34 protein-coding genes (1 of these 34 only partly in view) are annotated in these 40,606 nt (G+C 35.7%); 24 read left to right on the top strand and 10 right to left on the bottom strand.

Annotated elements, in window-relative coordinates:
* Positions 1 to 870: the 5' portion of an NAD(P)H-quinone oxidoreductase subunit F gene (locus ACP6PM_RS24870; RefSeq protein WP_426589399.1), read on the bottom strand. The gene continues 975 nt to the left of window position 1, outside the view; the window shows 870 of its 1,845 coding nt (coding positions 1–870); it begins with the start codon at positions 868 to 870; its stop codon lies beyond the left edge, outside the window.
* A gap of 525 nt (positions 871 to 1,395) precedes the next feature.
* Between ACP6PM_RS24870 and ACP6PM_RS24875 the strand changes: the two genes are divergently transcribed.
* The 8 genes from ACP6PM_RS24875 to ACP6PM_RS24910 all read left to right on the top strand — a co-directional run bounded on the left by ACP6PM_RS24875 (position 1,396) and on the right by ACP6PM_RS24910 (position 8,772).
* Positions 1,396 to 1,707, top strand: a complete 312-nt coding sequence (locus ACP6PM_RS24875; protein ID WP_094678177.1) for a carbon dioxide-concentrating mechanism protein CcmK — start codon at positions 1,396 to 1,398, stop codon at positions 1,705 to 1,707.
* 518 nt (positions 1,708 to 2,225) lie between these two features.
* Complete coding sequence (locus tag ACP6PM_RS24880; RefSeq protein ID WP_426589400.1) at positions 2,226 to 2,405, top strand: hypothetical protein; 180 nt, start codon at positions 2,226 to 2,228, stop codon at positions 2,403 to 2,405.
* Between the two features lie 91 nt (positions 2,406 to 2,496).
* Positions 2,497 to 2,838, top strand: a complete 342-nt coding sequence (locus tag ACP6PM_RS24885; RefSeq protein ID WP_426589402.1) for a carbon dioxide-concentrating mechanism protein CcmK — start codon at positions 2,497 to 2,499, stop codon at positions 2,836 to 2,838.
* Between the two features lie 273 nt (positions 2,839 to 3,111).
* Positions 3,112 to 3,414: a EutN/CcmL family microcompartment protein gene (locus tag ACP6PM_RS24890; protein ID WP_426589404.1), complete on the top strand. Its 303-nt coding sequence runs from the start codon at positions 3,112 to 3,114 to the stop codon at positions 3,412 to 3,414.
* A 105-nt stretch (positions 3,415 to 3,519) separates the two neighbouring features.
* The gene (locus ACP6PM_RS24895) at positions 3,520 to 5,520 is read left to right on the top strand and encodes a ribulose bisphosphate carboxylase small subunit (RefSeq protein WP_426589406.1); all 2,001 of its coding nucleotides are present in this window, start codon (positions 3,520 to 3,522) and stop codon (positions 5,518 to 5,520) included.
* A gap of 525 nt (positions 5,521 to 6,045) precedes the next feature.
* Entirely contained in the window at positions 6,046 to 6,480 is a 435-nt protein-coding gene (locus ACP6PM_RS24900; RefSeq protein WP_426589407.1) for an arsenate-mycothiol transferase ArsC, read from the top strand.
* A gap of 56 nt (positions 6,481 to 6,536) precedes the next feature.
* A complete protein-coding gene (locus tag ACP6PM_RS24905; protein ID WP_426589409.1) occupies positions 6,537 to 7,457 on the top strand; it encodes an acyltransferase in 921 nt (306 codons plus the stop codon).
* Between the two features lie 532 nt (positions 7,458 to 7,989).
* Entirely contained in the window at positions 7,990 to 8,772 is a 783-nt protein-coding gene (locus ACP6PM_RS24910; protein WP_426589411.1) for a carbon dioxide-concentrating mechanism protein CcmK, read from the top strand.
* Positions 8,773 to 9,656: 884 nt separating this feature from the next.
* On the opposite strand, the gene ACP6PM_RS24915 is transcribed toward ACP6PM_RS24910, so the two are convergent.
* The 6 genes from ACP6PM_RS24915 to ACP6PM_RS24940 all read right to left on the bottom strand — a co-directional run bounded on the left by ACP6PM_RS24915 (position 9,657) and on the right by ACP6PM_RS24940 (position 21,305).
* On the bottom strand, positions 9,657 to 12,017 hold the full coding sequence (locus tag ACP6PM_RS24915) for a PhoX family protein (RefSeq protein WP_426589413.1): 2,361 nt from the start codon (positions 12,015 to 12,017) through the stop codon (positions 9,657 to 9,659).
* A 1,086-nt stretch (positions 12,018 to 13,103) separates the two neighbouring features.
* Positions 13,104 to 13,667: a hypothetical protein gene (locus tag ACP6PM_RS24920; protein WP_426589415.1), complete on the bottom strand. Its 564-nt coding sequence runs from the start codon at positions 13,665 to 13,667 to the stop codon at positions 13,104 to 13,106.
* 2,772 nt (positions 13,668 to 16,439) lie between these two features.
* Positions 16,440 to 17,924, bottom strand: a complete 1,485-nt coding sequence (gene gatB, locus ACP6PM_RS24925; RefSeq protein WP_426589417.1) for an Asp-tRNA(Asn)/Glu-tRNA(Gln) amidotransferase subunit GatB — start codon at positions 17,922 to 17,924, stop codon at positions 16,440 to 16,442.
* A 467-nt stretch (positions 17,925 to 18,391) separates the two neighbouring features.
* Positions 18,392 to 19,642, bottom strand: coding sequence for a cupin-like domain-containing protein (locus ACP6PM_RS24930; RefSeq protein ID WP_426589419.1), 1,251 nt, complete (start codon positions 19,640 to 19,642; stop codon positions 18,392 to 18,394).
* Between the two features lie 198 nt (positions 19,643 to 19,840).
* A complete protein-coding gene (locus ACP6PM_RS24935; RefSeq protein ID WP_426589421.1) occupies positions 19,841 to 20,701 on the bottom strand; it encodes a 2OG-Fe(II) oxygenase in 861 nt (286 codons plus the stop codon).
* Positions 20,702 to 21,224: 523 nt separating this feature from the next.
* The gene (locus tag ACP6PM_RS24940; protein ID WP_426589460.1) at positions 21,225 to 21,305 is read right to left on the bottom strand and encodes a PEP-CTERM sorting domain-containing protein; all 81 of its coding nucleotides are present in this window, start codon (positions 21,303 to 21,305) and stop codon (positions 21,225 to 21,227) included.
* 461 nt (positions 21,306 to 21,766) lie between these two features.
* On the opposite strand from ACP6PM_RS24940, the gene ACP6PM_RS24945 reads away from it, so the two are divergent.
* From ACP6PM_RS24945 to ACP6PM_RS24990, 10 genes are all read left to right on the top strand, one after another.
* On the top strand, positions 21,767 to 22,018 hold the full coding sequence (locus ACP6PM_RS24945) for a hypothetical protein (protein WP_426589423.1): 252 nt from the start codon (positions 21,767 to 21,769) through the stop codon (positions 22,016 to 22,018).
* The gene (locus ACP6PM_RS24950; RefSeq protein ID WP_426589425.1) at positions 22,019 to 22,390 is read left to right on the top strand and encodes a hypothetical protein; all 372 of its coding nucleotides are present in this window, start codon (positions 22,019 to 22,021) and stop codon (positions 22,388 to 22,390) included.
* A 40-nt stretch (positions 22,391 to 22,430) separates the two neighbouring features.
* A complete protein-coding gene (locus ACP6PM_RS24955; protein WP_426589427.1) occupies positions 22,431 to 22,613 on the top strand; it encodes a MerR family DNA-binding transcriptional regulator in 183 nt (60 codons plus the stop codon).
* Between the two features lie 218 nt (positions 22,614 to 22,831).
* Positions 22,832 to 23,449 (top strand): hypothetical protein, encoded by a 618-nt coding sequence (locus ACP6PM_RS24960; protein ID WP_426589429.1) that lies wholly within the window; start codon positions 22,832 to 22,834, stop codon positions 23,447 to 23,449.
* A gap of 6 nt (positions 23,450 to 23,455) precedes the next feature.
* On the top strand, positions 23,456 to 25,936 hold the full coding sequence (locus ACP6PM_RS24965; protein ID WP_426589431.1) for an OmpA family protein: 2,481 nt from the start codon (positions 23,456 to 23,458) through the stop codon (positions 25,934 to 25,936).
* A 2-nt stretch (positions 25,937 to 25,938) separates the two neighbouring features.
* A complete protein-coding gene (locus ACP6PM_RS24970) occupies positions 25,939 to 26,475 on the top strand; it encodes a Rab family GTPase (RefSeq protein ID WP_426589462.1) in 537 nt (178 codons plus the stop codon).
* 1,597 nt (positions 26,476 to 28,072) lie between these two features.
* On the top strand, positions 28,073 to 29,626 hold the full coding sequence (locus ACP6PM_RS24975; protein WP_426589433.1) for a sensor histidine kinase: 1,554 nt from the start codon (positions 28,073 to 28,075) through the stop codon (positions 29,624 to 29,626).
* A 900-nt stretch (positions 29,627 to 30,526) separates the two neighbouring features.
* A complete protein-coding gene (locus ACP6PM_RS24980) occupies positions 30,527 to 31,108 on the top strand; it encodes a thioredoxin family protein (protein WP_426589434.1) in 582 nt (193 codons plus the stop codon).
* A gap of 724 nt (positions 31,109 to 31,832) precedes the next feature.
* Complete coding sequence (locus ACP6PM_RS24985) at positions 31,833 to 32,489, top strand: family 10 glycosylhydrolase (protein ID WP_426589436.1); 657 nt, start codon at positions 31,833 to 31,835, stop codon at positions 32,487 to 32,489.
* Positions 32,490 to 32,660: 171 nt separating this feature from the next.
* The gene (locus tag ACP6PM_RS24990; protein WP_426589438.1) at positions 32,661 to 32,795 is read left to right on the top strand and encodes a hypothetical protein; all 135 of its coding nucleotides are present in this window, start codon (positions 32,661 to 32,663) and stop codon (positions 32,793 to 32,795) included.
* An 822-nt stretch (positions 32,796 to 33,617) separates the two neighbouring features.
* Here the strand turns inward: ACP6PM_RS24990 and ACP6PM_RS24995 are convergent.
* The 3 genes from ACP6PM_RS24995 to ACP6PM_RS25005 form a co-directional block, all read right to left on the bottom strand.
* Entirely contained in the window at positions 33,618 to 34,619 is a 1,002-nt protein-coding gene (locus ACP6PM_RS24995; RefSeq protein ID WP_426589440.1) for a thiaminase II/PqqC family protein, read from the bottom strand.
* A 15-nt stretch (positions 34,620 to 34,634) separates the two neighbouring features.
* Positions 34,635 to 35,684, bottom strand: coding sequence for a hypothetical protein (locus ACP6PM_RS25000; RefSeq protein ID WP_426589442.1), 1,050 nt, complete (start codon positions 35,682 to 35,684; stop codon positions 34,635 to 34,637).
* Between the two features lie 576 nt (positions 35,685 to 36,260).
* A complete protein-coding gene (locus ACP6PM_RS25005) occupies positions 36,261 to 36,533 on the bottom strand; it encodes a hypothetical protein (protein ID WP_426589444.1) in 273 nt (90 codons plus the stop codon).
* Between the two features lie 199 nt (positions 36,534 to 36,732).
* Here ACP6PM_RS25005 and ACP6PM_RS25010 point away from each other — a divergent pair, with 199 nt between their 5' ends.
* The 6 genes from ACP6PM_RS25010 (at position 36,733) to ACP6PM_RS25035 (ending at position 40,375) form a co-directional block, all read left to right on the top strand.
* Positions 36,733 to 36,870 carry an IS1/IS1595 family N-terminal zinc-binding domain-containing protein gene (locus ACP6PM_RS25010; protein WP_426589446.1) on the top strand — a complete coding sequence of 46 codons (138 nt, stop codon included), beginning with the start codon at positions 36,733 to 36,735 and terminating at the stop codon, positions 36,868 to 36,870.
* A gap of 178 nt (positions 36,871 to 37,048) precedes the next feature.
* Positions 37,049 to 37,297, top strand: coding sequence for a transposase (locus ACP6PM_RS25015; protein WP_426589448.1), 249 nt, complete (start codon positions 37,049 to 37,051; stop codon positions 37,295 to 37,297).
* Positions 37,298 to 37,343: 46 nt separating this feature from the next.
* Positions 37,344 to 37,535: an IS200/IS605 family accessory protein TnpB-related protein gene (locus ACP6PM_RS25020; RefSeq protein ID WP_426589450.1), complete on the top strand. Its 192-nt coding sequence runs from the start codon at positions 37,344 to 37,346 to the stop codon at positions 37,533 to 37,535.
* A gap of 36 nt (positions 37,536 to 37,571) precedes the next feature.
* A complete protein-coding gene (locus tag ACP6PM_RS25025; RefSeq protein WP_426589452.1) occupies positions 37,572 to 37,694 on the top strand; it encodes a hypothetical protein in 123 nt (40 codons plus the stop codon).
* A 916-nt stretch (positions 37,695 to 38,610) separates the two neighbouring features.
* Complete coding sequence (locus tag ACP6PM_RS25030) at positions 38,611 to 40,089, top strand: slr1306 family protein (protein WP_426589454.1); 1,479 nt, start codon at positions 38,611 to 38,613, stop codon at positions 40,087 to 40,089.
* 136 nt (positions 40,090 to 40,225) lie between these two features.
* Positions 40,226 to 40,375, top strand: a complete 150-nt coding sequence (locus tag ACP6PM_RS25035; RefSeq protein WP_426589456.1) for a hypothetical protein — start codon at positions 40,226 to 40,228, stop codon at positions 40,373 to 40,375.
* The last annotated feature ends 231 nt before the right edge of the window (positions 40,376 to 40,606 follow it).

Genomic DNA, 40,606 nt, shown 5'->3' on the forward strand with positions numbered 1-40,606 from the left:
GATCGCCACCAACACAGCCAGAGCAATAGGAGAAATAATTAAAATTGGTTGGATTTGAATCAATACATAAGCTCCGATCGCTACCACCACAGTATTCCGCAAAATAGAAGCAGGGTTTGGACCTTCCATCGCTTCATCCAACCATAAATGCAGGGGAAATTGAGCGCATTTACCTATAGGCCCAGCAATTAAGGCCAACCCTAACAAATTAGCTGTAACTGGAGATAGTTCTACTCTTTCAGCCCATTGATAGAGGTCACTAAAATTCATACTCCCAGCTAAAGCTGAGATGGCAACTACTCCCATTAAAAGTAAAACATCTCCTACCCGCTTTGTTAAAAACGCATCTCTAGCTGCTGTGACTACAAGAGGTTGAGCATACCAGAAACCTACTAATAAATAGGTAGAAAGGGTTAACATTTCTAGCAAAGCATAGGAAATGAACAAAGAATCGCTAATTGTTAAGCCAGTCATGGCAGCTTCAAAAAATCCCATTAATCCAAAAAACCTAGCTAATGCCCAATCCTTTTCTAGATATCCCAAAGCGTAAACTTGGGCTAATAAACTTAGAGCAGTTACCACATCCATTGCCCCAATAGTTACTGATGAGATATTGAAGGCAAAAGATAGGTTGAGGTCTCCAGTCTCTAGCCAGTTGAATATTATTTCTCGTGGCTCTTGATTCCAGATAGCTTGATAGATAATAGAGCCATGAATTAGGGCCAATAATGTCATCAATAGATTAAAATAAGCGGCTGGCCGTGGCCCAGTACGTTTAATTATCCCTATTGACCATGGCAGAGTTAAAATTGCTCCAACCAAGCTATAAAAAGGTATGTACCAAAAGTTTTGAATGAGAAACTCGAACATTGTATTTCTTGACCTTGAGTATTAAGAATAAAGGTAGTTCTGCATGGTAATGGTGAGAATATATATTTTTTAATTTCTCCGACACTCCCCATCTCCCATCTCCCCATCTCCCCACACTCCTGGTGCTTCCTTTACCATTACTATGCACCACCACCAGAATAAATATATACACACGATTAATATAGATTCAACTTAGTTATAAGTATATATACTTGTTTTTTATACTGATAGGGTATTGAGCCAAAAGTAATTAAAAAAAATTTAGGATTGATACCTGGGAGCTGAGGATCGCTGAATTCACCATTAACTATAAGGACTTTAATGGTAAGGAATTTATTTTTCTAAATCTCTTCAATTATGAATTATGATGATAGTTGCTATTGTCAACGATGCCATGTTTCTCTATGCTAAAAGTATAGCATTTGATAGATTTTGATTGTAAAAATGGGAATTCCCTGCAAAGCTATCTAGAGACAATACTGGCCTCAATGCTTAAGTTAACTTCTGTCAATAGGAGATAAAAGAATGCCAATTGCTGTGGGAATGATTGAAACTAGAGGGTTTCCAGCAGTAGTAGAAGCTGCTGATGCGATGGTTAAAGCAGCTAGAGTTACCCTAGTGGGTTATGAAAAAATAGGTAGCGCTCGTGTAACAGTCATTGTCCGAGGAGATGTCTCGGAAGTACAAGCTTCTGTTGCGGCAGGAATAGAGTCAGCTAAAAGAGTTGATGGTGGTGAGGTAGTATCAACTCATATCATTGCTCGTCCCCACGAAAACTTAGAGTATGTCTTACCAATTCGATATACCGAAGAAGTCGATCAGTTCCGAACTTATTAATTTGAGTTGCTGGAATTTGTCCTAAATATTTGGTCTAGATAATTGACTTAGTTAACAACTTACGTCATAAAGCGTTATTATGCGATAGTTGTTCAGAGTGATTAAGTAGTAAAATTTGTCAAGCCAAGAGAAGTTGTAGATAGGTTTTATCCATCATCAAAGACTTGCTCTAATTATGGTCATGTTTAAAGATATGCCGTTAAGCCTTAGAATTTATGATTGACTTGAGTATGGCATATCTATAGACCGCGTATGAGATGCAAGTATAAGAGGCTTGAACGTCAATGCCTATGGATGAGTAACCGCCGACGCCTCAGGGTCAGCAGGAAGTAAACATCAGATTGTCACGCTTATGTGACGCTTTGTATCAGTTTTATAGAGCAGCTGATTGATTTTCCCAAATTTTAGGCTCATGCTTTGATTGCCTAGTAGAAACAAACAAGTTTACCCTAAAGTTTTAGGGCAATCATTACAGAGATTGCCCACTCTGGGGAAAACTTCAGGATGAATTTGGGTAGATGAAACTAGAGGGACTGAAAAATTATCAGAAAAGTAGGCAGAAAGCTAGATTTAGTTCTAAGCAGACTTTATATGGGTATTTTGACTTGTCTCCACAGAATATTTCTGTAGTCATCCAAGAGGAGAGTAGGCAAAGTGGATTTATCCTGTTGGGTAGTATCGGCTTAGAATATCCTTGAACTTAATTCAATTCGGGAATTAGTCAATAAAAGTCAAGATATAGACTAGAAACTAAAATAATCTGTAAAATAATATCATGGAGTAAAGATAATGTCAATTGCCGTTGGGATGGTAGAAACCCTAGGCTTTCCAGCAGTTGTAGAAGCAGCAGATGCAATGGTGAAAGCTGCACGAGTCACCCTTGTTGGCTATGAAAAAATTGGTAGTGGTCGTGTAACCGTAATTATTCGTGGAGATGTATCAGAAGTACAAGCTTCAGTAGCAGCAGGGGTTGATAACGTTCGGCGGGTAAATGGAGGCCAAGTTATGTCAACTCACATCATTGCTCGTCCCCATGAAAACCTAGAGTATGTTCTGCCTATTCGTTATACTGAAGAGGTAGAGCAGTTCCGTGACAGTACCACTGCAGTCCGTTCAGTTAACAGACCATAGAAGTAAATAGATTTCAGATGGTAGATTTGAGATTGAACTTGAGCTGAAGTCAGAAGTCAGAAGTTATATTCTGACTGTGACTACATTGGAGAGGCGGGAGAATGTCTTAACCACCCTGAGAACTGCTATATATATTGGTGGAATGTTACTAATTGTGAGGTTTTATATCAGTTTTATCAAGCAGGATGAACTCACAAACATTACTATTGGTAAGCTTAAAAACCTTGTTCAGGTAAAAATCTAAAATCTGAAATCATGTAATTCAAACAGATCATGCAAATTGCCAGAGTTCGTGGCACCGTTGTCAGCACCCAGAAAGAGCCTAACTTAAGAGGAACAAAGCTACTTCTGCTGCAATTCATAGACGAAGAAGGCCATCCACTACCAAAGTATGAAGTAGCTGCCGATAATGTCGGTGCCGGAATTGATGAATGGGTTTTGGTTAGCCGTGGTGGAGCAGCTCGTGAAGTGCCTGGCAGTGAAAAACTTCCTGTAGATGCCAGAGTAGTAGCTATTATTGACACGATAACTGTGGACAATCGCATGATCTATGGTAAAAAAGACCAATATCGTTGAACAGTCTACTACCAAACTGTTGAACTGTTGGATGTTGAACTATTAACAACAAGAAATTTACCAAATACCCAACACCCAACATTTAACTGAGAGAGGAAAAAATAGATGCCACACCGTAACGAAGCAGCTCCACCTACCCCCTGGTCAAAAGGCTTGGCGCAGCCAAAGATTGATGACACAGCTTATATTCACTCGTTTTCCAATATTATTGGAGATGTCCGCGTTGGAGCTAATGTATTAGTAGCCCCTGGCACATCAATTCGTGCTGATGAAGGTACTCCCTTCTCTATTGGATCGGGCACTAATATCCAAGATGGAGTAGTTGTCCACGGTTTAGAACAAGGACGAGTCATCGGAGATGACCAACAAAAGTATTCTGTGTGGATAGGTAACAATGTTTCTATCACTCATAAAGCTCTAGTTCACGGTCCTTGCTACATTGGTGATGACTGTTTTATCGGCTTTCGTTCTACAGTTTTTAACGCCCGCATTGGTGAAGGGTGTATTGTCATGCTCCACGCTCTGATCCAAGATGTAGAAATTGCTCCTGGTAAGTATGTGCCTTCAGGAGCAATTATTACGAATCAACAGCAAGCAGATCGTTTGCCAGATGTACTACCCGATGATATGGAGTTTGCCCATCATGTGGTGGGAATTAACGAATCTTTACGACAAGGTTATCTGTGTGCGAACAATATGTCTTGCATTACCCCTATTAGAAATGAAATGAACATTAATTACACAAATGGTAACGGTTACAGCTCTTCAGGAGGAACTGGTAAATTGACCCCAGAAGTAATTGCTCATGTAAAGCAGCTAGTATCCCAAGGATATTATGTTGGTACAGAACACGCTGACACTCGTCACTTCAAAACAGGTTCTTGGAAGACTTGTTCTCCAATTGAAAGCACTAACTCTTCAGAAGTGGTAGCAGCTCTAGAAGGTTGTATAGCAGAACACGATGCAGAATATGTGCGGATGTTTGGTATAGATCCTAAAGCTAAACGCCGCATATCTCCAATTATGATTCAACGTCCTGATGGTAAAAAAGTTGCTCAAAAATCAACTACTGGTGGCTACAGTGTTCCTGCTGCTGCTAGGGTTCAAACTACTACTGCTTCCAATACTACAGGCTTAACTCCAGAAGTAGTAAACCAAGTTAATTCTTTGATGTCTCAAGGATGCAAGATTGGTACAGAGTATGCTAATGAACGTCGGTTTAAAACTAGCTCCTGGATGAGTGGTCCGACAATGCAAGGTTGGGCCAATATAGAACAATTTTTAGCAGAACACAGTGGTGAATATGTCCGTTTAATTGGTGTTGACCCTAATGCTAGACGTCGTGTTGCAGAAGTATTAATTCAAAAACCAGGCGATCGCTCAATTCAACAATCTGTATCTACTGCTCCAAGTTATCAAGCTCCTGTATCTAACCAAAATGGTGCAGTTCAAACTGGTTTAAGTCAGGAAGTTGTAGACCAAGTACGTTCATTATTTAATCAAGGATATCGGATTAGCTTAGAACACGCTAATGAACGTCGGTTTAAAACTAGCTCCTGGATGAGTGGTGCTCCTATCTCTGCTACTAATCCCTCTCAAGCAATAGCTGAACTAGAACAAGCTTTGGCAGAATATAGTGGGGAGTATGTACGTTTAATTGGTGTTGATACTAATGCGAAACGTCGGGTGATGGAAACTGTGATTCAACAACCAAATGGTAAAGGTCAAGGATTTGCTCCTCTTAAGGCTACTTATAATGGAGTAGGTAATAATGGTAGTTCTCACTCAGCTCCTGTTTATAGTAGTGTAACAACTTCTGCTGCAACCCAGAAGTTAAGTCAAGAGGCTGTGGAACAAATTCGTTCTTTGATTGCAGGTGGTTATAAAATTGGTACGGAATATGCTGACCAACGTCGTTTCCGCACTAGCTCTTGGAAAACTGATACTCAAATAGATGCTCGACGTGAGGCTGATGTTTTCCCAGTTCTTGAGGAAAGTTTAGCTCAACATCAGGGAGAATATGTCCGCTTGATTGGTATCGACCCTAAAGCGAAACGCCGTGTTTTAGAAATGATTATTCAGCAACCTAACGGTAAGGGTAATTGAAGTAGGTGTTAGGTGTTAGGTGGTAGGTTTTAGGTGAGTAACCTACGACTTAGCACCTTTGAGACACTGTGAAGATGGTTGGTTTTCAACCCAATTGTGTAGGTATTTAGGTGTTTAGATCGGGATTTACGCACCTGAACCCAAAAACCTGGTTTTTTCCTAGATGTCTATTGTTCAAACCAAGGATTTTTTCTAGTAACCGGGTTTCTTTGTGTAAGTCCTATAAATGTTGGGTAAAATATTGTTACCTACAAACAATAACCTACAACCTACAACCTACAACCTAATTCCCGCTTTACCTAATATTTTCGGAACTTAGCTACAATAATCAAACAACTCAACGCTGAAAAATCAAAAGTCTTGGTTGTGATACCAATTTACTTGAAATAAATGTGAAATAATTTCAGGAAATTACTGTATAGTAAAAGTTTTGAGCCTATAAAATCTTACTTTTAACTTTTGAGTTTTGACTTCTGTGAAACAGTATGACTTTCTTCTGGTTGATAGCACTATAATTATATAGTTATGAAAAAAATTCTCTTTCTTTGTACGGGTAATTATTATCGCAGTAGATTTAGTGAGTATTTTTTCAATAATTTAGCCTCAAAAAAAGGAGTAAAATGGCAAGCAGATTCACGGGGTTTGAATGTTAATCCAGAATCTGGTAATGTGGGTGCTATTTCATCGGAGGTTATTAAAACTTTAGAATCTTTAGGGATTCAGATTGATTCTGTATCTTTAAGGGAACCAATGCAAGTTAAACAAATAGATTTAGAAAACGCCAATCAAGTTATTGCTGTTGATCGAGTTGCTCATCGTCCTTTAATGGAATCTAAGTTTCCTCAATGGGTTGATAAAATTGAATATTGGCTAGTTAAAGATTTGCATGAAAATCCTGATGAACCTCCTCTTTTGCAACTACAAAATAATATTCATTTACTTCTGGAAGAATTAGATTAAATTAACTTTTATAGCCTGATATTTTATGCTTAAAACTATTATAAAAAGGAGTGTTTATGCAGTTGCCACCACTACAACCTATGACAAATATTGAGCCTTTTGTTAGTGGTGATGTAAAAATCGACCCAAGTGTGGCTATCGCTCCTGGTGTTATTATTCAAGCTGCTGATAAATGTCAGATTATTATTGCAGCAGGGGTTTGTATTGGTATGGGAGCTATTATTCATGCTTACCAAGGCAATATCGAAATTGAATCAGGAGTTACTATTGGTTCAGGTGTTTTATTAGTTGGTAAGAGTAAGATAGGAGCTAATGCTTGTGTTGGTGCTTTGGCAACTATTATAGAACAAGATTTGGAGCCAGATAAGGTTGTACTACCTACTTCTATTATTGGCAACTCAGGGAGAAAAATATTAGATAATAATACATTTACACCCATCAAAACTGATTTACTGGAAAATAAAAATTTATCTACAAATGCTCATATATCAGATGAAATTAATGAAAATAATTATATTTCAGATTTAGCAAATACTTTTTCATCTTCAGAGGAAACTGATACAGAAACTGAAAAGGCTAATACTCAATTACAATCAATAAATACTTCTTCATCTCTAGAGGAAACTGAAAAGGCTAATACTCAATTACAATCAGTAAGTACTTCTTCATCTTCAGAGGAAACTGATACAGAAACTGAAAAGGCTAATACTCAATTACAATCAGTAAATACTTTTTCATCTTCAGAGGAAACTGATACAGAAACTGAACAAGCTAACACTCAATCACAATCAGTAAATACTTCTTCATCTTCAGAGGAAACTCAGACAGAAACTGAACAAGCTAACACTCAATTACAAGAAGAAGCATCTCCAAATATAGATCCTCAAATTTATGGTAAGGAGTATGTCAATCAGATAATGAAGACTTTATTTCCTCATAAGAATTCTTTGAGTTCTCATCCTGATGATGAAGACTAAAATATATCGTCTTACCCAGACTTGACACTAAATTTGGAGCTACTGATACCGTTTCATGGAAGTCAGAAGTCAGAAGTGAGATTTGATTGGCTTAAAATTTTGGTTATACAGTAATTTCAGCTTATTATTTCACATTGTCAGTTGCCAACTATTTGTGACATTTTTAAAGTGAATTGGTATGAATTTTTAGCAGATAAACGGAAAATTTATGTTTGACAAGAACACATTTCTTTGGTAAGAGATAAATTGATCGTTATCAAAAAAATATAATATAATCTAAAATTAAGTAGAGTCATACCTAAAAAACTTTCTATCTTTTAGGGACAAAAAGTGATTAATAATCTCTAAAAATTAACTTTTTAATCTTAAAACTCCCACTGGTAAGAGTTTAACTGTAATTTTAGGCGAACTAAACCAGTTGATATTTTTAATTTCATATAAAAAATTCTCAAAGTAGCCCTAAAGACCATCAGCTAGAATGTTGGAGAGAGTTAGGTGGGTTAACTGCTACGCCGAAGTAAAGAGGTAGAAAATGAAAATCCAAACCCACAATAACTATAAGCTAGAGTCTATTGAATCCCCAATCAAGTTTGGAGATGCTGCTCTTGGTTTAGTAACAACTCGAAGTTTTCCGGCCATAGTTGGTACTGCTGACATGATGCTGAAGTCATCTGGCGTAATGTTGGTAGGGTATGAAAAAATTGGTAGTGGATATTGTACTGCGGTAGTTCGTGGTGGTATAGCAGATGTTCGTTTAGCAGTGGAGTCTGGAGCAGAAACAGCTGAAAAATTTGGACAACTTATTTCTAAGACTGTCATTCCTCGACCTTTACCTAATTTAGAGGTTGTATTACCTATTGGCAGTCTTTTAGTTAAAATATCTCAAGGTAGAGTTTCTGCTGAGTTTAGAAATAAGGCAGTTGGTCTGATAGAGACTAGAGGTTTTCCTGCAATGGTGGGAGCTTGCGACGCGATGCTCAAATCTGCTGACGTACAGTTAACTGCTTATGAAACTACAGGTGCAGGTTTGTGTACTGCTATTGTTCGGGGTTCAGTTTCTAATGTGGCGGTAGCTGTAGAAGCTGGAATGCACGAGGCAGAAAGAATAGGAGAGTTAAATGCTGTAATGGTAATTCCTAGACCATTAGATGATTTAGAAAGAACATTACCTGTAGCTGGTCATCTGATTGAAGAAAAACCAGAACCTCTACGTCTACCTATGGCAGTTAAAGAGAAGGAAAAAGAGCTGGTGAGATTACCAGATTTTGCTCAACTTCCTATACCGATGAAAGAAGAGGTTAAGGATAAATCATAGATTTTAGTTGGTTGTCTAGAGTCAAAAGTAAAAAGTAGTAGACTGCCAAACCTTAAATGCTGCAATAGAGGCATTGCTGAACCAAGGGATGAATCTTTGCAGAAAAGGTAAATTCCATCTTTTACCGAATTATTAATTATTAACAATTAATAATTAAATAATTCTGGTTTAAAGCCTCTCCTTTTAAGGAGAAAAAGTGGTCGAGGGATGCCGAGGTCTCCTCGACATATCCAATCGACCAAGAGAGGGGTCGTTTGCCGAGCAGTCCGTTAGGATGGGATGGATGGGTTACCTAACCATATCCAATCGACCAAGAGAAAAGAAATAATATTTCCTTAGATTCAATTCCGTAACGGTTAAAACCCGAGGTAATTATCCATTATCCATTATCCATTAATGAATTCCTCTTTATCTAAAGCTATAATTCCAGGATGCAAAGGACTCAACGCTCCTCACACTAATTAATCCCGAAATATGCAACGGCGCAATAGATGTAGGTTTGGTTTTATTCCTCAACCCAACAACAATCTTTCTCCCCTATTCCCCTCTTCCTAATGCACTATTTTAGGTGAAACAGTTCAGTAGGGTTTGTTAGACGGCTAAAATTTAGACTGTCAAAGGTATTTAACAATCTGTCGTAACGCATAATTGAATATGTGTCAGTCCAGTACAACTCAATCGGGACTTACACAGGAGTACTATATATAGAGTACAAAAACTGTAGCGATCTAGTTTCTAACACTATATACATAGTCTCTGGGTAAGTCCTATTGATATTAACAGGACTTACGCAGGGGTAATATATATAGAGTGCAAAAACTGTATCGATCTAGTTTTTAACACTATATACATAGTATCTGAGTAAGTCCTATTGATATTAAATTTTAAACAAACGCGCCACCGTTTCTACGAGTAACACCAATTACAGAAGGTCTTGGGGGTAGCAAACCATTAAAACTGCCTCCAGGATTACCTACATAACCTATATTACTAGGCCAATTACTACCACGAGGTACACTTCGCTGCTGATTGAACAAAGTTGTACCATCCAGACTTAACATCTCAATATCCCGACCTAGTAGAACTCCATCACCAATAGGTGAGCTTTCTCCAGGGTGTTGTACAGCTAATAGTAGAGTTTCATCTACACCACTACTATTTCTAATAAAGTATGGTCCAGTCATTTCACAACGAGGAGGCCCATAAGCAAAAGGTACAACTAATCCAGCATTAGGCCCAACAACAGGAATGTAGAATAACCAGTTGTTACCAAAGACCCCTACCAAGCTAGAAACATTTCCAGTCTCAGTATGGTCAATATCTCTTTGCTCTCCAGCAACACCAGTTCTGAAACCATTGTGAGTGCTAGTAGACATATCAGTCACACCCCATATATTACCCAGAGTATCAATTTCTAGGTTATCTACATTAGCAAAACCTGCACCATTGATGGCACCATCCTCTCCACTGTGTTCAAAAACAGACCAGCTAAAGGTAAGACTTGTGGCATCGCTGTTAGTTTCAATGATTCTGTATAGACCGCCAAACTGCTGAATAGCATCAATATCAGAAAAGTATTTACTCACAACAAACACTCTGGAGTCTGGATATCCATCTCCACCAGGAGCATGATCTGTAAAGGCGATAAATACACTACCATCACCAGGATGAACTTCTACATCTTCAGGACGAGAAGAAGGAGTACCACCTACTAGGTTAGAAGCTAAGAAAGCATCGGTTAAAATAGCACCTTGATTGGGATAGAAGTCTGCTAGAGTTCTGCCTTGATAATCAGATAATACAGTTTCATTAGTCAGGTCTACAATGAAGGACCCACCATCCTCAGTTGCCCCTGCAATACCAGTACGCTGAGGTAAGCGAATTCGACCATCTCTTTGAGCTTGACCAAAAGCATTTAATTCAGCTTCAGCAATTTCACTTGGTGATAGAGGATTAGTTGGTGTACCAGGAACTAAAGGTATCCACTGACCAGAAAAATCAGGATTTAATCTTGCCACATAAAGAATACCATCTTCAAATAATTGGCTATTGCTTGGGTCGGTAGGATTGGAAACAGTACCATTACTAACAAACTTATAGGTATGACCACCACGACGGTCATCTCCCATATAAGCAACTAAGGGTCTACCTGCTTCTACTCTAAAAGCAATATTTTCATGGCGGAAACGACCTAGAGCTGTATGTTTCCTGTTTTGGAAACTTGGGTCTGCTGGAGAAATTTCTACCATCCAGCCATACTTTTCACCAACTAAACCAAAAGCAAAACCTATGCCCTCTGTATCATAACCAGTTTGAGTACCATTAGGTGAGACACTTTCTGTAACACTACCTTGGAAGTTTTCTTCTGCAGTCAGAATTGTTCCCCAAGGAGTTGTACCACCAGAACAGTTGAAGGCTGTACCAATAATTTGATTACCAAGTCCATCAGAACTTAGAGGAAATACATCAGTAGCAGCAGGTCCAGTACCTATTAAAAAGTTCTGGTCTCCAGTCTGATAACTAGATGTACCCCAAGATGTAACAGTTTGATAACCATCAGAACGTCCAGAGTTAATTCCTAGTCCAGATAGGAGATGTATTCGACGATTAGCATTATCATCTACGGGAGCATACTGACCATTACTGTCTTTTGCAATTCTGACAATAGACCCACCTTGGTTATAAGCAAATTCACCCAGAGTAAAGAGGGTGGGTTGAGATAAATCTAAACCTAGTACAAGTTGGTCTGTTGATGGGAAACTAGCTAATTCATCATCACCTAGTAATGATGATATTGGATAGGAGACATACTCATGGTTAGCCCAGAGATAGCCATCATTGGGGTTACCATTAATAGGAATAAAGCTGAGGTAGTCATTGTTATAACCAAAGTATTCTTCAGAGTCAGGAAAGACGCGATCGCCCCAACCAACAATCACATACCTTTCATATTCAGGGGGTACTATTACATCATCAAAGTATTGATAGGATGGCAGTGCAACATCCTGATTTGCTGCTAGAGTATTTCCTTGCCCACCAATTCCTAAAGGTACGAAGCTAGGATTAGTTTCATAAGCTTCTAAAGGATGTGCCAATTTCAGGGGTGTAAAACTTAAACCTGTAGTTTGAGCTTGAGCTACTTCGGAGCTACTACCCAAAAAATTACCAATTTTTGGTGATAGTGCTGTAGCTGCTGCGCTACATCCGAAGAACATTAATAGTTTTCTGCGAGTAAGTCTGGACATAAAAGTTTTTCTAGTTTCTCTCTCTCTGAGAAGTTGTAGATAGAGATTTTTGGATGTATTACTAGCAGTATTTTTGACCTAAATTATGTTTATGTAATCAGTTTTTTTAATACTGCCTCCAGCAGTTTATCTAAAATAATTTATCGTTAGTTTATAATTTGTTTAAATTTAGTTAAAGCATTGTTTAAATTTGGGTTAATTTATCAATCAACCCAAGATTAGGAAGATATTTAATTGCAGATTTTTCTCAGTTATATCTAATCTGGTGATTAGATTTATCAATGTTGTAGGGATAGTTTTATGATCTAATACTATTTGAATAAAATGAAGTTAGAAATATAGCAATGGCTAAAACAAAGGAATATTAATCATCTTTTAAATAAAAAGGAAGTAATGATAATCACCGATGCCCAATGTTTAGTAAATACTTATCGCGCCGATTATAACTAGCTTTAGTTACACGATATAGCGCTACACGCAAATCAAAAGTAAAAAGTAAAAAGTTAAAATTAATCTCTGACTTAATTTCAATTTTTACCAATGTCCTAACCTAAATGCGTAGTGCTATAAATAATAGAGTTGTCGCTAAATAGATAGAAAAAATCGCTAAAATTAAGATACAGCAATAATTCCAGGCGTTTATATCCATAAATGTCTAAAATCTTTATATGACAATAGTTTGCCAGTTTTTTTGAGTTATAAAGCGACAAGTCTAATAAAATATCAAAGTAAAAGTCAGCATTCAGACATTAGATATCAATGGAATTTGAAGGAGGAATTAGTCTAGAAAAAATCAGCGATAATTATCAAGTATTGGTAAAACAACTAAAGCTAATACCAAATTCAAAAAGTAAGGCTACTCACCTTACCTCCTGACTACTGACTACTGACTACTGCAAACCTAAGTAGCTCAAGTTTATGAAATTGCTATAACTTTAGCAGTCAAACCAATGCTTATTTAATTCATTTTTATTGCTGAACACTAACTGTTAATAGCTGTTTGCGCAGCATTCCCGAGGAAATCCTTACAAGTAAAGTCCGAAATTTTAATCTTTTATTATTACTTTTTTTTACTTGTATTAGTCGTTAATCATCTATTGTTTTTGGGTCATCTTTATCAGTAGGAAACCTAGGAGAAGTAGATGAAGGGCTTTGTCTAGGAGACTTCTTTTGAGGTTGAGGAACTATGGGCTGAGAATCATATGATGGGGGAGGTGGAGCAGTAACTTGAGGGGAAGATTTTGGAACTGGAGGTTTAGTCTCTGGTATAGCTTGGGCATTACTATCATCCTCAAACTTTAACAACAATTTAGCATCAGCAAAATATCTGGTAAATTCATCAATATTTGCATTTTTTTGCCATTCAGAACGAGATACAGTAGAACGTAGAACAGGTACTATTTGACTTCTACGTTCTCCTAATATAGTAATAGTAATCTCTGTGATTTCTGGATTATTGGCAAATTCTTGATTAATTGTCTTTTGGGCTAATTTTTCTGCTTGTTCTACTAAACTTTTATAAGAGTTATTATTATTATCTTCAATCAAAAGACTGGTTTTTTTGGCAGATGCTAAGACGTCTAAGTTAGTTATAAATAGACTAGCTAATATTAAGATTGTACTCCAGAAAATACGATAATATAAACTCATTGACTAAAAATTTTTGCCAAAAATATATAAATTTATACTAAATAATAACATACAATAATTAAAATAAGATTAAGCTTTGCTTAAAGTCTGACTAACATTATATTTTTCCATTTGATTTGACAACTTTATTCTGCTGGTGCAGATTACTTTTGAAAATTGACAGTAGTTTTGGAATTAATGAGGTACAAAGTTTTCGGGAATAGGGAATAGAAATTAGTATTAAACTTTACCTCACCATCCTAAAAATTGCTGTAAATGTAGTTTCAACCCTTAAAAGTTGGGTTAAGTCTGAACTTAGTATTATCGGAGATAGTGACATTTAATTATATCGGGCTACTTATATAGCAATGCGTGTATTGGTTGTGATAATTTTTATAATAGACTTCTCCGGAAAAGAGGGAGTAGGAACTAGGGGGAAAGAATTGATTATTTATGTGCGATAATTAATTTTATTTTTTATTATCGGAAATGTCTAATAGACTTGTCGCTTTATAAGCTTAAAAATTCCCGAAAGCCTTGCCCTGTAAGGATTATAACTATTTGTAAATAAAAGTACCTAGAATTATTGCTCTGTCTAGGTTTGAGTGATTTTTTCCCTCTATTTAGCGACAACTCTAATAGTTAATTTGAACCAAAAACCTTTAAAATTATAACTCCTTAGTTATAACTTATAACTGCCAGCAAAATATTACAACTTAAATAAAATCCCTGTATCTATCTATCATTTATTCTCAGGAAAAGAGTGAGTAGGGAGTAGGAAATAGGGAGTAGAAGTAAAAAATTGATTATTTAGGATAGCTATATCTATCTATGATTTATTCTCAGGCAAAATTCATAGTTAATTTAGATAATTATAATTTAATGATGATATAGTTCAGATAAATTTAATTAACAAAGTTATTCAATAGATTTAGGGTTGAAATTATGAATTTTTTTTGTGATAAGTTATACCAATTCACTTTCAAGATGTCACAATCACAAATAGTTTGAAACTTTAAATGTCAAATAATTCCAGGAAATTAATGTAATGTCAAAGTTTTCAGTCTATCAAATTTGACGTTTTACTTTTGACTTCCGTTAAACGGTCTACAGTTTTAGTAACTATTTATTTAACTCGACTAGCGAAAAAGGCTTTAGAAGAAAGTATTAATTAATATTTTGATTTCTCAGAAAAAATTGATTTTTCTTTCTACAACATTCGCTCTGAGCTGAGAAACTATACTATCTTTAAGAGCATACGCATTTTAAATGCTTATTAGCAAGTGATAATTCATAATTCATAATTAATAAGGGTTGTATTCTTCACTAGGTACACAACAAATATGTGGTTTAAATTCATAATAGTTGAGTTGAATAAAAGTCATGTATATAGACGAAAAATCTTTTGACGCACGTTTTTTTCAGGAGCTTCATAAAATGACAAATATTTGTGTTTTTGTACTCAAGAGGGAGGGAGGGATGGATAGAAAGATATGATCGGGGAAAACTCAACACTTTTTGGAGCTTCACAGGATGAAGATATTTTTGTTCTTGCTCTTAGGAAAAATTCCTGAATATTTTGATTGCCTCTTAGTAAGGAAATTTGGTTGAACAAAAAGTCATGCGTATGGGCGAGTAGAACCTTATAAAATTTATGATATCACAATTTTGATCGGGATGCAAGGGAAAATCCTTTGACGCGCGATTTTTTTCCGGGAGCTTCATAAAATGAAAATATTTGTGTTTTTGTACTCAAGAGGGAGGGAGGGAGGGAGGGATGGATAGAAAGATATGATCGGGGAAAAGTAAGCTCTTTTTGGAGCTTCACAGGATGAAAATATTTTTGCTCTTGCTCTTAGGAAAAATTCCTGAATATTTTGATTGCCTCTTAGTAAGGAAATTTGGTTGAACAAAAAGTCATGCGTATGGGCGAGTAGAGCCTTACAAAATTTATGATATCACAATTTTGATCGGGATGCAAGGGAAAATCTTTTGCCGCACGTTTTTTTCAGGAGCTTCATAAAATGACAAATATTTGTGTTTTTGTACTGAAGAGGGAAGAGGGAGGGATGGATGGATAGAAAGATATGATCGGGGAAAAGTAAGCACTTTTTTTTCAGGAGCTTCATAAAATGACAAATATTTGTGTTTTTGTACTGAAGAGGGAAGAGGGAGGGATGGATGGATAGAAAGATATGATCGGGGAAAAGTAAGCACTTTTTGAAGCTTCACAGGATGAAAATATTTTTGCTCTTGCTCTTAGGAAAAATTCCTGAATATTTTGATTGCCTCTTAGTAAGGAAATTTGGTTGAACAAAAAGTCATGCGTATGGGCGAGTAGAGCCTTACAAAATTTATGATATCACAATTTTGATCGGGATGCAAGGGAAAATCTTTTGACGCGCGATTTTTTTTCAGGAGCTTCATAAAATGACAAATATTTGTCATTTTCCACTAGGGAGGTTATGGATGGAAAGATTTAGCGATCGGGAAAATCTGATTTCAATTTTTTTCCTGTATTGTTTCTATTCGACTCCCGACTTGTAACTCAAAAATTTAATCCCTGGTCATTTCAGTTATCAGTTATCAGTTATCAGTACCTCCGACTAAAGCCTCTGGCTTGAAATACGTATGGTGAATATTTTTTTCATCCCCTTAAAAGGGGAGGCTTTAGACCTGTTGGTTTTGGCAAAGATACAAAATGTCTTCTATATGACTCCAAAGTAAGCAGATTTAATATTAGGTGTAGGTCATTCAGTAATAGATTTTCCTAACACCTAACACCTTAAACTTCTAACCTTCTAACTTCTTACTAATTAATTGATTTGTCATCTTTGGATCGGCACGACCTTGAGTTTTCTTCATCACTTGCCCAACAAAAAAACCTTTGAGTTTTGTTTTACCGCCACGATATTTTGCTAACTCTTCTGGATGTGCTGCTAAAACTTCATCAATAATTGCTTCTATAGCTTTAGTATCTGAAATTTGAATCAAACCTTTTTTCTCTACTAATTCTTTAGGCGAACCACCTTTTGATAATAATTCTGGCAGAATATCCTTAGCAATTTTACCGCTGATAGTACCATCTTCAATAATTGTCACTAGCTCAGCCAAATTATCAGGTTTCAAAGCAATATCATTAATACTAACTTTTTCATTTTTCAAAAAAGCAGTAATATCTCCCATTACCCAGTTAGCTGCTTGTTTAGAACTTCCACCCGCTGTAACTGTTGCCTCAAAATATTTTGCCACATTATAGTCATCAGTCAGGACACGAGTATCATAAGCAGATAAACCTAACTCACTTTCATAACGGTGACGTTTGTGTGCGGGTAACTCTGGTAACTCAGCTTTCCAAGCATCTAACTGTTGACTTGATACCTCAATAGGTGGGAGGTCTGGTTCCGGAAAATAACGATAGTCACTAGAACCCTCTTTAACCCTCATACTAATAGTACGTTGAGAACCCTCTTCCCAGAGTCTAGTTTCTTGAATAATTTTTTCTCCTGCTTCAATAGCTTCAGTTTGCCTTTCAATTTCATACTCGATCGCCCGTTGTATGGCACTGAAGGAGTTCATATTTTTGATTTCTACTTTTGTGCCAAATTCTTTTTGGCCCACAGGTCGCACAGAAACATTAACATCACACCGCAGGGAACCTTCCTGCATATTCCCATCACTAACTCCAAGGTATCGGACAATTCGCCTTAGTTCTTGAGCATATTCAGCAGCTTCTATTCCAGAACGTATATCCGGTTCTGAGACAATTTCAACTAATGGTACACCAGCACGGTTGTAATCCACCATTGAATAAGTTGAACCAGCTAGGCGATCGCTACCTCCGTGGACTAATTTACCCGCATCTTCCTCCATGTGCAGTCTGGTAATACCAATTTTTTTACGAGTTGCACTACCATTCTCATCTACTATCTCTATTTCTAACCAACCATCTTCGGCAATAGGTAAGTCATACTGAGAGATTTGATAATTTTTCGGTAAGTCTGGGTAGAAATATTGTTTCCGGTCAAATTTACTGTAGGGTGCAATATGACAATTTAGGGCTAATCCTGCTTTGACGGCATATTCTAGAACTTTTTTATTAAGTACGGGCAATACTCCTGGCATTCCCATACATATAGGGTCAATGTTGGTATTGGGAGTGCCACCAAATTCTGTGGAGGAATTGGAGAAAATTTTGGTTTGGGTACTAAGCTGACAATGGGTTTCTAGACCAATAATCGCTTCATACTCTGTTTTAACTTTTACAGTTGTGGTCATTTCAGTTATCAGTTATGGCGCTACGCGCTAGGGAATAGGGAACAGGGAATAGGGAACAGTAGACTATCAAAGGGTTTCAATATTTAGAAATGTCCGCGCCCTTTGCTTCAACTGCTATATCAGTACGTCTAGCTGAAGCCGAGGCTTGAGACCCTATTTATTGGCCATAGATTTACAATATCGAAAAAATCTTACGGTTGATATTATGATCTTATAACGAAAATTATAAGCTAGTTCCTCTTTATCCCCTGTTTTTAAACTTCTCCCTATTTTTTATATTAAGACTGGGTTAGGACTTGGGCAGAGACCATGTATGTAGTGTCAAAAACTAGATCGCTACAGTTTTTGCACTCTATATATAGTACCGCTGCCTAAGTCCTGTGGGTATTTAGGTGTTTAATACTAATGAATCCTGGAACTCAGTCATAGATTACTTTTGACTTTTGAGTTTTAATTTGCGCGTAGCACTATAGTTGCTTTAATCGGATACTGGGATTTTGATATTTATAGTAATTGGGAAAAATAAAGTTCATCAAAGAAAGAGAAATACTAATATTGAGAGACTTAACTTGATGCCACCAACCGATAGGGATGAAAATCATCTCTCCAGGTTCAAGAATTACCTCAATAATTTTGACCTTTTTAAACAAAGGATATTTATAGTAATCTGGATTTTCTAAGTCCACTTGACTAAAAACAGTTTGATAATTGTAGAGAAATGGCGTTTGGTCGGGAGAAATAATTCGCCAAAGTTTTCGTCCATAGACTTGAGCGCCTATTAAATTAGTTTGGTCATGGTGTACTGGTGTGATTGTACCACCTGGACCAAACCATAATTTGATTTGACCTTTGGTATTTGAGCTATCTAAAAAATCAGGATAAACATTTATATCATCCAGGAGATTCTTAATTTTATCTCGTTGAAAATTACGATTACTAGCAACCATATAGTAATTATTAGTATCACCGCCATTGACAACCATATCGACATATTCGCTTAACTTTAATTCTCTTTTGTGTCGAGCTTTATTAATTTCATATTGTTTATCTGAGTTACGATTATTTTGAATCTCTACATCAGCATCGCCATAATTAGTTTTAAAGTATTCTGGAGTCCACAAAGACATAGCTTGCCATTCGGTCATCATATCTGTAATTACAACCGGAGTATTTGTGGCATAGTATTTTGCTAAAAATTCTTCTTTGGAAATATGACTTCTGCGTTCTATATAGCTAGAGTTGGGAGATAGTTGAGAAATTTGATGGCGGACTTCTAACATAGATTCGAGTTTTCTTAATAACTGCGCCATGCTATTGCTTGCTTTAAAATATGGATTAGTAGTTAAATGATTTAATTCTGCTATAGCAAGTTGCTCATCTATTCCTCTTTTAACCATTTCCTGAATAATTGAAGTATCAGGGTAGTTGCACAATTTACTTTCAGCCATCCATTGTTTCCAATCATCAGAAATTTCAGATTGATTTTGTTTATTTAATAATTTATGGTCAGACTGGAATGAGTTTTTGCTACTTCGTTGATTCTCAATTTCCAGAATTCTAGCAGCAATTTTTGCTCGCTCTTGCTCAGAAATATTTTGGTTATTCAAAACCATTTCCAGGGTTTCAACAGACTTATCAACCAGATGTTGTAGCTTTTCTTTGGGTAAGATTTCCATTCCTAAATTTTTGGCTAATTTTTGCTGTATTATTATGTTCAAAATTACTATTAATAATAGGACTTACGGAGAAACCGGGTTTATGATAAAATTTCGTGATTTGAACAACAATAATTATGGCAATAAACCCGGTTTCTTGTTTAGGTGCGTAAGTCCTGAATAATTAATAATTACCCCTCCTGAAAACCAATAGGATATTGAAAAATACTCTCTACTTCCCCATCTCCCCATCCCCCTATCTTAGCGCCGAATCCAACCATTAAAGGTAAAGCGACTATGTTCAAATGCTTTGGTCGGACAACTAACGGGTAAGATTTCATGTAGGTAACGACTTGGGAAAAAGATAATACTATTATTGCGAGGTTTAATCACTTTAAAATCATTGTGTTTGGAAAGATTATTTCCCTCTACCTTAGTTTCATAAATTACTAATTCTCCTCCAGAGAATGATTTTGGTTCTTGATAAAAGTAATAAACATAGGTCATTTCCCTCGTGGCAGTCATTTCTGTATTTGCATCACTATGAATTGTGTAGAAACAACCATCGTTGTGTGCTGTTAGTTGAATAACAATATTAGATGTGGAGAAATTTGGGTGGTTTAGCTTTTCCAAAACTGAGGGTAGAGTCTTTAAAACTTTACTTTGTATTGATTTAGCAAGTTCAGGATAAAATTTATGATGAAGAACTAAAGATTGTCGAAATTTCTTTACTCGATTCGTGTTTTTATTATGAACTGAAGAGTCGGTAAAATTATTTTTATTCTTGATAGCAACTGTGAGTGCTATTTCTATTTCTTGAAAATCCAGGAAATTATCAATTTGTAAACAGTTTACAGGTAAAATTTGGGATTGATTTTGATTTGAGTTTGACTGAGAATAGTTAGGGATAAATGTCGGTATTTTGGGGGTGGCAGATACAACAATATTGCTATTAGCTGAAGTTATTGGATTTTGAGTAGTTGCTTGAACAGACTTAGCTATCTCTAATATTCGCAAAGCAATTTCTGCTCTTTCTGTTAATGGAATGTTTGAGTTATCAAGAATCGTCTCTAGCAAATCAATAGACTTAGTTGTTAGGTGTTGTAGTTTATCCAGAGGCATATTATTGGTTATTAAAGCTGTTCTTTAGACATGATATTCTAAATATACTGATAAAAATGTGTTTTTTGTGGGTTGCCGTCATTCTTTTGACGGTTGATATGTTGAAAATGTTAGATTGATTATTTACAGAATAAACTCGACTTCTATAATGATTATTTCTCAGGTTGCTTAAAACAATAATGTCTATGAATCATAACTTTTTCTACTTCAGGGGTTTGATAGTTAGGTAAGGTTTTTTCTAACATAACAAAAATTGGGGTTAAAAGCTTTTATACTAGACTTTTAACCCTGACTAAGAGAATTTTTTTCAATTTCATATCACATCATTTGAATATCCACTTCCTTGTCTAAATAACAGGAAATTTCAGGTTTAAAAACAATGCTGACAATTTCAGAACTTGCTGAGTGTATAATTGTTTTATCTTTGATGTGTATAAAAAAACTATTATTATAGATGCTATTAAATACCTGATTAAATATTATTAACATTACAGTAAGAGCGAATTTCAAAGGTAAATTCTTATTAGTTAGATTTACGACGGCGAGAAGTTACTAAACCACCTAAGAATAAAGCTAAACCTAAAACTGTACTTGGTTCAGGAATGGATGTTGAACCGCATGTAAAACAATAATATTTGCATCTTTAAACAAAAATCATTGTATATTCCTCGCTTATAGTCCATTTTTTATCGCTTTTTCATACAATATTAAAGAAGTAGAGTTAATTTTTTTTCTATATAATCCGGTTTGAAAATCACCCACTTCTCTAATATATAGAGATATTTATTGATAGATGAAAAGCAGATTTTATTAGTTTTTATTTGACGGTTAAATAAGTCGGATTTATTGTTTTTGCATCCTTTGAATAAGTCTGGTTTATTTGTTGAAAACACCAGATTAATGATATTAACTGGATCTACCCAACTTCTATAGATATAGAAGTCTTAAGTGTATCTCCAGAAAACAGTGAGTAGAGAGTAGAGAGCAGGGAGTAGGGAGTAGGGAGTAGGGGGAAATAATTTATGACTTAGTGTCGATAATGACCATGATTTTTTATGATTGGAGATGTCTATTTGGTATCAATTCCCAGGATATTTATTTTTGAGGAGCGCTCTGGGGTCTCGGGGAATTAGGCAAGTTGAAAAATACTCCCACACTCCCCACACTTCCCAAACTTCCCACACTCCCCAAACTCCCGCTCATAAATCCCAAATGGGTTCTGTTTTGAGGAGCGGTCTAGGGTCTCGGGGAATTGGGCAAGTTGAAAAATACTCCCAAACTCCCCAAACTCCCCAAACACCCGCTCATAAATCCTAAATGGGTTCTGTTTTGAGGAGCGCTCTGGGGTCTCGGGGAATTAGGCAAGTTGAAAAATACTCCCAAACTTCCCACACTTTCCACACTCCCCAAACTTCCCACACTTCCCAAATTCCCCAGACTCCCGCTCATAAATCTCAAATGGGTTCTGTTTTGAGGAGTGCTCTGGGGTCTCGGGGAATTAGGCAAGTTGAAAAATACTCCCAAACTTCCCACACTTTCCACACTCCCCAAACTTCCCACACTTCCCAAATTCCCCAGACTCCCGCTCATAAATCTCAAATGGGTTCTGTTTTGAGGAGTGCTCTGGGGTCTCGGGGAATTAGGTATGTCAAATCAGATGTCCCTTTGAATAAAAAGAGCTTTTCCTAGAAGACAAAAACCTGTACAATACTAGACATACCTGTACATAATGTCTAGGATGCACTATAGACCAAGTGAATTTGCTGATCTAGCAGGAGTCAGTGTCAAAACATTACATCGATGGGACTCCTCTGGAAAACTGAAGCCATTAAGAACTGTAGGTGGTCATCGATACTACACAGATGAACAGAAACTACAACCTAATAAATGGTATTTAAACTATTCATTCTGACTCCTATAAATAGTCTAACTATTGGTAGTAAACATCGATCGCGCTTGGTATCAACCCTACTTCTATATTCACACCAACTCCAGAATTCTGGTCGATCTGCTGAAAACCTCAGACCCAATAAACCCGGTTAATATTTTCAAGTCTAAGCAAAATCAAGTAGAATTAAGAATGTAAGCTTTTTAGCTTATACTAATTTTGTCAATTCACTAGGAAAAAAGATGGCCGAATTAACCAAAGAAGAAATGCGTGAGAGACTAGGAAATATTGATAAAATTCGCGATATAATTTTTGGCTCTAAGCTCAGAGAATACGAAAATCGTTTTGATAAGCTAGAATCAGAACTATCTCTAGTTAAACAAGAAATTCATAATCAAATAGAACAAGTCAAAAATGCTTTTTCTACAGAACTACAAGCTACGGTTGATTCTATGGATCAAAAAATTAGAAGTATAAATTTAACTCTCCAAAATAATCAAGAAGATCTTGGTGAAACTAAGCAACAAATTGAACGGGTAAATCGAAAAATTACTACTACTAAAGAAGCTTTAGATGAAATTATTGATAATCAAACAACTTCTCTCCAAGATAAATTATCAAAAACAAGGGAGAAACTAGAGAACGATGTCAGTAACCTGAAAACTCAAATATTTGAGGAACTTGAGAAGCAGTTTTCCTTACTTCAAGATGGCAAAGTTTCACGGAATGATTTAGCAGAAATTATGTTTGAGGTTGGCATGAGAATGAAAAAAACTGAGTTAATGACTGAACTTAAAGAAGCAGCAGATAAAAATATAGGAACAGAGATTTTAGTATCAGATAACAATTTAATAAACTAGAAATAGATGGCTTACTTGAACAGAAAACCTGCTAAAAATCAGAAATATATAGACAATAATCAATCTGTTGAAATCAATGTAGAAGAAGTTGAACAGCTAAAATGTTTGTTCGATTTATTAGCTGACCTAAACTTAATTGATGTTCCTGAAGATTTGACAGATAAGTCTATTGAGTCTAAACAGCATATAAGTTTTCTGGAAAAGGAAGCTATTCAAATTGAAAATCAGGATGACTCTATCAATCATTCTCTTCAAAAAGAGTCTTCTCAAAATCACGATAATATTATAGATGTAGAAAATATATATACTAATAATCAAACAAAAATATTAACTAGAGAAGAATTATTACTTTTACCAGAAAATAAACTAGAAAAAACATCGGAATTTTCAAATAATTATCAACAATATAATGCAGAACTAGAAGCATTTGAAGCTTTACAGAATCTATTATTTGGCTCAAAAGTAGCTCGATTAATTCGGAGGCTAAATAATAACTTAGGAAACAAAAGTTTCGATTATCATCAAAATGGATTAAATAATCTATTCGATCCTTTATTATTAGAAAATTTATTCACTCATTTAGGTCAAACAGAAGGAGAAATTATAGAAAAAATTACCCCAGTAATTGACCAAGCTATACAAAAAAGATTTAGACAAGATCGAGAAGCAATAAGTTCTGCACTAGCTCCGATATTATCTCCGGCAATAGCAATACAAATAAATCAAGAACCTCAACTAATAGCTGAGGCATTAGCACCAATTATTGATATTATTCTGACTAAGAAAATAGAACAAGACCAACAGTCAATTATTGAAGTTTTAGCACCTTTATTGCCAGCAGTAATTTCCTATACAATACAGAATTATCCTCAAGAAATTGCTAAGGCATTAGCACCAGAAATGGGAGCTGCAATTAGAGAACAAATTAGGATAGATAGGCGACAAATTTCTCAAGCATTAGCACCAGAAATGGGTACAGTAATTAAAGACCAAATTTCCCTAGAGCAAAATTCCATCGTAGATGCTCTATATCCTGTTATTGGCAGTACCATTTCTAAATACATGACCGAAGCAATTCGAGAAATTAATGACAAAATTTCAGATACATTTAGTTTCAAGGGAATAAGACGAAAAATTCAAGCAATTTTTCAAGGAGTTTCTGAGGGAGAACTTATGCTCTCAGAAATAATGGTTTTTACTGTTCAAGCAGTATTTTTAATTCACAAAGAATCAGGTTTAGTAATTGCTGAAGCTCAACAGTCTGGGCGAGAAAAATTAGAATCAGAAATGGTGGCGGGAATGTTAACAGCCATCCGGAGTTTTGTGAATGATTGTATTGTTCAGTCTGGAGATATTTCAGAATTGAATGAGATTGAATATGGAGATTCAAAAATAATCTTAGAAGTGGCTGGACATTGTTATTTAGCAGTAGTAATTAAGGGAGAACCTAACAAGTCATTTATTAAAGAATTACGACAAACACTCAGCAACATTGTGATAGATTACGGTAGAGATATTAAGAATTTTGCCGGAGACCCAGATACGATTCCTAACTCAATTAAATTACTACTAAAAGCATTAATAGACATAGATGTACAAGAAAATCAGAAACTCTCTGTTTCTCAACCACCTACTGCCCTATTAATAATTTTTGGATTAATTGTAAGTTTAATTCTCATTCCTTGGGGAATCTATCAGTATTACAGTAGAGTTTATCGAAATGTTGAAGTAAGAACTACTCAAGGTTGGGCGAATATTCCAGAGTTAGCCTTTTATAGTTTAAATGCAGAAGTAAAAAGAGGTTCTTTAACTCTAACTGGGCGACTGCCAAATCAAAATTTACGCAATCAAGCAGTAGAAATAGCTCAAAAACAGGCTGACCTTTATAATCTAGAACTAGATAATCAAATAGTAGCGATAGAAATACCACCCGACCCCTCGGAAGTAAGCGGTGAAGTAGAGCGAATGACAAAAGCATTAAATCAAATGGAAGGCGTGTCCATCACCAGTAACTATACAGAAGATAAAGTGACTGTGAAAGGAACAGTGATGGATATGGCAGATACTCAGAAAATAATTAGAAAAATTGAGCAAGTCCCCGGAGTCCAATCTGTCATTACCACAATTAAACTAAGTCCACTAAAACTGAAAACTCGTATCTATTTCGATCTAGGTTCAGCTAAACTTGAGCCTACTTATGCAGAGACAATGGCCGAAATTAAAGAATTTCTCAGTCAATACCCTCAAAAACATCTTAGGATAATAGGTCATACAGATCGTACTGGCAATCCAGAGAGCAACCAAAAATTGGCCATACAAAGAGCCAATATAGTCAGAGATGCTTTGGTCAAACAAGGAGTGGAGGCCAGACGATTACAAGTAACTGGACAAACAAACTCTCCTCAAGATGTAGAGTACAATCAGCCACTATTATTGAGTAGGTGTGTAACATTTGATTTGTTTGAAGCAACTGCAGAAGACAACTGACTATAATTATGATATCGAAAAAAATTTGTCTTGTTGGTGATTTTGGTGTGGGAAAAACTAGCCTAATTCGTCGATTTGTTGATCGGCAGTTTAGTGACCAATATCTTTCTACAGTAGGGGTAAAAATTTCTAGTAAAATAGTAAGTTTAGCCACAACAGAAGCAGAAAAAAATAATTCCTTGAAGCTATTAATTTGGGATTTAGAGGGTCATACTAAGTTTAAGGCGATCGCTCCTAGTTATTTACAAGGGGCAAGTGGAGCAATAGTTGTAGCAGATGTCACTCGTCAAGAAACTATAGATAATCTTACTGAAAGATTAGAATTATTTTTCTCAATAAATCCTCAAAGTATAGCTATATTGGGATTGAATAAATCTGACTTAGTTGATGCAGAAATAATTAATCAACTATTATCGCAATTCAATCATCAGGAAGATGAAAGAGTCATAGCAACATATAATACATCTGCTAAAACTGGTGAAAATGTAGATGATATTTTTGATAAGTTATCTTATAGGATGATGGAAAAAACAGTTTGAAGCAGGAATCAGTAGTTAGGAGGTAGAAAAAAAATTACAGCAGTTTTGGAGTTATGAGGTACAAAATTTTAGGACTTGGCAACAGCTCATCTGGCAACAGACAACAGAGAATGAATAAACTGTACCTCACCATCCTCAAAATTTATGTAATTAGTTGCAGATTTAGTTCTGCATAAAGACTACAAATCTGATTATTTTGTGGTGTTATTATATGATTTATAAAAATTAATACTTGATTTTAAAACTACTTTATAATTAAGTATTTATTCCCTAGTCGTAATACCTAATACCAATTACCAGAAACTTTGCTATACTTAGATTTGATATTTATAAATATTATTTGTTGGAGTAAATATTCGCTATTTGGTAACTTTTGTGATAAATAAAAGTTATTTTTTCCAGCTTCTAAGTAGAGCAAGACTTTAGATAATTGGTATGAGACTTTTTTTTCAGAATATGTAGCAAATATGAATCAGATTTGGTATTAAATCTACTTATTAAAATAATTGGGTCGCCCAACCTCGTCTTTGAAGGCGAAATGTTTTTGGAGGGTTGATCAAAATCTTCGTGACAAAAAACAACTTCTAACTTATGACTTCGTCGATCATCCCCTCCTAAGTAGAGCGTGGTAAATTTTGTGCGTTATCTATCAAATTGTCAATTAGTTCAAAAGTTAGTTATATCATTATTTTGATGCATTTTGTAGCTAAATATGCAACGTCTTTTTTTACCTTACTCTACTTATACTAATTCACTTTAAAGATATTACAAATAGTTTCCAACTTTAGATGTCAAATAATTGCCTCAAACTCTTGTCTTGTCAAAGTTTTTAGCCTATCCAATCTAACTTCAGAATTCAGAATTCCGTGAAACGGTATACTTATACCAATTGACTTTAAAGATATCACAAATAGTTTCCAACTTTAAATGTCAAATAATTGCCTCAAACTCTTGTATTGTCAAAGTTTTTAGCCTATCCAATCTAACTTCAGAATTCAGAATTCAGAATTCCGTAAAACAGTATACTTATACTAATTCACTTTAAAGATATCACAAATAGTTTCCAACTTTAGATGAAATAATTTCCTAAAATTACTGTAGCATCAAAGTTTTGAGCCTATAAAATTTTAATGCATGACTTTTGACTTTTAATATCAAATCCGGTAGCATTGGTGTAATTAGATAAAGAGTCAGGAGTCAGAAGTCAGAAGTCAGAAGGCGCGGAGGCGGGGAGGAAAGAGAATTTAGAAAAATTTGGCAATGGCGCTCAGATGGAACACTTTTTTATACCGAATTAAGCGAATTTGATCTAACTTGCGTGAAACGGTATTATACCATGCATGAAAAAAGAATGTTACGAATAATCAGGGCAATAAAAAGACTTTACAGTAGATTTTCCTTTGACCAATAAGATAAGTTATGAAATCAGAAATGGTATCAAAGCTATTCATTCTGACTCAGTCCGACCAAAAATCCCCTAGCTATTTGTAGCAAACATTTATCAAGCTTGGTATTACTAGAGAATTCTATGCAAAATTTAGAAGTCAGACTTCTAAATTATTCCTCAATAAATAAAATTTTTTAGCTTGAACTACCCATGATTAACCAGTTAAAAAAACTATTGTTATCTCGTCAAACAGAGTATTTGATGATTAATTCACAGTTAAAAATTTTAGAGGTATCAAATGGGTTAAAAAAGTTTGCTGAATTTCCCAAATTAGCAATTCCTGGTGAAGATATTCAGAGTAGTTTTCCAGAATTAATAGGAACCGAAAAAATACTAGAGGAAGTAATTAATGGAAAGAGAGAAATTTTTGAATATGAAGGAGTTGCGAGGTCTCCAGAAAATAAATCTCCTCTGTATATAAATCTATCTATAATTGCAGATTTAAATCCAAATTTATCAGAAAAAAACTTAATAGTATTAGTTGAAGATGTCACAGAAAACATGGTAATGCAGCAGAAGTTAATTCAAAGTGCCAATGAATCTCATCTTTTATTAAGTGCTTTGACTGCTTCTCAGGATTATATTAATAAAATTATTACCTATATGGCAGATGTTTTATTGGTAACAACAAGTTCTGGAGTAATTAAAACTGTGAATCATGCAGCAGAAATTTTATTTGACTATCAGAAAGAAGAGTTGCTAGGCAAAGAAATTTCCATGATCATTCCTCAAGAAAAATTACTACATAAAGCGCGACAAAAACATCTGTTATTACAAGGGCAAGTATCTCAAGATGTAGAATTAATTTGTCAGAACAAAAGTGGAGAAAAAATTATTGTTGAATTTTCTTGTTCAGTAATTCAGACAGACGTGGAAGGAGTAGAAAATTTTGTTTATATAGGTAGAGATATTACAGAGCGGAAAAAAGAGGAAGAAGAAATACGTCAAGCTTTGGAACAAGAACGAGATTTGAGAGAAGTAAGGGGTCGTTTTTTCTCAATGGTTACTCACGAATTTGGTAATCCCTTAAATACAGTTTTATTATCTAGTCAATTGCTTCGAGCTTACGAATCTGAAATTACTGAAGCAGAAAAAAATCAATATTTACTCTACATTGAAGAATCTATACAAGAAATGCTTGAACTGCTAGAAGATGTCAGATTTATTGGTAAAGCAGATGCGGGAAAACTCAAATATAAACCAGCACCTATTGATTTGATTAAAGTCGCCTCTCATATTGTCAACTCTATCAAAGTTACTGCTAGTAGTAAACATATTATTAACTTCACAATTAACAAAAAAAATTCCCAAAAATCTAAATCTAAATCTGACAAGAATGAGGTCCAATTTTTCTGGATGGATGAGAAACTAATTCGGCATATCTTAAATAATTTATTATCCAATGCTATTAAGTATTCACCGACAGGAGGTCAGGTAGATTTCCAGTTGACTTTGGATGAGCAAAAAGCTATTTTTTCCATCAAAGATGAGGGGATAGGTATTCCAGTTGAGAACCAAAAAAAATTATTTGAATCTTTCTACAGAGCAAGTAATGTAGGCAAAATAGCAGGAACAGGATTAGGATTATCTATTGTTAAACAGTGCGTAGAGTTGCATAGTGGAAAAATAGATTTTTTGAGTGAAGTTGGTAAAGGAACTACTTTTATAGTGGAAATTCCATTAGAAAGAGTATATTCAAATTAGGGAAAAGGCAATCAAGAATGGGAAATAGGAAATTAATCATTTTATACGGTTTCTCAAATTGCTGAAGTGAACAAGTATTTGATTTTAGAGAATAGGGAATAAGGAAGAGAAAAAACTACTGTACTTCATTAATTATGATAACCACTATAGCATTTATCAAATTGCTGAGATACACAAATTTTCGATTTTAGGCAACAGCGAATAGGGAATAAGGAATAGAAAAAAATACTGTACCTCATTAATATGAGAACTGCTATATATAAATTTTTTGTACAAGAAAAAATATCAGTAGTTTTCAAGATAAAAACTATCTACTTATTATGAATTTGGCAAAAAATGTTCATTTCATTAATGGATAATGGATAATAGATAATTACCTCTGGTTAAAACTGTAAGGGAATTGAATGTTTTCGGCTGTCGCCGACATGAAATGCGGAGCAACTTGAATTGCGGAGCTTCCCGTAGGGTGGGATGGCGAAGAAACTTCGCCATATCCAATCAACCAAGAGAAGAAAAAAATTCATTTTAGGCAATCCTTTTATTACAGAAGAGGTAATAATTAATTATTAATTATTAATTGTTGAACATGTTTATAATTTTGCCATAGAAGGTAACTAGCTGATAATAATCATGCTAAATCAGGTCGATAGAGTATTATGAGTTTATGGAGGAGGATATGGTTTAACCTGATTTAGAATAAAATATTTTTAGTCACTAGATTTGGTATTATTGCTTTTAGAGTAGATTGGGGAAATCCTTAACTAATAATGTAGTAATATTTAAAGTCTGATAACTGACAACTAATAACTGAAATGACACCCCCTGATTAATTTTTACTACTGAATCCTGACAAAAAATGTGGTATTTTTTCTATAAAGTAAAGTTAAAAAGGAGTAATTTATGGCTTTAACAGAGTCTACAATGTTGACATTGGCAACTCTAGCGCCAAATTTTCAGTTACCAGATGTGGTTTCCGGCGAGATAATTTCCCTATCAACATTTGAGGGAAAAAAAGCATTGTTAGTAATGTTTATTTGTCGTCATTGCCCATTTGTGAAACACGTTCAATTAGAACTTGCTCAAATTGGCAAAGATTACATTTCAAAAGATGTAGGAATTGTCGCTATTAGTTCCAATAATATTGAAGCTCACCCTGATGATTCTCCAGATAAACTAAAAGAAATGGCATTAGAATTAGGATTTAATTTTCCCTATTGTTTCGATGCAACTCAGGAGGTCGCAAAATCTTATACTGCTGCTTGTACTCCTGATTTTTTCTTATTTGATGCCGACTTTAAATTAGCATATAGAGGACAATTAGATGATAGTCGGCCTAGTAATGAAAAACCAGTAACCGGAAGTGATTTACGAGCAGCTTTAGATACAGTCTTAGCAGGAAAAAATATAGGGGAAGAACAAAAGCCTAGTATCGGTTGTAATATTAAATGGAAACCAGGAAATGAGCCTTCTTATTTTGGTTAGAAGTAATTTTAAAGATGGTTAAAATGCTGATGCTTACCTAATATTGTCATTGCCAGGAGATAACATAAAAACTTAATCGTAAGCATTGAACTGCTAGGCATCAGCAATTAGCTAATTTCATCTAGAGCAGGAGTTATATTATGTCCGGTTAAATAGTTATAAATAAAAAGGTAGGAGTCAGAATTCTGAATTTAGAATTCACGGTAGAAGGAGATATAAAAATCAGGTATGGATTAAATAAAGGGCAAAAGGTAAGTGCTGATTTAGGTTATATTCTACTACCTGATAATGTTCGTCAGAAAGTTGCAGCAATGGCAGATAAAATTAGTCCTAACTATAATATCAAGCTTCAGTAGATTTCAACAATTAATAATTACCCCTTATTATAAAGAAGAGGATTGACCAAAAGGATTTTTTTTCTTTTTTATCCATAAATGGAGAGGCTTTATACCTTAATTTTTCGGTAAGACTAGAAAAGCAAAGGTTAGTTTGAGACGTGAAGGTTTTGATCAGATGGGGAGAGAGTTGGAACTTATTTAGCGTAAAGTTTCTATAGTCATTAGATTCAATATAACTTGAGAAAAAATCTGAAATTTTTTATTCAGAGATTGTATTTATTTAGTAGGAACAATGATTTAAGCTTGTAGTAGTATCCTACAAGCTTAAATTAGATTGAGATTAACTAAATAGAAAAACATTCACCCAAATTTATTAGAATTTTATTATGTCAAAAAAAGATTCCGACTACTCTCGCCTTTTTGATGCAGGTTGCCTTGTAGAACAGCTAATTTTTACGATGATTTTAGGAGGAAGTTACTGGTGGTTTATCGAGAGAAAGAATATTGATTTATCTCAAGTCATATCTAATACTTCTGTGGTTTCTTGGTTCCATGAAAAGTTTCCTAACCTACCTATTCCTTTTTTAAACTCTCAAGAAAAATCAACTGAATTAAGTTCAACAAAACCATCTCCAGCAGAACTAACTAAAAATCAACCAGACTCCTCTAAAACAAAAACACCATTACCAACTCCTTATTCAGAAAAAAAGGATGAAGAATTAACCCCAAGTCAACAACAAGGGATGGAAGTTCATGCTTACTTCGAGAAAGGCATTAAAATCGATGAAAATAGTCCGATATTGGACTTAACAATTAGGAAAAAATGGATAGTTCCTGGAGTGGATAAAACCTACGATAAAATTGAGCATTATGTCTTAGATGTAGAAATGGAAGAAGTAGCTAATTTCTTTACCAACATTTTAGTTGAATTTGTCAAAAAATATCCAAATATAGATGCAGTTCAATGGGATGATTATCTGGGATATCATGCAGAATTACTAGGAAAAGTAGACCGAACAGTTAACCTAACAAATTTTACCTAGCGAATGATACAAGAAATGAAAAAAGCGAATAATTCAGTTAGTTTTGATATATGTCATCACAACCCTTATTGGGCAAAAAAATATTTTGCGGCAGACTGGGAAAAATAGTCAGTAGATAGAGTATTTATTCAAGTTTATAATGATGAAAATTTTCAGGAAGAATTAAATTATGTGAAAAAATATGATGGTATTGCAATTAGCGATAAACAATTACATCGTCTCCAGGAATTAGTTAATGATTCTAATATTAATAGTGTGTTAGTTTTTCCGGTTCTTGAAAACCAGAATCAGCAGCTTCCCGCGTAAAATCAGCTTTATAGTTTCTGCTTTATATAGCAATTCTTCTAGCTAAGAAGTCTGGTTTATTTGCTGAAAATGTCAGATTGATGATATTTACCAATTAATATCAAATCCGGTTTACACACTCCGGTTTATTAAAAGGGTAAGGCAGAAGGCAGAAGGCAGGAGGCAGAAGGGTTATATCAAATCCGGTTGAATAGTTATTATATGCTTGGGGGAGATGGGGAGATAGGGAGATGGGGAAATTGAAGGATTGAAGTAATTATAGAATTATCAACATATATTATATAACCGGATTCTATATTAGAAGTATTTGGACTAACTAGATTTTTATCACCTTTTTATAACCGGATTTGGTATAATAATTAGGGTTTGCTGAAAAACTATGCATGGGTTCGGGTAGGAGTCAGGAGTCAGGAGTCAGAATAAATGGGAATTTAGAGGAGGTAGGAGCAAGAATTGTCCCTTAATTTTTCTGCCATAGTGAGCCTTTAATATTCAATTTTTGAACCTGAGAGACCTAAAAGCTTGCACTTTTTTAGACCTAAAAAGGCTAAAATATTTATCTGTAAAGAGTTTGATATTTAATCAGCAAGCCCTAATTAAAAATTGACAATTGATAATTACTTAATTTCAGTTTGAAAGCCTCTTCTTTTAAGAAGAAAAAGTCAAAATTTTCTTCCCTTGTCTCAATCCAATCCGTTTTAGGAAGAGGTAATTATCAATTATCAAGTCTTGAAGATAGTGCATCAGGAAAGTGTGGGAATGATAAGATGAATATTTTCCCTAAATAGTGGAAACGATCGTCGAATGTCCTCTGTCTGGTAATCACGAGCTAGTAAAACAACGAGGAATTATGTTATTTGGGTTGCCATAGTAATCAAGAATCTCGTGAGTCCGCAGCACCATCGACTCCATTAAAATTCCCATGTTCTTCTTCACCGCCAATTGTTCTTCCGGTGACACATAGGACACCTCTGCGAGCAGAACCTCTGTGATTTGTTCGTGTGCCCCCTCATCATTGATGGAAGCATGCAGTAGGATGGGTTGATAGAATTCAGAAGGTAGCTCCTCCGCTTGACAATGCTCTTTAAACAACTGGTGGAACTTCTTGTCGTCTTCTTCAAATAGCATCAGTGCCGCTTTGAAACTCAGAGGATGCCGCGAAGCAAAAACTCCTAGGGTAGCGCAGAGTGCAAAAGTCATGGGGAGCGGCTGCATCTGTTTGAGTTGCTCCCCCTCAATTCCCACGCCCTTTAAAGAATTCTCAATCAAACGGTCGTGGTGCAACTCACAGACAAAGAATTCCTGGAGGAGTTTTTGCGTCCTCGGTGATTCGTAATTGGCTAAAGAGGGAGCTAACAGTCTTGGGCAGAAATGGGTGACGTGGTAGGATTCCAAAGCATAGCCAATCAACTGATTTCTGGAGAGCGTCCCCTCAGCCATCTTCTCCAAGAAGGGAGAAGGGGGAAATCGCCTCTTTAGGCGCCCCAGGAATCTGGATAGTTCTCGGTAGAACTGGAGTCCAGTCACCCCAGGGGATTCCACTTCCCTCTGGTTTTCGGTTAGCAGACCACGGCGCTGGAACTCGGCAAGCAGTTCTGGGAGTTGCTCTCGAATCCCCGGACAAGCTTGAGCTAATTGCTCTGAGGACATTCCACCGAGCTGCAACAGTCTTAAAAGTTGAGTTGTCTCCTGTTGGTCTTCAGGCGGAAAATTGATGGAGCACCCTTGGTCGCGATAGCGAATTTCAACGCCAGTATCCTTAAATTTAAAAAGTACCCCATCTTTGAATAGTGGCTGTTGGCATAAAACCTTCGTCAATGACATAATTCCTTCCCTCTGTTAAATTGCCGAAACTCGTCGCAGTAAATGAGTAGTAGACGAGTAGTACTGACCTATAGCCCTATGGAAATTATCATACATTTCAATAAATAGGTAAGTTTGCCCCCTGAACCGCTGTCTCGTTTCTCGGTCGATGTGGGGGATTTCTTGAAAGATGCGACGGATTAAGTGTTCCTGTTCCCGTTTTAGCTTAGTATTGACCAGTTCTCTCATCGGGTCGATAAAGTGAGAGTCTAGTTCAAGCCGCTCACAGGCTCCAAGATAGAGCTGGAAATTTTTGAAAGTTCTATCTGCCAAAACTCCCAAGGTAGTAAGAAAAAAAAGTGGCTCAAAGTTTGCCCAAAATGCCAAACCATTACACATCCCCATGGTTTCTGGGAGTGGCATTGTCTCTGTGAGTTCCTCATGGCTAATGCCAATAACATTAAGCGCTTCCATGGCCAGCTTATCTTGCCCGTATTCTTGAGAGTAGAGTTCATTGAGCAAATATCGAACTTTTGTAGAGTTTTGGAATCCCAGCACAGGAGACTGAAAACAGCGCTTTAGGGAGAAAAAGTGATAATTCTCGATCGCAAAGCCATACAAAACATTGATTGGCAGTTCAGGTGCTGTTGAGTTGATTAATTTCCAAAACGGATTTTCTTCAAGGCTCTTGTCGAGCAATTCATGAGTTAAATCCTCCAATTCCAGCAGGGTATCGATCCCTGAATGAACTCTCAACTGGGCAACGTCATCGAGCAATCCCTGCTCGTCTAAGTTACGCACGATAGTATTAATAACTTCAGGGTTATCAGGAGATAACTTCTGTTGGAGTTCGCTCAGAGTTTTGGTTCCGTCCATGATGGAGAAAAGTTTCTGCAAGGCTTCTCCTGATTGACCGTTAATCTGGAACTCAAAATCTCGACCATCCTGAGAAAGAATAATCCGATCGCTATAGATATTCACCTTACACGCCAATCGAGGACGCAGCACTGTTTGGCTTTGCGTATCTTTTCCCTGAAAGCCTTGATTATGCATTTGTATATCTAAATTTGAGGCAACGCTTCCCATAACATTTTCCTTAATATCCGGGGTAAAAACATAAACTGAAATTTTAACTAAATATACTTAAACTTACTTTTCTCTTGGTCGATTGGATATGGCTAGGTTTCCTCAGCATCCCATCCTAGGTCATGCTCCGCTTTCCGACCGCTTTTTCAAATTTTTTAGTAGTAAATGGCAAAGCTTATGTTATACTTAAATCAGTCGATTTGAAGTCTTCTCTTGAAAATAAGTTACAGCCCATGAGGCAGTAGTATATGCCTCAAGCAGGAAGCTTGTCTCCAAAGCTAAAACCTCAGTTTGGGTAAGTTCAGCAGAACGGATTATAGGTTTACACATTCTGTGAACTACTGCTTATCATCTCTGCCCGATAGATAAGCAGTTTCCTGATTCAACGAGACCTGACGTATTCTGCTTCGCGCGCTCAGTTCCACGTTCCTAGGGCTACCGCCAGTTAGTCTTAGGAGCCATGTAAAAATTAAGTTGTACAAAATTTATTTTAGATAAATTGTGAAATTTAGCTTCCATAAAAGAAACTGTTCAGGTTATTTTTACACGAGTCCTTACAGTATTCCATACAGGAAATTAGAGGACGACAGGACACCAAAGTAGCTTCCCGTCCTTAATGGGGTATGGATGGCAATACGGCAGGGGGTATGGACGGCAATACGGCAGGGGGTAAGGTTTAATGGGACCAGGCTTTACTGGATAAATTAGCTTATCTTCGATAGAGATATCTACCTTCTCTGCGGTGATAGGAGAATCTGCAAGCAAACCCCCTTGGATGGAGAAAACTTCCTCAGTGTTTAGTTCTTCGAGATTGTCCAGGTTCTCGATTTTCAGACGCTTGTTTGTCATAATTTTTTTACCTCTTCAGTTTGTTTCAGTGAGAATTAGACTTGAATTTTCTCATTTGATGATCATTGTCTTATATTATTTCTAATATGTCTCGCCAATTTGGCATAAAACTATGAGGTGCGATGGAAAATTGGTTAGTGCATCAAGAAAGTGTGGGAATGATCGGATGAATATCGTCCCTAAATAGTGGAAACGATCGTTGAATGTCCTCTGTGTAGTAATCACAAAACTCGGGTCTCATGGAAAGACCAGCAAAGGAAGTCAACGATATTATTGTCCCAAATACCAAAAAACTTTTCCTGCGGAATTTGGTATACTGATGATTGGGGGTTGGTGATTAAGTAATGCTCTTCAATATTTATGAACCGTACAACTATAGTTTTTTCATAGAGATTTGAGACAAAAGTATTACCCATTCACTAACGCCGATGATTGAGGTGGGTATGAGCGAGTTTTACCCCCAGAAGTTCAGCAGATCATAGCGAAAGACCAAACACAACAGTTAGAGCGAACGAATGGCAAGTGATTGGTATCTTAGCTGTAACTATGAATTTCACGCCATAACTACACCCAAAACAACTGATGTAGTAGGTGTAGATTTGGGAGTGAAAACATTAGCAACATTAAGTGATGGGAAAGTATTTGAAAGTGTCAAGTCATACCGTAAGTTTGAAGCCAAGCTTTCGAGACTACAATACCATTACCGCAATAAAATTGTTGGTTCAGCTAACTGGAAAAAAGCACAACTGACTGAAAATAGCTAGACTACATAGGCGAGTAGCTAACATACGCTATGATGCACTTCATAAATTGACAACTTATCTAGCCAAAAACCACGGCAGTGTAGTAATTGAAGACTTGAACGTCAGCGGTATGTTAGCTAACCATAAACTAGCCAAATCTATAGCCGACCAAGGATTTTATGAATTCCGTAGGCAGTTAGAATATAAAACTCAGTGGTATGGCTCTGAATTAGTAGTCGTTGATAGATTTTTTCCATGATCAAAGACTTGTTCTAACTGTGGTCACATTCAAGAGATGCCATTAAATCTTAGGACTTATGAGTGTGGGTGCTCTGAGATATCTATAGACCGGGATTTAAACGCAAGTATAAATTTAAGAAATGTGGTCGGCTTGACCATTGATATAAAATCCGGATAATTACTATAGCCAAGTCATTGCGACTGGAACGGAGTGGAAGGAAGCAATCTCCGCGCATCCCTGAGATTGCTTCCTTCCGTCGCAATGACGACTGTTCAACCGGATTCTATATGATGCCTCTGGACGGAGTGCTGCCGACAGTTCCGGTGGAAGCAGGAAGTAAACATTAATACCATTTTCATAAAATATTGCTACAGTAACATAACAGGTAAAAGGAAATACGGAGCGCCGGAACCAGCAAAGATAAATAGACAAAAAATGGAGGAAAAAAAGTTTGATTTTGACAATAAATGCAAGCCATCAAGTATTAAAATGTAGGAATAAATTACAAATTAGAATGTAACAGCCTTTTTTGAATTTGGTATAAAATGTCGCGCTTGTGACGTTTTATATCGGTTTTATGAAGCAGTTCGCACATTGATACTCAATTTTTTTTGCATCTATGATTTTCATTAATGGATAATAGATAATTACCTCTGGTTAAAACCGCGAGGGAATTGAATATAAGGAAATATTATTTCTTGTCTTGGTCGATTGGATATGGTGAGGAAACCTCCCCATCCCATCCTGACGGAATGCTCCGCTTTCCGACCGCTCTCTTGGTCGATTGGATATGGTGAGGAAATCTCCCCATCCCTCGACCGCTTTTCCCCCTTTATTGGGGAGGCTTTAAAGGGTGAATTATTTAATTAATAATTATTAATTATTCTCTAAACATGCTAATTATTTCCATTGAACTTCATCGCACACCTATCTCTGAATTTAAACACTCAATAAATTAACCCAGTAAAATTAAAATTGAGGTAAAATGTTTAATGATAGATTGATTGTCAAAATAACTCAAAAGAATAATAACATAGCAAAAAGCTAAACATGATAAAATGAATAACTAAGGGAGTTTCCGAGGAGAATAAAAATGGCTGTAAAACTGCAAAGACCAATTTTAGTAGGTGGCATAGGATTATCTCTACTGTTATGGTTATTAGATAGTGTCCAAAATTCTGTGGCAGAATTTGGTGGAACTGCTATGTTAGGAATTATGGCAGCAAGTCTGGGAGTTTGGTTATTAAAAAGACCAAAATCTCTAGCGCCCCAAAAACAAACTATAATCCCATCACCAACAAAAGAAGTTGCCCAAGAGGCGATCGCAACCTTAACTACTACTATAGATAAGCTTGCTTTGGAAGTGGAAGGTATTAATAAGTCTGAAAAAATAAGTAATGATATTAGTCAACTACGTCAAAAAGTAGTAACTCTTACTCAGGAATTAGAAAGACAAGAATTAAGTATAGTTATTACAGGTAATCAGGGAGTTGGTAAAACTGCTTTGACTGAAATATTAAAGTCTCAGTGGATGTCTGCAAATTCCCAAAAAATAGAAATTACTGATATAACTTGGTTGCCAGAATGGATAACAAAAAATGAACATGCTCAAGTTAATCTTCTATCACCTTACGACTTGATATTATTTGTGACTACAGGTGACTTAATAGATTCAGAATTTCAAGCTTTATCAAAACTAACAACTTTCGGTCAACGTTTTATTTTGGTTTGGAATAAACAAGACTTATATTTGCTAGACCAAAAACCGCAAATTATCCAAAAAATCAAAGATACATTATCTACCATTAACTCAGAAGAAAATTTAGTCGGAATTTCTGCCAGACCTAATTCTATTAAAGTGCGAAAATATCAGCAGGATGGTAGTATTCAAGAATCTATAGAACAACCATTGCCAGAAATATCTGGATTGACAGAAAAGCTGAATCAATTATTAGAGAAGGAAAGGGAAAAATTAGTTTGGGCTACTACTAGAAGAAAAGCAGAAATAGTTAGATTAGAAGCTAAAAATATTCTCAATCAAATTAGAAGAGAACGAGCAGTTCCTGTAATTGAACAATATCAATGGATAGCTGCTGCTACAGCATTTGCTAATCCAGTTCCAGCTTTAGACCTATTAGCAACGGCAGCTATAAATGCTCAATTAATAGTAGACTTAAGTGCTATATATGAGCAAAAAATTTCCCTAGAACAAGGCAAGCAAGTAGCAGGTACTATGGCAGAGTTAATGTTAAAACTTGGATTGGTAGAATTATCTACTAAAACATTAACTACTATCCTCAAAAGTAACAGTATAACTTTTGTCGCTGGTGGCGGAATTCAAGCTGTCAGTGCTGCTTATCTTACTAGAGTAGCAGGTATGAGTTTAGTAGAATATTTTGCTACTCAAACAGATAGTAATTCTGTCAATGTTGAGAAGTTAGGAAAAATTATTCAAAGTGTATTTAGCAAAACTCAAGAAAATAATTTCCTTAAGTCTTTTGTAACTCAGGTAATAAGTCACATTTTGCCACAGGAGAAAAAATTAGAAGCTGTCTCAACTGTGGCAGAATAATATGGCAATAGATACTAAGTACCTCTGCTAAATAATTAGTATATTGAGAATTTTTCCGAGGCGACTATATATCTGAGAAGACTCCCAGATATAAATTGAACCAAATATTTCCCTACTGCCACAGATACTCCATTTTGTGAAAGTTGAGAAATCAGGAAAAATTATTCAAAGTGTATTTAGCAAAACTCAAGAAAATAATTTTTTGAAGTCTTTTGTAACTCAGATAATAAGTCACATTTTGCCACAGGAGAAAAAATTAGAAGCTGTCTCAACTGTGGCAGAATAATATGGCAATAGATACTAAGTACCTCTGCTAAATAATTAGTATATTGAGAATTTTTTCGAGACGACTATGATCTGAATTGCTGGAGCTACTTATAACTGATAACTAATATCAAGTCTCATTAATTAGCCATAATAAAAATCTTTTCTCTGATAAATTTCTCCCTGTTCCCAGTTAAGTGTTCCCAGTTAAGTGTTCCCTCAATTTTTTATTGTGGGTATTCAAAGAGACATG

This window comes from Dapis brunnea BLCC-M229 (assembly GCF_050015995.1).
Taxonomy (GTDB): domain Bacteria; phylum Cyanobacteriota; class Cyanobacteriia; order Cyanobacteriales; family Microcoleaceae; genus Trichodesmium.

What these genes read in the sequence shown, in the direction of transcription:
- ACP6PM_RS24875 (WP_094678177.1), top strand. Translation starts at nt 1,396, where the DNA reads ATGCCAATTGCTGTGGGAATGATTGAAACTAGAGGGTTTCCAGCAGTA.
- ACP6PM_RS24880 (WP_426589400.1), top strand. Translation starts at nt 2,226, where the DNA reads ATGAAACTAGAGGGACTGAAAAATTATCAGAAAAGTAGGCAGAAAGCT.
- ACP6PM_RS24885 (WP_426589402.1), top strand. Translation starts at nt 2,497, where the DNA reads ATGTCAATTGCCGTTGGGATGGTAGAAACCCTAGGCTTTCCAGCAGTT.
- ACP6PM_RS24890 (WP_426589404.1), top strand. Translation starts at nt 3,112, where the DNA reads ATGCAAATTGCCAGAGTTCGTGGCACCGTTGTCAGCACCCAGAAAGAG.
- ACP6PM_RS24895 (WP_426589406.1), top strand. Translation starts at nt 3,520, where the DNA reads ATGCCACACCGTAACGAAGCAGCTCCACCTACCCCCTGGTCAAAAGGC.
- ACP6PM_RS24900 (WP_426589407.1), top strand. Translation starts at nt 6,046, where the DNA reads ATGAAAAAAATTCTCTTTCTTTGTACGGGTAATTATTATCGCAGTAGA.
- ACP6PM_RS24905 (WP_426589409.1), top strand. Translation starts at nt 6,537, where the DNA reads ATGCAGTTGCCACCACTACAACCTATGACAAATATTGAGCCTTTTGTT.
- ACP6PM_RS24910 (WP_426589411.1), top strand. Translation starts at nt 7,990, where the DNA reads ATGAAAATCCAAACCCACAATAACTATAAGCTAGAGTCTATTGAATCC.
- ACP6PM_RS24915 (WP_426589413.1), bottom strand. Translation starts at nt 12,017, where the DNA reads ATGTCCAGACTTACTCGCAGAAAACTATTAATGTTCTTCGGATGTAGC.
- ACP6PM_RS24920 (WP_426589415.1), bottom strand. Translation starts at nt 13,667, where the DNA reads ATGAGTTTATATTATCGTATTTTCTGGAGTACAATCTTAATATTAGCT.
- gatB (WP_426589417.1), bottom strand. Translation starts at nt 17,924, where the DNA reads ATGACCACAACTGTAAAAGTTAAAACAGAGTATGAAGCGATTATTGGT.
- ACP6PM_RS24935 (WP_426589421.1), bottom strand. Translation starts at nt 20,701, where the DNA reads ATGCCTCTGGATAAACTACAACACCTAACAACTAAGTCTATTGATTTG.
- ACP6PM_RS24945 (WP_426589423.1), top strand. Translation starts at nt 21,767, where the DNA reads ATGTCTATTTGGTATCAATTCCCAGGATATTTATTTTTGAGGAGCGCT.
- ACP6PM_RS24950 (WP_426589425.1), top strand. Translation starts at nt 22,019, where the DNA reads ATGGGTTCTGTTTTGAGGAGCGCTCTGGGGTCTCGGGGAATTAGGCAA.
- ACP6PM_RS24955 (WP_426589427.1), top strand. Translation starts at nt 22,431, where the DNA reads ATGTCTAGGATGCACTATAGACCAAGTGAATTTGCTGATCTAGCAGGA.
- ACP6PM_RS24960 (WP_426589429.1), top strand. Translation starts at nt 22,832, where the DNA reads ATGGCCGAATTAACCAAAGAAGAAATGCGTGAGAGACTAGGAAATATT.
- ACP6PM_RS24965 (WP_426589431.1), top strand. Translation starts at nt 23,456, where the DNA reads ATGGCTTACTTGAACAGAAAACCTGCTAAAAATCAGAAATATATAGAC.
- ACP6PM_RS24975 (WP_426589433.1), top strand. Translation starts at nt 28,073, where the DNA reads ATGATTAACCAGTTAAAAAAACTATTGTTATCTCGTCAAACAGAGTAT.
- ACP6PM_RS24980 (WP_426589434.1), top strand. Translation starts at nt 30,527, where the DNA reads ATGGCTTTAACAGAGTCTACAATGTTGACATTGGCAACTCTAGCGCCA.
- ACP6PM_RS24985 (WP_426589436.1), top strand. Translation starts at nt 31,833, where the DNA reads ATGTCAAAAAAAGATTCCGACTACTCTCGCCTTTTTGATGCAGGTTGC.
- ACP6PM_RS24995 (WP_426589440.1), bottom strand. Translation starts at nt 34,619, where the DNA reads ATGTCATTGACGAAGGTTTTATGCCAACAGCCACTATTCAAAGATGGG.
- ACP6PM_RS25000 (WP_426589442.1), bottom strand. Translation starts at nt 35,684, where the DNA reads ATGGGAAGCGTTGCCTCAAATTTAGATATACAAATGCATAATCAAGGC.
- ACP6PM_RS25005 (WP_426589444.1), bottom strand. Translation starts at nt 36,533, where the DNA reads ATGACAAACAAGCGTCTGAAAATCGAGAACCTGGACAATCTCGAAGAA.
- ACP6PM_RS25015 (WP_426589448.1), top strand. Translation starts at nt 37,049, where the DNA reads ATGGCAAGTGATTGGTATCTTAGCTGTAACTATGAATTTCACGCCATA.
- ACP6PM_RS25025 (WP_426589452.1), top strand. Translation starts at nt 37,572, where the DNA reads ATGCCATTAAATCTTAGGACTTATGAGTGTGGGTGCTCTGAGATATCT.
- ACP6PM_RS25030 (WP_426589454.1), top strand. Translation starts at nt 38,611, where the DNA reads ATGGCTGTAAAACTGCAAAGACCAATTTTAGTAGGTGGCATAGGATTA.